Annotated in this window: 39 protein-coding genes and 2 tRNA genes (1 of these 41 running past the window's edge); 17 read left to right on the forward strand and 24 right to left on the reverse strand. The window is 67.0% G+C overall.

The annotated features are described in order from the left end of the window. Positions 1-277: 277 nt before the first annotated feature. From xylA to BSZ14_RS10245, 3 genes are read right to left on the reverse strand one after another with little or no spacing between them, the layout of a single operon-like run. Positions 278-1600 carry a xylose isomerase gene (gene xylA / locus BSZ14_RS10235; RefSeq protein WP_076710840.1) on the reverse strand — a complete coding sequence of 441 codons (1323 nt, stop codon included), beginning with the start codon at positions 1598-1600 and terminating at the stop codon, positions 278-280. Next, positions 1601-3049, reverse strand: coding sequence for a xylulokinase (gene xylB / locus BSZ14_RS10240; RefSeq protein ID WP_076710841.1), 1449 nt, complete (start codon positions 3047-3049; stop codon positions 1601-1603). It abuts the gene before it with no gap. A gap of 8 nt (positions 3050-3057) precedes the next feature. Then, positions 3058-4185, reverse strand: coding sequence for a glycoside hydrolase family 43 protein (locus BSZ14_RS10245; RefSeq protein WP_445190543.1), 1128 nt, complete (start codon positions 4183-4185; stop codon positions 3058-3060). A 358-nt stretch (positions 4186-4543) separates the two neighbouring features. Here BSZ14_RS10245 and BSZ14_RS10250 point away from each other — a divergent pair, with 358 nt between their 5' ends. Continuing rightward, complete coding sequence (locus tag BSZ14_RS10250; RefSeq protein WP_076710843.1) at positions 4544-5614, forward strand: alpha/beta hydrolase; 1071 nt, start codon at positions 4544-4546, stop codon at positions 5612-5614. A 132-nt stretch (positions 5615-5746) separates the two neighbouring features. Here BSZ14_RS10250 and BSZ14_RS10255 read toward each other — a convergent pair whose 3' ends face one another. Further along, a complete protein-coding gene (locus tag BSZ14_RS10255) occupies positions 5747-8407 on the reverse strand; it encodes a glycoside hydrolase family 3 C-terminal domain-containing protein (protein WP_076710844.1) in 2661 nt (886 codons plus the stop codon). 210 nt (positions 8408-8617) lie between these two features. On the opposite strand from BSZ14_RS10255, the gene BSZ14_RS10260 reads away from it, so the two are divergent. The 4 genes from BSZ14_RS10260 to BSZ14_RS10275 all read left to right on the forward strand — a co-directional run bounded on the left by BSZ14_RS10260 (position 8618) and on the right by BSZ14_RS10275 (position 14904). Next, positions 8618-10477 carry an NPCBM/NEW2 domain-containing protein gene (locus BSZ14_RS10260; protein ID WP_089413623.1) on the forward strand — a complete coding sequence of 620 codons (1860 nt, stop codon included), beginning with the start codon at positions 8618-8620 and terminating at the stop codon, positions 10475-10477. A gap of 82 nt (positions 10478-10559) precedes the next feature. Next, positions 10560-11693 carry an endo-1,4-beta-xylanase gene (locus BSZ14_RS10265; protein WP_076710846.1) on the forward strand — a complete coding sequence of 378 codons (1134 nt, stop codon included), beginning with the start codon at positions 10560-10562 and terminating at the stop codon, positions 11691-11693. After that, entirely contained in the window at positions 11690-13357 is a 1668-nt protein-coding gene (locus BSZ14_RS10270; RefSeq protein ID WP_076710847.1) for a glycoside hydrolase family 43 protein, read from the forward strand. Before BSZ14_RS10265 ends, BSZ14_RS10270 begins: the two co-directional genes overlap by 4 nt. Further along, positions 13354-14904 (forward strand): glycoside hydrolase family 43 protein, encoded by a 1551-nt coding sequence (locus BSZ14_RS10275; RefSeq protein ID WP_076710848.1) that lies wholly within the window; start codon positions 13354-13356, stop codon positions 14902-14904. The genes BSZ14_RS10270 and BSZ14_RS10275 overlap by 4 nt, the downstream gene beginning before the upstream one ends. Positions 14905-15166: 262 nt before the next feature. Here BSZ14_RS10275 and BSZ14_RS10280 read toward each other — a convergent pair whose 3' ends face one another. Next, on the reverse strand, positions 15167-16714 hold the full coding sequence (locus tag BSZ14_RS10280) for a tryptophan halogenase family protein (RefSeq protein ID WP_076710849.1): 1548 nt from the start codon (positions 16712-16714) through the stop codon (positions 15167-15169). Positions 16715-16782: 68 nt separating this feature from the next. Beyond that, positions 16783-19755, reverse strand: a complete 2973-nt coding sequence (locus BSZ14_RS10285; RefSeq protein WP_076710850.1) for a TonB-dependent receptor — start codon at positions 19753-19755, stop codon at positions 16783-16785. A gap of 221 nt (positions 19756-19976) precedes the next feature. On the opposite strand from BSZ14_RS10285, the gene BSZ14_RS10290 reads away from it, so the two are divergent. Together BSZ14_RS10290 and BSZ14_RS10295 are read left to right on the forward strand one after the other, a co-directional pair. Continuing rightward, positions 19977-20684, forward strand: coding sequence for a SapC family protein (locus BSZ14_RS10290; RefSeq protein WP_241823716.1), 708 nt, complete (start codon positions 19977-19979; stop codon positions 20682-20684). Next, positions 20681-21685 (forward strand): cupin-like domain-containing protein, encoded by a 1005-nt coding sequence (locus BSZ14_RS10295; RefSeq protein WP_076710851.1) that lies wholly within the window; start codon positions 20681-20683, stop codon positions 21683-21685. Before BSZ14_RS10290 ends, BSZ14_RS10295 begins: the two co-directional genes overlap by 4 nt. Here BSZ14_RS10295 and BSZ14_RS10300 read toward each other — a convergent pair. Further along, positions 21682-24141, reverse strand: a complete 2460-nt coding sequence (locus tag BSZ14_RS10300) for a glycosyl hydrolase 115 family protein (protein ID WP_241823717.1) — start codon at positions 24139-24141, stop codon at positions 21682-21684. The genes BSZ14_RS10295 and BSZ14_RS10300 overlap by 4 nt on opposite strands. Before the next feature lie 112 nt (positions 24142-24253). Here BSZ14_RS10300 and BSZ14_RS10305 point away from each other — a divergent pair, with 112 nt between their 5' ends. Beyond that, positions 24254-25498 (forward strand): SGNH/GDSL hydrolase family protein, encoded by a 1245-nt coding sequence (locus BSZ14_RS10305; RefSeq protein ID WP_076710853.1) that lies wholly within the window; start codon positions 24254-24256, stop codon positions 25496-25498. Here BSZ14_RS10305 and BSZ14_RS10310 read toward each other — a convergent pair whose 3' ends face one another. The 4 genes from BSZ14_RS10310 to BSZ14_RS10325 form a co-directional block, all read right to left on the reverse strand. Beyond that, positions 25499-27901: a TonB-dependent receptor gene (locus BSZ14_RS10310; protein WP_338012086.1), complete on the reverse strand. Its 2403-nt coding sequence runs from the start codon at positions 27899-27901 to the stop codon at positions 25499-25501. Next, positions 27898-28839, reverse strand: coding sequence for a FecR family protein (locus BSZ14_RS10315; protein ID WP_042482674.1), 942 nt, complete (start codon positions 28837-28839; stop codon positions 27898-27900). The genes BSZ14_RS10310 and BSZ14_RS10315 overlap by 4 nt, the downstream gene beginning before the upstream one ends. Further along, on the reverse strand, positions 28836-29330 hold the full coding sequence (locus BSZ14_RS10320; protein WP_042482677.1) for an RNA polymerase sigma factor: 495 nt from the start codon (positions 29328-29330) through the stop codon (positions 28836-28838). The genes BSZ14_RS10315 and BSZ14_RS10320 overlap by 4 nt, the downstream gene beginning before the upstream one ends. Before the next feature lie 140 nt (positions 29331-29470). Further along, the gene (locus tag BSZ14_RS10325) at positions 29471-32620 is read right to left on the reverse strand and encodes an autotransporter outer membrane beta-barrel domain-containing protein (RefSeq protein WP_076710855.1); all 3150 of its coding nucleotides are present in this window, start codon (positions 32618-32620) and stop codon (positions 29471-29473) included. Between the two features lie 277 nt (positions 32621-32897). Between BSZ14_RS10325 and mgtE the strand changes: the two genes are divergently transcribed. After that, positions 32898-34256, forward strand: coding sequence for a magnesium transporter (mgtE, locus tag BSZ14_RS10330; RefSeq protein WP_076710856.1), 1359 nt, complete (start codon positions 32898-32900; stop codon positions 34254-34256). A gap of 125 nt (positions 34257-34381) precedes the next feature. Here the strand turns inward: mgtE and BSZ14_RS10335 are convergent, their stop codons facing one another. Both BSZ14_RS10335 and BSZ14_RS10340 read right to left on the reverse strand, forming a co-directional pair. Next, positions 34382-35230: a glycoside hydrolase family 16 protein gene (locus BSZ14_RS10335; protein ID WP_241823722.1), complete on the reverse strand. Its 849-nt coding sequence runs from the start codon at positions 35228-35230 to the stop codon at positions 34382-34384. A 46-nt stretch (positions 35231-35276) separates the two neighbouring features. Beyond that, entirely contained in the window at positions 35277-36080 is an 804-nt protein-coding gene (locus BSZ14_RS10340; protein ID WP_076710873.1) for an SDR family NAD(P)-dependent oxidoreductase, read from the reverse strand. A gap of 204 nt (positions 36081-36284) precedes the next feature. Here BSZ14_RS10340 and BSZ14_RS10345 point away from each other — a divergent pair, with 204 nt between their 5' ends. The 3 genes from BSZ14_RS10345 (at position 36285) to BSZ14_RS10355 (ending at position 41841) form a co-directional block, all read left to right on the forward strand. Beyond that, a complete protein-coding gene (locus BSZ14_RS10345) occupies positions 36285-39464 on the forward strand; it encodes a helicase-related protein (RefSeq protein WP_241823718.1) in 3180 nt (1059 codons plus the stop codon). 65 nt (positions 39465-39529) lie between these two features. Then, positions 39530-40606, forward strand: coding sequence for an L-glyceraldehyde 3-phosphate reductase (gene mgrA, locus BSZ14_RS10350; protein ID WP_076710858.1), 1077 nt, complete (start codon positions 39530-39532; stop codon positions 40604-40606). A gap of 119 nt (positions 40607-40725) precedes the next feature. After that, on the forward strand, positions 40726-41841 hold the full coding sequence (locus BSZ14_RS10355) for a glycoside hydrolase family 43 protein (protein WP_241823719.1): 1116 nt from the start codon (positions 40726-40728) through the stop codon (positions 41839-41841). A gap of 51 nt (positions 41842-41892) precedes the next feature. Here the strand turns inward: BSZ14_RS10355 and BSZ14_RS10360 are convergent, their stop codons facing one another. Beyond that, positions 41893-42747 carry a hypothetical protein gene (locus BSZ14_RS10360; protein WP_139330409.1) on the reverse strand — a complete coding sequence of 285 codons (855 nt, stop codon included), beginning with the start codon at positions 42745-42747 and terminating at the stop codon, positions 41893-41895. Positions 42748-42816: 69 nt separating this feature from the next. Beyond that, complete coding sequence (locus BSZ14_RS10365) at positions 42817-44097, reverse strand: S8 family serine peptidase (protein ID WP_076710860.1); 1281 nt, start codon at positions 44095-44097, stop codon at positions 42817-42819. 45 nt (positions 44098-44142) lie between these two features. Between BSZ14_RS10365 and BSZ14_RS10370 the strand changes: the two genes are divergently transcribed. The 3 genes from BSZ14_RS10370 (at position 44143) to BSZ14_RS10380 (ending at position 46454) form a co-directional block, all read left to right on the forward strand. After that, positions 44143-44670, forward strand: coding sequence for an RNA polymerase sigma factor (locus BSZ14_RS10370; protein ID WP_042482741.1), 528 nt, complete (start codon positions 44143-44145; stop codon positions 44668-44670). Continuing rightward, positions 44667-45365, forward strand: a complete 699-nt coding sequence (locus BSZ14_RS10375; RefSeq protein ID WP_076710861.1) for an anti-sigma factor family protein — start codon at positions 44667-44669, stop codon at positions 45363-45365. Before BSZ14_RS10370 ends, BSZ14_RS10375 begins: the two co-directional genes overlap by 4 nt. Before the next feature lie 72 nt (positions 45366-45437). Then, positions 45438-46454 carry an LLM class flavin-dependent oxidoreductase gene (locus tag BSZ14_RS10380; protein ID WP_076710875.1) on the forward strand — a complete coding sequence of 339 codons (1017 nt, stop codon included), beginning with the start codon at positions 45438-45440 and terminating at the stop codon, positions 46452-46454. Between the two features lie 64 nt (positions 46455-46518). Here the strand turns inward: BSZ14_RS10380 and BSZ14_RS10385 are convergent. Further along, a tRNA-Arg gene (locus tag BSZ14_RS10385) sits at positions 46519-46595 on the reverse strand. A 36-nt stretch (positions 46596-46631) separates the two neighbouring features. Next, positions 46632-46708, reverse strand: a tRNA-Arg gene (locus tag BSZ14_RS10390). A gap of 141 nt (positions 46709-46849) precedes the next feature. Between BSZ14_RS10390 and BSZ14_RS10395 the strand changes: the two genes are divergently transcribed. After that, positions 46850-47392: a hypothetical protein gene (locus BSZ14_RS10395; RefSeq protein ID WP_076710862.1), complete on the forward strand. Its 543-nt coding sequence runs from the start codon at positions 46850-46852 to the stop codon at positions 47390-47392. A gap of 5 nt (positions 47393-47397) precedes the next feature. On the opposite strand, the gene BSZ14_RS10400 is transcribed toward BSZ14_RS10395, so the two are convergent. Together BSZ14_RS10400 and hemB are read right to left on the reverse strand one after the other, a co-directional pair. Further along, positions 47398-49602, reverse strand: coding sequence for a spermidine synthase (locus BSZ14_RS10400; protein WP_083748199.1), 2205 nt, complete (start codon positions 49600-49602; stop codon positions 47398-47400). Between the two features lie 11 nt (positions 49603-49613). Next, positions 49614-50606, reverse strand: coding sequence for a porphobilinogen synthase (gene hemB / locus BSZ14_RS10405; protein WP_042482707.1), 993 nt, complete (start codon positions 50604-50606; stop codon positions 49614-49616). 103 nt (positions 50607-50709) lie between these two features. Here hemB and BSZ14_RS10410 point away from each other — a divergent pair, with 103 nt between their 5' ends. Further along, positions 50710-51567: a diacylglycerol/lipid kinase family protein gene (locus tag BSZ14_RS10410; RefSeq protein WP_198930496.1), complete on the forward strand. Its 858-nt coding sequence runs from the start codon at positions 50710-50712 to the stop codon at positions 51565-51567. 129 nt (positions 51568-51696) lie between these two features. On the opposite strand, the gene BSZ14_RS10415 is transcribed toward BSZ14_RS10410, so the two are convergent. The 5 genes from BSZ14_RS10415 to BSZ14_RS10435 form a co-directional block, all read right to left on the reverse strand. Then, the gene (locus BSZ14_RS10415; RefSeq protein ID WP_076710865.1) at positions 51697-53169 is read right to left on the reverse strand and encodes an MATE family efflux transporter; all 1473 of its coding nucleotides are present in this window, start codon (positions 53167-53169) and stop codon (positions 51697-51699) included. Next, positions 53142-53405, reverse strand: a complete 264-nt coding sequence (locus BSZ14_RS10420; RefSeq protein WP_076710866.1) for a hypothetical protein — start codon at positions 53403-53405, stop codon at positions 53142-53144. Before BSZ14_RS10420 ends, BSZ14_RS10415 begins: the two co-directional genes overlap by 28 nt. Next, on the reverse strand, positions 53402-54235 hold the full coding sequence (locus BSZ14_RS10425; RefSeq protein ID WP_076710867.1) for a hypothetical protein: 834 nt from the start codon (positions 54233-54235) through the stop codon (positions 53402-53404). Before BSZ14_RS10425 ends, BSZ14_RS10420 begins: the two co-directional genes overlap by 4 nt. Before the next feature lie 89 nt (positions 54236-54324). Continuing rightward, positions 54325-56973 (reverse strand): alanine--tRNA ligase, encoded by a 2649-nt coding sequence (gene alaS / locus BSZ14_RS10430; protein WP_076710868.1) that lies wholly within the window; start codon positions 56971-56973, stop codon positions 54325-54327. A 462-nt stretch (positions 56974-57435) separates the two neighbouring features. Further along, positions 57436-57671: the end of a M24 family metallopeptidase gene (locus BSZ14_RS10435; protein ID WP_076710869.1), read on the reverse strand. The gene runs 1021 nt beyond the window's last position; only the last 236 of its 1257 coding nucleotides appear in the window; the start codon falls outside the window, past its right edge; the stop codon is at positions 57436-57438.

The following is a 57671-nucleotide window of genomic DNA, read 5'->3' on the forward strand; positions in this document are numbered from 1 at the left end:
AAAGCGATCAGCATTGCACGGTTTTAGCCCCTCCCCTTCAGGGGAGGGGTTGGGGTGGGGCATCGCCATGGGCGTTTCGCTTGCGGAAGCCCCCCACCCCCGGCCCCTCCCCTGAAGGGGAGGGGTGAGCAGAGTTGATCGTTTTCGACTCTAAACCTCCGTTCAGCCTGAGCGAAGTCGAAGGCCACGCCATCCGGCCAAACAAAAAGGGGCGTATCCGAACCGCCGGATGCGCCCCTTTTTCGCAGGTGAAGCGGGTCCGAATACCCGCCCCCTCTTACTTGCCCGAATGAACGATGCGGTTGACGAGGTTTTCGATCCGCTCCTGACGGCCCGAACGCGGCTTCGGATCGATCGCCTTCTGTTCTGCGAGGTCTGCGATCCCGGCGAGGTCGAGGCCGCCGATCTGCTGGCCGAACTCGGCGTCCCAACCGGCATAACGCTCGGACTTGATCGCATCCAGGCGACCGTCCTCGATCAGCGCAGCGGCGTTGAGCAGGCCCTTGGCGACGACGTCGATACCTCCGACATGGCCGTGGAACAGGTCGACCGCATCCATCGACTGGCGACGCACCTTGGCGTCGAAATTGAAGCCGCCGGTGGTGAAGCCACCCGCCCGGATAATCTCCAGCACGGCCAGCGTCAGTTCCTCGACCGAGTTGGGGAATTGATCGGTATCCCAGCCATTCTGGTGATCGCCGCGATTGGCGTCGATCGACCCGAAGATACCCAGCGCACCCGCCGTGGCGATCTCATGTTCGAAGGTGTGGCCCGCCAGCGTGGCGTGGTTCGCCTCGATATTGACCTTCACTTCATTCTCGAGGCCATAAGCCTTGAGGAAGCCGTACACGGTCGCCGTGTCAAAGTCATACTGGTGCTTGGTCGGCTCGTGCGGCTTCGGCTCGATCAGGATGGTGCCGGTGAAGCCGATCTTGTGCTTGTGCTCGACGACCAGCGACAGGAAGCGGCCCAGATTGTCCAGCTCGCGCTTCATATTGGTGTTGAGCAGCGTCTCGTAACCCTCGCGACCGCCCCACAGCACATAGTTCGCACCGCCCAGACGATGCGTCGCTTCGAGAGCATCGCGGACCTGCATCGCGCCGAAGGCATAGACTTCGGGGTCCGGGTTGGTTGCGCCACCGGCGGCGAAGCGCGGATGGCTGAACAGGTTGGCGGTGCCCCAGAGCAGCTTGCGGCCCGACGAGGCCTGCAGCTTTTCGAGGTGATCGACCGCTTCGGCGAAGTAACGGCGATGCTCGGCCACGCCCTGCGCATCGGCCATCACGTCGACGTCGTGGAAGCAATAATAGGGCACGTCGAGCTTGGAGAAGAAGTCGAACGCCACCTCACGCTTCTGCGCCGCGGCCGCGCTGTCGTTCGCGCCCGCATGCCACGGGCGGTTGAAGGTGCCGCCGCCGAACACGTCCGAACCCGGCCAGCAGAAGGTGTGCCAGAAGCACGCGGCGAAGCGGAGATGCTCCTCCATCGTCTTGCCCAGCACGACGCGGTTCTTGTTATAAAAGCGGTAGGCGAGTTCGTTGTCGCTGTCCGGACCCTCGTAACGGATCGTCGGGATGTCGGCGAAAAAGTCGGTAGCCATTTAACGGTTCCTCGGAGTGATACGGGAATAGCTGTCGCGGAAGCGCGCGATCTTCGGGGCGAAACGCTCGGCGAGCGCGGCGTCGGGGGCGATGCTGTGGCTGACGGGCGGCGGCGCGCAGACCTCTTCGGGCGAGCCGCCATCGACCGCCAGCTGGGCCAGACGCGCCGCCCCCAGCGCGGGACCGACCTCGCCGCCCTTCAGATAGACCAGTTCGACGTTCAGCGCGGCGGCCAGCGTCTGTCCCCAATAGGACGAACGCGCCCCGCCGCCGATGACCGACAGCCGCGACAGCTCGGTCCCGGCATCGCGCAGCACCGACAGGCCGTCGGCCAGCGCAAAGGCCACGCCTTCCAGCACCGCCTGCGCCAGCCGCTCCGGCGTGGTGTCGTGGTCGAGGCCCAGGAAGGCGCCGCGGACCTCGGCATCGTTATGCGGCGTCCGCTCGCCCGACAGATAGGGCAGGAAGATTTCGGGACCGCTCGCCGGACCGACGCTTTCGGCGCGCGCGAACAGCTCGGCGGCACCCGGCGTGCCGGTCAGCCGCGCGACCCAGTCGATGCAGGCCGCCGCCGACAGGTGTACCGACATCTGATGCCAGACGCCCGGCAGACAGTGGCAGAAGGCATGGACCGCGCCCGCCGGATTGGGGCGGAATTCCTTGGTCGCGGCGAAGATCACGCCCGAGGTGCCCAGCGACAGCAAGGCGTCGCCGTCCTTGACCACGCCCACGCCCGCAGCCCCGGCGGCATTGTCGCCACCGCCGCCCGCGACCGGCACTTGGTCGATGCCCCAGGCTTCCGCCACCTCGGCGCGCAGCTTGCCGGTCTGCGCCGTGCCTTCGACCGCCTGCGGCATCTGTTCGCGGGTCAGGCCGGCGGCGGCGAGGATGTCGTCGCTCCATTCGCGGCGTTCGACGTCCAGCCAGAGCGTGCCCGCCGCATCCGACACATCCGACGCCTTTTCACCCGTCATGCGCAGCCGAACATAATCCTTGGGCAGCAGCACGGTGCGGATCTTCGCGAAGATTTCCGGCTCGTGATGCGCGACCCAGAGCAGCTTGGGCGCGGTGAAGCCCGGCATCGCCAGATTGCCCGCGACGCGGTGCAGATCGGGGGCCTTGGCCTCCAATTCCGCGCATTCGGCCTCGCTGCGCCCGTCATTCCACAAGATGCCGGGCCGCAGCACCTGATCGTCCGCGCCCAGCAAGGTGGCGCCGTGCATCTGCCCGGCAAGCCCGATGCCGCGCACCGCCCGGCGCACCGCCGGGTCGATCGCGCGGACGGCGGCGGTCGTCGCCTGCCACCAGGCCTCCGGGTCCTGTTCGGACCAGAGCGGCTGGGGACGCTGCACGGTCAGCGCCGCCGTCCCCTGCCCTACCACCGCGCCATGTTCGTCCAGCACGACGGCTTTCACGCCCGACGTGCCGATATCGATCCCTAGGAACATCGTCGTCCTTACTTCACGAACGGGTCGATGGTCGGGATCGTCCCGTCCGGGTTGAACTTCAACTCGGTCATCTTGACGTTACGCAGGTGGTTCTTGTCCGACAACTGAGTATCGGCGTAGAAAAGCCACCACTTGCCCTTCCACTCCACGATCGAGTGATGGGTGGTCCAGCCCTGCACCGGCTTCAGGATATGCCCCTTATAGGTGAACGGGCCATAAGGGCTGGTGCCGATCGCATAGTTCAGGAAATGCGTGTCGCCGGTCGAATAGGTGTAATAATATTTGCCGTCGCGCTTGAAGACCCAGGACGCCTCGAAGAAGCGCTTGTCATGGTCGCCACCCAGCACCGGCTTGCCCTGTTCGTCGAGGATCACGACGTCGCGCGGGGTTTCGGCGAAGGTCTTCATGTCCGGGTTCATCTTGGCGATCTTGCCCGAGATGGCGGGCTGGTCGTCCTGCTTCAGGTCGGTATCGCTGCCGTTCGGATCATATTTGCCGTCCTTCCAGCGCTGAAGCTGGCCGCCCCAGATGCCGCCGAAATACATGTACGCGGTGCCGTCCGTGTCCTGATAGACGGCCGGGTCCATCGAGAAGCTGCCGGGGATGGCCTCCGGCTCGGCCTTGAACGGACCCATCGGGTTCTTCGAGGTGGCGACGCCGATGCGGAACGCGCCCAGGCCGTTCTTGTCCTTGGTCTTATCGCGCGCGGGGAAATAGAGATAATAGGTGCCGTCCTTATAGGCGGCATCGGGCGCCCACATCTGCTGCGAGGCCCAGGGCACGTCCTTCACATCGAGCGCGACGGGGCCGACCATGACCTTGCCGCCCGGCTCGTCCATGCGCAGCACACGATAGTCGCGCATCGCGTACTGATTGCCCAGATCGTCGTTCGGCGTGTCGGTCGGCACGTCATGGCTGGGGTAGATATAGAGCTTGCCGTCGCTCCAGACATGCGCGGACGGATCGGCGGTGAAGATCTCGCGCACCAGCGGCTGCGAGAGATAATGGCGACCATCGGGCGAGGTCGGGTTGGCATCGTTCGACGCCGTCGTCGTGTTTTCCGCCACGGTATTGTCGGCCGTATGCTGCGTCCCGCAGGCCGCGGTGCCGAGACCCAGCACAAGGCTGGCCATCATCAAGCGCTTCATCGCTTTTCCTCTCCAAGCGCCCCGTCTTCGGAGCTTTGCAGGCACGATAGCGCTATCAGGATGAGGGATGCAAGGCCGGTTGGGCGTTTTGCGATGGGACAGGTGGGAGCGTGGCCTTCGACTTCGCTCAGGCTGAACGGAGCGAAGGATTATGCCCAAGCCACCAAACCTCGTTCAGCCTGAGCGAAGTCGAAGGCCAAGGGAATCCAGCGCCGATACGGCCGCTTGACAATATAAACCCCGCATTGTTGGTAACGATATCCGACCCCGCCCCTTCCCTCGCGGGTCGCCCCCTACAAGACCGACACCCCATGTCGGCGCGTTTTCAGGACAGAGGATGACCCGCATGGCCCTTCGCTTTTCGCCTGCCAAATGGCTGCTCGCCGCCGGGGTCGCGCTGCTGCCCATTGCGGCCGCGCCTGCCCAGATGGCTACCCAGTCTCCGACCGTCGTGCCCGGCGCCAAGCCGGTCACGGTCGAACGGATCAAGGTCCATTCCGCCGCGATCGAGGGCAATCTGGAGGGCAACAGCGACGACCGCGACGTCATCGTCGTCCTGCCACCCGACTATGCCAGGAACCGCACGCGTCGCTATCCGGTCGTCTATGCGCTGCACGGCTATTCGATCGGCGCGGACCAGTGGACCAAGGAAATCCATGTCCCCGCCTCGGTCGAGGGGGCGTTCGCGCGCGGTGTTCCGCCGATGATCCTGGTCTTTCCCGACAGCAAGACGATGCACAACGGGTCGATGTATTCCTCCTCGCAGACGGTCGGTGATTTCGAGCGGTTCATCAGCCACGACCTGATCGCCGCGATCGATGCACGCTATCGCACCATTCCGCGCCGCGAAGCCCGCGGCCTCGCCGGTCATTCGATGGGCGGCTATGGCACCGCGCGCATCGGCATGAAGCATGCCGATATGTACGGGGCGATCTATATGATGAGCCCCTGCTGCCTGTCGCCGCGCGCGATGGCGCGGCCCGAGGGCACTGATGAAAAGCTGCTGACCAGCCTCGCCTCGCCCGCTGAGTCCGCCAAGCTGAACTGGGGTCAGCGCGCGATGCTCGCCGCGTCGGCCGCCTGGTCGCCCAATCCGAAGAACCCGCCGCTCTATCTCGACCTGCCGGTCAAGGACGGCAAGGTGCGAGACGATATCGTCGCCAAGTGGCTGGCCAACACCCCGCTGGCCTTCGTCGACCAATATGTCACGCCCCTGCGCAGCTATCGCGCGATCGGGCTGGATGTCGGATCGCAGGACGGGCTGAAGGCCGATGCGCAGAAGCTGCACGAGGCGCTCGACAGCTATGGCATCGCCCACAAGTTCGAGATTTACGAGGGCGACCATGTGAACCGGATCGGGGTGCGCTTTCAGGAGCAGGTCCTGCCTTTCTTCGGGCGGGCGCTGGCGACGAAGTGATTTGATTCCTCCCCTGCAAGGGGAGGTGGCAGGGCGAAGCCCTGACGGAGGGGGCGGGCCGCAGGATACGTCCTTTATGGCAAGCCCCCTCCACCATGCTACGCATGCTCCCCCTCCCCGTGCCGGGGAGGATCAATCCGCGATGGGGGTAGCCGTATCGATCCGAAACGGCGTGCTGCGCACCGGGACGCCCGTGTCCGGCTGGCCCGAGCCGACCGAAGCGTGATAGTCGCCCTTCATCACCAGCCGCTGGCCATCGGCGTCCACCGCGCTCAAGTCACGCGGGCTGAGCGTGAAGGTCAGGCTCCGGCGTTCGCCGGGGGCCAGATGCACCCGCTGAAACCCGCGCAGGGCGACACGCGGTGCGCCCTCGACCCTGGGGAAGTTGAGATAGAGCTGTGCCACCTCGTCCCCTTCGCGGCGGCCGGTGTTGCGCACCTCGGTCGTGACGGTCATGCTGCCGTCCGCACCGGGCTTCACCGACAGCGGCGCATAGGCGAAGCTGGTGTAGCTCAGGCCATAGCCGAACGGGTAAACCGGAGTGCCCGTGAAGTAGCGATAGGTCCTCCCCTTCATCGCATAGTCGCCGAACGGCGGCAGATCCTCGACCGAGCGGTAGAAGGTCAGCGGCAGGCGACCCGCCGGGTTGGTCTTGCCCGACAGGACATGGCCGACCGCCAGTCCGCCCGCTTGCCCCGGATACCAAGCCTCGACGATGGCGTCCGCATTCGCCTTGGCCCAGGCGAGGTTCACCGGGCTGCCGTTCATCAGCACGACGATCAGCGGGCGGCCGGTCGCTTTGGCCTGTTCGAGCAGCGCCTGCTGGTCGGCGGGCAGGTCGAGCGTCGTCTTGTCGCCGCCCTTGAAGCCGGGGACCGCGATTGGCGCTTCCTCTGCTTCCAGATCGGAGGTTAGGCCGACGACCGCAACCAGCGCGTCGCTCGCCTTGGCCGCCGCGCGCAGTTCGGCTACGGGATCGTCCGAAACCCGCTTCCACACCAGATTGATGCCTGTCAGGATGCGCGCCTCGGTCGTGACGGTGATCGGGTAGCGCCGCCCCTTTTCCAGCGTGACGGTCTTCATCGTCGGCAGGCTGTTCCACGATGCCTTGGTCAGATCGACAAAGGGCTGCCCGTCGAAACGCATCGCGCCGTTGAAGCCTGCGATGCCCAGCCGGTAGCGCCCCGTCTCCGGCGGGACGACGTAGCCCGTCCACACCGCGCGGTGCACGTCGCGGACCAAGGACAGGTCCAGGCTGCGCGAGGCGGCGTTGGCCTCGACGCGGGTGACGACGGGACGATCCTCGAATTTGGCGGTCTTCAGCCAGTCGTTCAGCGCGCCGGGGGCGAAGCGGTCGGGTATGCGACCGACGACGTTGTAATAGCGCGCCGTCAGGCCCGGCTCGCCGCTTTCGGTCTGGAGCGCGGTCGTCGGGATCGGATCGCCGTCCGTATAGGTTTCGCCAAAGGGCACATAGCGCACCTGCGCGCCCGGCATGGCCTGACGAAGCCCCTCGACCACCGAAATCCGCGGCCCCGACAGCGAGGACGAATAGTTTCCGCGCAACACCCGCGTCGCATCGCCCAGCGGGCCGATCACCGCGATCCTCGCATGGGCCTTGAGCGGCAGGATGCCCTTGTTCTTGAGGAGGACGAGGCTCTTCTCCGCTACCTCCAACGCCAGCGCGCGGTGGGCCGGCGTGTCGATGTCGCGGGGCGAACTGGTCTGGGTCGACAGCGGGCGCAGCCCCGGCAGGTCGCCAGTGCGATAGCGTGCGGCGAACAACCGGGTCAGCGAGCGGTCGATGTCGGCGACCGAGATCAGCCCGCGCGACAGCGCCTCGCGATACGGATTGGTCAGCCCGTCCGTGTCGGTCAGCGTCGCATTGTTGCACTCATTGTCGACGCCCGCCCGCATCGCCGCCGCCACCGCGCTCGCCGCATCGGGGGCATAGTGATGGTTGGCGGCGATGTCCTTCACCGCGTCGCAGTCGGACACGACATAGCCGCGAAAGCCCCAGCGTCCGCGCAGAGTATCCTTCAGCAACAGGTCGCTGGCGCAGGCGGGCTGGCCGTCGATCCGGTTATAGGCGCACATGATCGAACCCGCCCCGCCCTCGACGATCGCGGCACGAAAGGCAGGGAGATAGGTGTCGGCCAGATCATGCTGCGAAACATAGACATTGGCCTCATGCCGGGTCGATTCCGGGCCGCTATGCACCGCATAATGTTTGGGCGTGGCGACGACGTCGATCCGTGCCGGATCGTCGCCCTGCAGCCCGCGCACGAAGGCGACGCCCATCCTCGCGGTCAGATACGGGTCTTCGCCGTACGTCTCCTGCCCCCGCCCCCAGCGGGGATCACGAAAAATGTTGATGTTGGGCGACCAGGTGTCCAGTCCGGTGCCGATCCGCCCCATCCGCCCCGTCGTTCGTGCCAGCGCGTGAAGGCCGCGCACTTCCGCGCTGATCGCCTGCGCCGTGCGGCCGACCAGTGCATCGTCGAAGGTTGCCGCCAACCCGACCGGCTCGGGGAAATTGGTCGTCGGCACCGGACCTAGCGCACCGTGCAGCGACTCCGTCCACCAGTTATAGGCAGGCACCTCCAGCCGGGGAATGGCGGGTGCGGTGTTGAGCAACTGGCCGAGCTTTTCGTCGGTCGTCATCCGGCCGACCAGCCGCGCCGCCAGCGCCTCGGCCTGTTCGGGACCGGCCGCCGCCTGCTGCTGCGCCAGCACCATGTCGGAGGTCGATAGCGCCAGAGCCGACAGGATTGCCGCAGGCCATGCCTTCATGCCAAATCACTCCCCTGAAACCCGATTTTTGATAACGGTATCACGAAAGCCGTCATCGTCCAGCATTCGATTTTCATACGGCTTTTCCGTCGTCGGGCGGTGGACAGTCCCTTTTTAGTCCGACAAGATCACCCAAAGACCATTACGGGGAGGATCATTATGCGGCCCATCATCGCCAGGGCTTTCGCGAGCGCTATCACCATCGCCTGGATGACCTGCGGACCAGCCTTGGCGGCGGGCAAGACCGACCCGCTGGCCCCGACCGGCCGATGGAGCGCCAATCAGGGCGGACAGGCCGCGCTGCCGCCGATGGGCTGGAACAGCTGGAACGCGTTCAACAGCGACCTCGACGAGGAAAAGGTCATGGCCTCGGCCAGGCTGATCGTAGACAAGGGCCTTCGCGAGGCGGGCTATCGCTATATTAACATCGATGACGGCTGGTGGCTGCGCCGTCGCCAGCCGGATGGCCGCATGGTCATCCGCGCCGATAAATTTCCCTCGGCCGCTACTGGCCCGAACCAGCAGACCAGCTTTCGCCCGCTAACCGACCGGCTTCACGCAATGGGGTTCAAGGCGGGCATCTATTCCGATATCGGGCGTAACAGTTGCGGCCAGGTCTATACCCCGAACTTCGCCAACCAGCCCGAGGGCACCATCGCCGAGCGCGAGGTCGGGCTGTACGGCCATATCGACCAGGATATCGCGCTCTATTTCCGCGAATGGGGCTTCGACTATATCAAGGTCGACGGCTGCGGCATTCGCGGGCTGGGCAAGGATAGCGAGCATGTCCGCAAGGGCGATTATCGCGAGTTGACGCCGCTGATCGACATGAACTCCCTCGCGCGCACCAACATCCCCGCGGTGCGCGCGCTCTACGATCATGTCGCCAGCGCCTTGAAGCGGGAGAACCCGGACGGCGACTATCTCTTCTCGCTCTGCCTGTGGGGATCGGCGGACGTGCGCAGCTGGGGCAAGCAGATCGGCAACGTCTCACGGACCAGCGACGACATCACCGCGCACTGGTCGCGGATGCTGACCAACCTCGATACCAGTGCCAGCCGTGCGCTCTATGCCCATCCGCACACCTGGAACGACCCGGACATGCTGTTCATCGGCTCGGGCGAGTTCGACGCCAACCACATGACCGAGGCGCGGTCGCATTTCGCGATGTGGGCGATGATGAACGCGCCGCTGCTGATCGGCTTCGACCTGCGCAAGGCCAATGCCGAACAGATCGCGTTGCTTGGCAACCGGGCAATCATCGCGCTCAATCAGGATGCGGGCGCGAACCAGGCCGTGCCCGCCTATCTGTCCGACGACGTGCAGATCTTCGTGAAGAGCCTGGCCAATGGCGACAAGGCGGTGGCGATCCTCAACCGCACCGCCGCCCCGGTGCAGCCGGTCCTCACCGCCGATCACCTGAAGCTGCGCGGCGATGTCGCCATGACCGACCTGTGGACCGGCGCGAAGAGCCGGTTTTCGGGCGAAACCAAGCTGACCCTCGCCCCGCATCAGACCCTGATCTACCGTGTGACCGGCACGCACCGTCTGGCGGACGGCCATTATCTGTCGGAGGCGCCCAGCGACGTGAACCCCGCCGAGGACGGCATCGCCACGCCGGAGGGTGATCCGACCATTCATCACGAACTCAGCCCCTGGGGCGGCAGCAAGGGGCCGGGCGACTTCCCGCAATATGCCGGATGGGGTGGCGCGCAAGCCGATCGCACCCCGTTCGGGCGACCGTTGCGGCTGAGCGGAAAGGTCTATGACACCGGGATCGGCGTGCTCGCCAATTCGCGGCTGGAGGTGCGCAATCGCGGCCAGGCGCGCTTCGACGCCATGGTCGGCATCGACGACTCCGCCACCGCGCGCGGACGGCGGGTGGTGTTCGAGGTTTATGGCGACGGCAAACTCCTCACCCGCTCGCGCCCGGTCGCGCTCAACGAAGCGCCGGTGGCCGTCGAGGCGGACGTGCGCGGCCGCAAACTGATCGAGCTGGTCACGCGCGCCGATAGCGCTCCCGACGCAGCGCTGCCCGTCATATGGGCCGATGCGCGCCTGACCGGCTGACCAACATTCGCCCCGACTTACATGGCCTTGCCGTTTGACGCAGGCCATGCAAAAGTTCCGGCAAAGGATAAGGGAGAGGGTGATGAAACCCAATTGGCAGGGGCCATCGCTGACGCGTCGTCAGCAACTGGCCGGGATCGCAGGCGGCCTAGCGATGGGAGCGCTACCCATCTCGCTATGGGCGCAAGGTGCGCCGTCACTGCGCGATCTGGCGGCGCAGAAGGGCATCCTGTTCGGCACGGCGATCAATGCGGGCCGAGGGTCGCCGATCAACGATCCGGGCTACGGCGCGATCGTCGCGCGCGAATGCGGGGTGTTGGTCCCCGAAAACGAGATGAAGGTCTATGTGCTGGGCAATGACCCGGAACGGCTGAACTTCGGCCCCGCCGACCGCATCGCCGGGTTCGCCCGTGACAACCGCATGAAGCTGCGCGGTCACACGCTCCTCTGGAATTACGAGAAATATATCTCGCCCGCGCTGGCCGAGACGGTGACGAAGACCGGCGCGGAAAAATGGCTGCGCCGCTATATCGCCGCCGTCGCGGGGCATTTCGGCGACCAGATCTATAGCTGGGACGTGGTCAACGAGACGATCGATCCCAAGACGGGCGAGGTCCGGGGCACGGTGTTCGACAAGGCGCTGGGCTTCGACGTGTTCAAGATCGCCTATGAAGCCGCGCGCGAACATGCGCCTCATGCCCAGCGCGTCTATAATGATTATATGTCGTGGGAGGTCCGCAACGAGGCGCATCGCGCGGGCGTGCTCCGCCTGCTGGAGCGGTTCCGCAAGGAGAACGTCCCCGTCGACGCGCTCGGCATCCAGAGCCATCTGGGCAATGACGGCAGCCACTCGAAAGTCCAGCGTGCCGAGTGGAAGCGTTTCCTCGATAGCGTCACGGCGATGGGCTATCGCCTGCTCATCACCGAATTCGACATCAACGACCGTGAGATGCCGAAGGATATCGCGCAGCGCGACGCGCAGGTGGCGGCGGTCGCCAAGAGCTATCTCGACATGATGCTGTCCTATCCGCAGCTCGACCAGTTGCTGTGCTGGGGCCTATGGGACAAGCATAGCTGGCTGAACGGCTTCGCTCCGCGCGCCGACGGCCTGCCGCAGCGTCCCCTGCCCTATGACGATGCGCTGAAACCCAAGCCGCTTCGCGCCGCCATCGCCGCCGCGCTCAGCGCCGCCCCCGTCCGAAAGTCCATCGCATGATCCGCCTGCCCTTCGCCGCCCTGGCCCTGTCGCTGGCCATGACGGGCACGGCGTCCGCCCAGACCGCGACCTTCGACCGCTTCACCTATCAGGGCCGCTCGATCGAGCAGGCGAAGCCCCAGGCGGGCGAGTATATGAACCCGATCATAGCGGGCTATTACCCCGACCCGTCGGTGACGCGGGTCGGCAAGGACTATTATCTCGTCAACTCGTCCTTCGCGCATTTCCCCGGCCTGCCGATCTTCCACTCGACCGACCTCGTCCACTGGACCCAGATCGGCAATGCGATCGACCGGCCGGGGCAGCTGGATTTTGCCGGGCGGTCGGTATCGGAAGCGGTGTTCGCGCCCGACATCAGCTATCACGACGGCACCTTCTACATCGTCAACACCTGCGTCCAGTGCCGGGGCAATTTCGTCATCACCGCCAAGAACCCCGCCGGTCCCTGGTCCGACCCGATCTGGCTGCCGTTCGAGGGGATCGACCCTTCCATTTATTGGGAGGGCGACCGCGCCTATATCGTCAACAACCGCGCGCCCAATGAGACACCGCGCTATGATGGCCACCGCGCCATCTGGATCCAGGAATATGACTGGCGGGCGGGCAAGATGGTCGGCGAGAGCACGCAGCTGGTCAATGGCGGCGTCGACCTTTCCAAAAAGCCCGTCTGGATCGAGGGGCCGCATATCTTCAAAAAGGACGGCTGGTATTATCTTACCGCCGCCGAAGGGGGCACCAGCGTCAATCACTCGCAGGTCGTACTGCGCTCGAAAGCGCTTCGCGGCCCCTATGTGCCCTTTGCGAATAACCCGATCCTGACCCAGCGCGATCTCGATCCCAAGCGCCCGCATCCGATCAGCGCGGCGGGCCATGCCGAGCTGGTCCAGACGCAGAATGGCGACTGGTGGGCGACCTTCCTGGCGACGCGGCCCTATGCCGACGACTATTATAATATCGGGCGCGAGACCTTCCTGCTGCCGGTGACGTGGAAGGATGGCTGGCCGATCATTCTCGAACACGGCAAGACGGTGCCCTGGACCCACAAGGTCCCGAACCTGCCCTCATCGCCCGCGCCCAAGCTGCCGACCAGCGGCGATTTCGGCTACACCGATGAGTTCGACGGCAACCGGCTGGCGATGCAATGGATCGGTGTGCGGACGCCCAAGGCGCCCTTCTATTCGGTCGCGAACGGCGCGCTGACGATGAAGGGCGGCGATGCGCTGGGTGACCGGCAGGGCGTGCCGGGCTTTGTCGGGCGGCGACAGCAACATGCCATCGCCGATGTCTCGACCACGCTGCGCTTCATGCCCAGCAAGGACGGCGCGCGGGCCGGGCTGGTCGCGATGCAGAACGACTATGCCTATCTGTTCTTCGGCCTGACCCGCATCGACGGCCAGCCCCGCATCGCGCTCTACAAGCGGGAGGGGAAGAACACGCGCGACGAGACGGCGCCGGAGACGCTCATCGCCTCCGTGCCCTTCGCCCCCAAGGGGCCGGTGACGCTGACCCTCCATGCCAAGGGCGGGACGATGGCTTTCGACTATGAGAGCGGCGGCCAGCGCGCGACGCTGAAAAACGATCTCGACACCCGCTTCCTCAGCACCGCGCGCGCGGGCGGGTTCGTCGGCACGGTGGTCGGCCCTTATGTGTACAATCCGAAATGAGGTGGTTTCCTCTGGCGCTGCTCGCCACACTGCCCGCTCTAGCCGGAGCGCAGGTCTGGCAGTCGGATCGCGGCAACGGCACCTATGCCAATCCGCCGCTCTATGCCGATTATCCCGATCCCGACATAATCCGGGTCGGACAGGATTTCTACTTCATCACCACGACCTTCGCGAACGTGCCCGGCCTGACCATCATGACCTCACGCGATCTGGTGAACTGGCGCTTCGTCGGCCATGTCATCGACCGGCTGGAGGGGATGCCGCAATATGATCTGAAGGACGGCGGCGCATATCGGAAGGGTATTTTCGCGCCCAGTCTGCGCTACCGAAACGGCGTCTTCTACATCGCGGTGACGCCGGTGGGCGAGAAGACGCGTATCTATCGCTCGAAGGATATTCGCGGTCCCTGGGAAATGAACCGGATAGGCGAAGCCGCCTTCGATCCGGGCCTGTTCTTCGACACCGATGGCAGCGCCTATATCATGACTTCGGTCGGCTCGGACGGCACCAACACACTTCTTAGCCTGGACCATGACCTGCGCACCGTGACCGACAAGCGCGTCGTCTATTACAACAAGGGCGCGGAGGGTTCGAAGCTCGTCAAGCGCGGCGACTATTACTACATGTTCAACGCCATTCCCCGGCGGCTGGGCATGATCGTCTCACGCGCCAAAAGCCTGTTCGGGCCATGGGAGACGCGCGACCAGATCGACGACAAGACCGGCGGCCATCAGGGCGCGATCGTCGACCTGCCCGACGGCACCGATTATGGCTTCGTCATGGTCGATGCGGGCGCGGTCGGCCGGATGACCAATATCAGCCCCGTCTTCTGGAAGGACGGCTGGCCGGTCTGGGGCACGCCGGACGCGCCGGGCCGCGTCCCTGCCACCGCGACCAAGCCGATCCAGGGCCAGAAGGTCAGCACCCTGCCCGCCTCGGACGACTTCTCCGCGCGGACGCTGGGCCTGCAATGGCAGTGGAACCACAATCCCGTCGCCAGCGACTGGTCGCTGACCGAGCGGCCGGGCTGGATGCGGCTGCGTGCGGGGCAGGCCCCCGCCTTGTGGAGCGCGCACAACACCCTGCTGCAAAAGGGGCAAGGGCCGTTCAGCCGGGGGACGGTGGCGATCGACACGACGCATATCCGCAGCGGCGACCAGTGCGGCTTCGGCACCTTCGGCAAATATAGCGGCCATATCGCTATCGGCCGGGGTGGCGATGGGCGGCTGACCCTGACCATGCGGGTGATCGAGGATGTCGCGGCCGAAAAGGGCACGACGCAGAAGACCGATCTTCGCGTTGATGCCCGGCCCGTGACGGCAAGCCAGCTGTTCCTGCGCACGGACATGGACTTCAAGACCGACCGCGCGAGTGTCGCCTATAGCGTCAACGGGCGGGACTGGCAGGCTCTGGGCGCGGACTTCCCACTCGCGTTCGACTGGCGGACGGGGACGTTCCAGGGACAGCAATATGCGCTGTTCTGCTACAATCCAGGTCCGAAAGGCGGGTGGATGGACGTGGACAGCTTCACCCTGTCGGGGCGGTAATGCCTTGGCCTTCGACTTTGCTCAGGCTGAACGGAGCGAGGGGAAGGCCATACATCCCACCATCCGTTCAGCCTGAGCGAAGTCGAAGGCCACGCCTAGAGTCGAAAACGATCAACTCTGCTCACCTCTCCCCTTCAGGGGAGGGGCCGGGGGTGGGGCGCTTCCGCAAGCGAAACGCCCATGGCGAGGCCCCCCCCCAACCCCTCCCCTGAAGGGGAGGGGCTAAAACCGTGCAATGCTGATCGCTTTCAACTCTAACCTCTCAGATCGTCGGCAAGCCCCGCTCCACGATCTTGCGGATCAAGTCGCGGTGCTTCGGCAGGCCCGCCAGCAATCGCCCGGTCTGCACGTCATTCTCTCGCCGCGCCCGTTCGGCGGCGACCGACTCGGCGATCAGGCTGCCCGGTGCGATGTCGGTGCGCTGGCCCATGCCATACAGGACATATTGATAGCTGGCCGAGGGAAACACCTCTTCCACCCGGTCGAATTCGTCATGCATCCACGGCGCTTGATAGCGCCAGAGCTCCATCAATTCCTGCAACCGATCCGGCATCGTCTCGGGGCGGCAATTGTCCCGCCAGAAGTCGCTGTCGGTCCGCTTCGTCAGCGAATAATGCAGCTTGAGGAAATCGACGATCCGGCCCCAGCGGTACAAGGTCGTCTCGTTGAACCGTTTGGCGACGGTATCCATCACCTCGCGACAGGCGGGCATCTGCTCGGCGATCAGCTTGGCGGACAGCTCGATCAGCACGATGGCCGACGCCTCCAGCGGTTCCAGGAACCCTGCCGCCAGCCCGACGCCAACGCAATTGCGTTCCCAGAAACGGGTGCGATGCCCCGCCCGGATCTTCAACTCGCGCACGGGCAGGTCACGCCCCGCCTCGCCCAGATAGGCGCGCAACTCACGCTCGGCGTCGTCGCGGTCGATATGGCTGCTGGAAAAGACATGGCCCACGCCGCGCCGGGTCGGCAGGCCGATATCCCAGATCCAGCCCGAAGACTGCGCCGTCGAGATGGTGTGCGAGGCGATCGGTGCCTCGGGATCGTCACAGGGCACCTGTATGGCGAGCGCGGTGTCGCAGAACAGCACGTCGTTCAGCGGCTGGAACGGCACTTCCATCGCCTCGCCCAGCAACAGCGAGCGAAAGCCGGTGCAGTCCACGAACAGGTCGCCCGCCACCTCGCCCGCCTGGGCCGTCCGAACGCTGCGAATGTCGCCGTTTTCGGTCAGCAGCACCTCCTCGACATTGGCCAGCACATGCCGCACGCCCAGTTGCTCGCAGCAATGGCGGCGCAGGAAGTCGGCGAATTTGCCCGCATCGAGGTGATAGGCATAATTGGCGATCGCCTCATATTCCGGCGTCGCGATCGTCTTCGGGGCCAGCCCCGCGTCGCAGATCCGGCCCTGCGGCGTCACCGCGTCGCAGAAGCTGACCTCCTTATCCTCCGACGTCAGCCAGTGCGGCGCGAGGTTCACCTGCGCAAAGCTCTGCGGCAACATCAGGGGATGGTAATAGCCGTCATCCGCCGCGCCCGTGGTCCAGCGGTTGAACCGCGCGCCCTGCTTGAACGAGGCGTCGCATTCGCGGAAAAACGCCGTCTCCGACACGCCCATGCGCTTGAGGGTGGTGCGCAGCGTCGGCCACGTCCCCTCCCCCACGCCGATGATCGGCACGTTAGGGGACTCGACCAGCGTGACGGTAAAGCCGTGCGGCCGCCGCCCCTGGTGCCGCGCGGCAATGACGCCCGCGGTCAGCCAACCGGCCGTACCACCGCCGACGATCACGATGTTCTGAACGGGCTGAACCATGGATCAGTAGGTCCAAGAAGCGGCGGGGATGTCAAGCCGATGCCTGCCATCCCCGCCATCGGCCATCGTCAGAAACGATAGCGCGCGCCGAGCGTGAAGCGACGGCCATAGTCGAACACGTCGAGCAGCTGGTTCTTGAACCGGCCATGCGTGCTCTGCTTGTTCTTGTTGATATTGAGCGCTTCACCGAAGATCGAGAAGTTCTTCGTGACGTCGTAGCTGCTGGTCAGGTCGACCTGGAAGCTCTGGTTCACGAAGGTCGGCTCGGCGCCGTACGACCCGGTATTCTGGTTCTGACCGAAGCCCGACAGATATTCGTCACGCCAGTTCAGCGCGGTACGGAACTGGAAGCCGTTCTTGTCATAGAAGCCGACGAAATTCGCCGAATTCGCAAGGCCGGTCACCGCAAAACCGCTCTGCCCGACGATCTTCGGGTCATAGGGCTTGTTGGTGTTGACGAAGGTGCCGTTGGCTTGGAAGCCGAAGCCGCTGTCGCCGAACACCTGCTGCCACGCGATTTCGACACCACGGACCGTCGCATCGGGGCCGTTGACCTGCGCCGTAATGGCGAAGACCGCAGGGTTGCCCGTCGTCGGGTCGATCACGCCGCCCACCGTCTGGTTGGTTACGCCGCCAACGATGAAGTTGCTGACGTTCTTCAGGAACAGGTCGACCGCGATGTACGAGTTGCGCTGGTAATACCATTCCGCCGCCACGTCGAAATTGCTGGCGAGATAGGGCTTCAGGTTCGGATTGCCACCGCTGCCCGACAGGGCACCTACACGCTGGCCATTGCCGATGCCGACGACCGGGTTCAGCAGGTTGAGGGCCGGACGGGTCAGCGTGCGCGACGCATCGAAACGCAACTGAAGCTTATCGGTCACTTCCAGTCGCAGATCGACCGAAGGCAGCACATAGGTGTAGCTGCTGCGGTTCGAAATCGGCTGGACGTCGGTAAAGGCGATCGACAGCAGCGTCGGATCGGCGGCACTGCGCGTGATGGCCGTGGGCGCACGACCCTGGCCGATCGACCGGAGACGCGTGTTCTCGGTCCGCACGCCAAAGGCGGCGTGCAGCGGCATGCTGCCGATCTGACCTTCCATCTTGCCGCTGAAGAACAGCGACAGGGTCTTTTCGTTGACCGACAGGATGCTGCCCGGATCGACCGCTTCGGTGAACTGCCCGGTGAAGCCGTTCACGCCACCGTTATAGTTGAAGCCGGGGACGTTCTGCGCCTGCGGATTGCCCAGGCTGGTCAGATAGTTCTGATAGGCCTGCGGGCTGTAGATCAGGACCGAGGGCGGCAGCGTGCCGCCAAAGCCCGGAATGAAGTTGTTGAGGCTGATCGATCCCTGATACAGGCTCGAGGGCAGCGGCGATACGCCCGAGCCCTGGCCCGACGGTGCGCCATAACCGGCATAGGCCTGCCAGAAATTGTTGGTGAAGGTGCTGCGGTTCAGCAGGTTGAAGGTGTCGTCGGTATACTGACCACCCGCCTTGAGGGTGATATTGTCGTCTTTCCACGTCACGACGCCACGGAATTGCTTCAGCTCGTCGGTGTTCTTCTGGGTTTGCAGGACGGTGACGTGCGACCCGATCGCCGTCGGATCGGCCCAACGGCCACCGTTACCGGCGGGGCCGAAGTTGCTGATCGACGGGAACGCCTTGTTGCTGTCGGCGGTGATGTTGAAGCCCAGATTAGTGCCGAGCGCGCCGCCATAACCGATGTCGCCGTTGCTGCTGCCGATGGTGTTGCCGGGGTTCAGCCAGCTCTTGGCATAGGCCCCGTCCGCCTCGACGGTCAGCTTGTCGGTGACGTCCCACTTGACGTTCAGACCCGTCTGGTTGGTCTGAAGGATCTGCTTATTCATCGCCGCGGTGAAGTCGGTCGGCGAACCGGCCTGGGTAAAGCTGACCGCCGTGCCGTTGGCGTCCTGCTTGACGTTGCGCAGCGACTCCTGGCTGAACCACACGCCGAAGCCGTAAATGTCCGTCGAGATGGTCTGGCGCGAGAAGTTGTTGTCCAGCGTGACCATCAGGCCATCGGACGGATGCCATTGCAGCGCCACGCGGCCGTCGACGCGCTCGTCCTGGGTCCGCTGCTGTTCGGCGCCATATTGCTGCGGGAACCAGCCGGTCAGGGTGCGGCGGTCGCTGGCGGCGGCGGTGGCGCTGGTGGTCGGGTTGCAGGTCGCAGCCGTGCTGCCGGTCAGCTGGCAAGGCGCGAAGTTACCGCCCGGCCAACCCGACACATAGACGCGGTTGGTATCGGTATCACGCCGGGTATAGATAAAGCTCGACAGGATACCCAATGTATCATCGGCAAAGGTATCGCTGACCAGCGCGCCGAGCGTCGGCACGACATGGCCCGCCCGGTCCTGAAGCGAACCCGAGGCGCTGACCGCGGCGCGGAAGCCGGGATGATCGAACGGCTTGGGGAACTGGATGTCGACGGTCGCGCCGATCGAGCTGGACGCGAGCGTCACGTCGGGCGTCTTCAGGACGCTGATCCCGCCGATAAAGTCCGAGCCGACGGTGCTGAAGTCGATCTGGCGACCGCCGGTCGCGGTCGAGATGCGGCGGCCGTCATACAGCGTGGTGTTGAAGTCGCCGCCAAAGCCGCGAACGGTGATCCCGGTCGGCTCGCCACGCGCACCCGAACGCTGGATCGAGACGCCGGGCAGCCGCTGGAGCGAGGCCGCGACGTTCGAATCGGGAAATTTGCCAATATCTTCGGCCGAGATCGCATCGACGACACCGGTCGCGGTACGCTTGATGTCGAGGTTGCGCTGCAAGGAGCTGCGCAGTCCGGTGACGACGATGTCGGCGGTCGTCGCCTCGCCGGACGGAGACGGACTGTTATCCGCTTCGCTGGGGGCAGTGGCCTGGTCCTGCGGGGTTCCGGCCTGCTGGGCGGTGGTTGCGGTCTGGGCAAAGGCCGTTCCCGGCGACACCATGGCGAGGGCCATGAGTGGCGAGACGCCTGCCATCAAGGTCCGGCGCGAAACGAATGCGGCCACAAAAGCTGTGCGAGCCACCATCTTCCCCTCTCCTACGTTTATCATATTCATGCGCGATCGACGTTCTTGCGCCGTACCGCCCATTCGATGAATTGATGTTAGCGTTATAATAGATGCTCTACAAGCCATTTGTCAGAGCGGACGCGAACGGCTATCCCAAGGGTTGACGGCAGGCGCATGGGGCGGACACAGTCCCGGCCTGACCGCTCCGTTTCGCATCCGCCGCGATGGGGCCAGAGGGGATGAAGGGATCGACCGGCATGGCCGAAATGGAATTGCTCGACAGCGCGCGTCATGCGGCCCTGCGCGTCTCCGCCGCCCCCGATGCGGGGCGGCACTTCGTCCAGCTGGTCGCCGACGAATTTCTGCCCGCCGCGCTGCATTACCCGATCCTGATGGCTCGCCATCCCGAGACCGGCGATCTGTATCCCGGCGCATTGATGGGGCTGGTGCCGGATGAAAATCTCTGTCTCGCCCCGAACGGCACGCTGGCGGAGTATAGACCCGCCGATCTGGAACGGCAGGGCTTCTACGTCTCGGGCGAGAATATCGCGATCGACGTGCATCATCCTGCGCTGACCCAGCTGGGCGGCGCGGCCGTGTTCGACCAGGACGGCGGCCCGGCCCCTGCGCTTCGCCGGGTCCAGGCGGCGTTGCGGCGGCTGCATGTCGGCCTACCGGAGACCGAGCAGTTCCTGCGGCGGCTGGAGGAGAACAGGCTGGTCGAGCCGATCGACCTGAACTTCCAGTTCGACAATGGCGAAAGCCTACGGCTCGACTCGCTCTACACGATCAGCCTGGATGCGGTTCACGCGCTTCCCGACGAGGTCGCGCTGACGTTGTTCCGGTCGGGCGACCTCCAGCTCATCTATGCGATCACCGGATCGGTCCGGCATATCCCGACGCTGGCCCGGCGGCGCAACGAGCGGCTGAGCGGCCTCACCCGATGACCCAGGCGGCGGCCGAGATCGACCGTGCGGCACTGGACGGGCATGACGCCTTTCGGCGGCTGGTCGTCGAGCCGTGCCGCCCGGTCGTCATTCACGGCGCGGCGTCGGACTGGCCGCTGGCCAAAGTCGCAAAGGCAGGCGGTGACGCCCTGACCTCCTATCTCGCGCGCTTCGATGCGGGTCGGCAGGTCGAGGCGTTAGTCGGCGATGCGGCGATCAGCGGCCGCTACGATTATAATGACGACCTGTCGGGCTTCAATTTCCGGCGACAGGCGATGCCGCTGGGCCAGGCGGTGGGGCGCATCGCGGCGGGAAGCGACAGCGAGACGCTTTATGTCGGCTCCCTGCCGATCACCAACACCCTGCCCGGTCTGGCCGAGGACAACCGCCTGCCCTTCGCGCCGCCGGGTGTGTCGCCGCTGATCTGGATCGGCCACGCGTCGACCGTCGCCTGCCATTACGACATGATGGACAATATCGCCTGCGTGGTGGCCGGGCGGCGGACCTTCACCTTGTACCCCCCCGACGCGATCGGCGACCTCTATGTCGGCCCCATCGACCATACGATGGCGGGTCAGCCCGTCGCCCTCGCCGCCGGCGCCGAACCCGGCGATCCGCGCTATCCCCGGTTCGAGCAGGCGCGCGACCGGGCGATCACCATCGAGCTGGGGCCAGGCGATGCGCTCTACATGCCCAAGCTCTGGTGGCACCGCGTCGAGGCGACGGGCACGCTCAACATCCTGGTCAATTACTGGTGGGACGCCTTCCCGGTCGCGCCGGACCAGCCCTTCCCGACCATGCTCCTCGCGATGAGCGCGATCGCGGGCCGACCGCCCGCCGAGCGAGCCGCCTGGCGGGCCTGGTTCGACCATTATGTCTTCCGCCCCGACGGCCACCCGCTCGCCCATCTGCCCAAGGATCGCCACGGAATTCTAAGTGACGGTCCGGACCATGCCAAGATGGTCCGGGCGCACGCGATGCGGATGCTCCGAGCAGGTTAGCGCGGGCTGAGCGTCACTCCCTCGACCACCACTTCGGGATCGACCAGCCATAGGGTGACGCGGTGCTTGCCCGCAGACAAAGCGGCCAGCACGGTCGAGGCGACGCGCCGATTCTCGATCACCGACCGGCCCCAGCTCTCTTCGGTCTCGGCCGCCATCAGGTTCAGGACGACCGGCGCGCCGTCATCGACGGAAACCGCTACCCGGTGCTTGCCGCCGCCGCGCACGTCCAGGCCGGGCGCCGCGATCACGCCCAGCGTCACCGGCCCGCCCTTCGTCCAGTTCACGTTATAGACGATATGCGGGCTGTCGCCGCCGGGCCGCTCGATAATGGGTGCGGTGGTCGGCGTCGCGACCATCGCCGCGCCTTCCGCAGTGAAGCCCGCCACACGCTGCCACTTGATGCCACGGCCGTCGACCGGCCGACCGGCATCGGCCGCTATCCTGACCAGAGGCTCCGGCGCGACCGGCGGCAGCGGCAACGGCTTTTCGAGCGTCGCCAGCGCAGGCATCACATCGCGGTCGGGCTGCTGCCATCCGGTATAGCCGATATGGGTCTGGGCCATCATGCTGGTCCATTTGCCGTCCGCGGTATCGACCTCGTAGCGGCGACGGATCGCGGCATCCTGCGCGAAATAGCCGCGCGCCGCGTCCGCGAAGCGCTTCGCCTTGGCGGCATCCCCTATCTGCGCCGCCGCGCGATTGGCGGCGACCGCTTCGTACAGCCGGTGGAGATTGGTCATCGCCTCGATCCGGTGGAGCACCAGCTCGTAATAGGCATCACGCAAAGGGGCGCGCAGCGTCGCCTCGACCCGGCGGGCCTGCGCATCCAGCGCGTTCCATTCGCCCAGCACCCGCGCCCATTCGCCATCGGCATAGCCATAAGTCGTCGCATCGATCAGTTCGGGCTTACGGCGACTGGCCAGCTGGCCATAGCGGGTCAGGAGCGCACCGATCTCGGCCCCGTGCGCCGCGCCGAACTGCTCGCTGGCCCAGCGCACCGGATAGGCCTGCATCGTGGCCAGATCCATGCGCTTCGGGTTCCAGGCCATGTCGAGGAAGAAGCTGATCGGATATTCCATCGGCTTCAGGTCGCCGACATTCACGATCCACAGACGATCCGCGCCATAATCGTCGGCCATCCGCATCTGCTGCCAGACGCGCGGGATGGCGTTGGTGTCGAGCCACTTGTAGTTGCGTGGCCCGCCGACATAATCGAAGTGGTAATAGACACCCGCACCGCCCGCCCGGCGCTCCCCGATCGGCGGCAGGCGGCGGATATTGCCCCAATTGTCATCGGCGAACAGCAGGGTCACGTCGTCGGGGACGCGCATCCCCTTGTCGTAATAGTCCTGCACCTCCTTGTAGAGCGCCCAGACCTGTGGCGTCTCGGCTGCCGGGCGCCCGGTCACGTCGGTGATGATCTGGCGCTGGTCGCGAACGATCCGCTCCAGCAGGTCGGTCGCGGTACCCTCGGTCATCGGCTCGTCGCCGTCACCACGCATGCCGATGGTCACGGGGTCCTCGGCCTTGCCGCGCCGCTCGATTCCCTTGCGCCAGAAGGCCCGGAGGGTGGCGGCGTTCTTGGTATAGTCCCACGGCCCGCTGCCCTCGCGCTTCCAGTCGGCCTGGGCGCGCTGCATCGGTTCATGGTGCGAGGTGCCGAGCAGCACCCCCATTTCCTGCGCCAGCGGGGCGGAGGCGGGGTCGTCCTCCCATAGCGACTTGCCCCACATGGCGGGCCAGATGAAATTGGCCTTGGAACGGAGCAGCAGGTTGAACACCTTCTCATAGGCCAGGTGGTTGACCCCGCCGAACCTGGTGCGTGCCCAGTTGCCGAAGCCCGGTTCTTCATCGTTGATGAAGATGCCACGATATTTGACGACCGGATGATCCGCGACGCGCCCTGCCGTCAGATAGAGGGTCGGGTGACGTTGCGCGGGTACATCGGCCCACCAGGTCCAGGGGCTGACGCCCGCCTTCGCACTGATGTCGTACAGGCCGAAGATCGTGCCGCGCCGATCCGATCCGGCGATGACCAGCGCGCGCGCCACGCCGGGCGCGGGGTTGTCGACCACCTGCTCGACATAGCCCTCCCACTGGCCGCCAAGGCCCGTGACGTCCAGCTTGCCCGCCTTTACCAGCGCATCGATCAGCGCGCTGTGGCCCAGCGTCCCGGCGATCACCGTCGCGCCGCCCGAAACCTCGCGGGCGAGCCGGACATCGCCGCCGCCGACCGCTTTCAGGTCGGCGACCAGATCCCTCGCGGCCCGCGCGACGCCGGGCTCGTCACCCGGATCGATAACGACCGTCGCGACGCGCCCCGGCATCAGCAGCGACAGCGCACCCGCCGTTGCCCGCCCGCATGCCGCGACCGGCCCACGACAATCGGGCGCGGCCCAGGCGGCACCGGGGACCAACGCCAGCAGCGCGGCCGACAAAAACAGGTGGCGCATCATATCTCTCCCGGCCCCGTCGTTCGACCGCGAGGCGTTCTTCGTTGGATTTCCCATCCGTTATCGCTACCATCCGGGCAAGCCGCAAGCGCGGATCGACGAATGAGAGAGGATGCGGATGACGCCGTTCAGCCATTTCTACCGGGCCACAGGGCTGATCGCGGTCGCCATGGCGATGACGGCCGCCGCGCCGATGCAAAGCGCACGCTGGACCCCCGCCTGGGGTTCGTCGCAGATGCGGATCGACGGCGCGAATGCCGAAAAGCTTGCCAAGGCCGGTCCCGCCACCATCCGCCAGATCATGCACCTGACTGCCAGCGGAAAGACGCTGCGGCTGCGGCTGTCCAACGTCGCGGGGACCACCCCACTGAAGATCGGCGCGGCGAGCATCGGGTTGGCGACGCCGGGCCGTTCGGACGTGCCCGCGATCCTGCCGGTGCGCTTCGACGGCGCGGCGGCCGTGATCGTGCCGCCGGGAGCCGAGCTCTATTCCGATCCCGTCACGCTGCCGGTCGAGGCGGGGCGCGACGTGGCGGTCAGCCTGTTCTTCTCCGAGGCCGTCACCACCCCGACCGGCCATTCGGGCGCGCGCTCGAAGACCTTTCTGATCGCGGGCGATGCCACCGCGCGGACCGCCCTGCCCGACGCGCAGGTGATCGGGGGCTGGTGGGGCCTGTCGGATATCGAGATACGCGACGCCGTTCAGAAACAGACGGTCGTGACGATCGGCGACTCGATCACTGATGGCTATGGCATCACCGACGACAGCAACACCCGCTGGCCCGACGATCTGGCACGGCGGCTGGCGGCCTCGCCCGCGACGCGGCATTTCTCGGTCGTCAATGCCGGGATCGGCGGCAACCGCGTGCTGCTCGACGGGCTCGGCCCCAATCTGATGGCCCGCTTCGACCGCGACGTGATCGCCCGACCGGGCGTCACCCATGTGGTCCTGCTGGAGGGCGTCAACGATCTGGGCGTCATGACCCGCGAACAGCCGGTCGATGCCGCCACGCATCAGGCGATGGTGCGCCGGATCACCCAGGCCTATCGCCAGCTGGCCGAGCGCGCGCACGCCCATGGCATCAAGCTGATCGTCGGGACGATCACGCCGTTCCAGGGCAATGACTATTATCACCCCGGCCCGGAAACCGAGGCCGACCGGCAGGCGATCAACCGCTTCATCCGCACGGCGGGCATTTTCGATGGCGTGGTCGATTTCGACCGGGTGGTACGCGATCCGGCCAAGCCCGACCGGCTGCTCCCCGCTTATGATACGGGCGATCACCTGCACCCCAGCATGACCGGCTATCGCGCCATGGCCGATGCCATCCCCCTGTCGCTGTTCACGCGCCGTTGATCAGAAGGCGGCGTCCAGCCCGATCCGAAGCGTGCGCGGCCGCAGCGGCGTCACCTGATCGCGTCCCGTCGTAAAGGGTGTGCCCAGCGCGAAGCGGTTGCCGCGCACATCGGCCAGGTTGGTGATCCCCGCCGTCACGCCGTAGCGGCCCAGCCCCAGCCGCGCGGTGACGCCGCTGTCGAGATAGCTGCCCTGCTGCTCGCCCAGGATCGGCCCGACGCCCAGCCGCGACGATCCGACATAGCGTAGCCAGCCGTCGACGCGCAGGTCATGGCCGCTCGCCAGCGTCCGGCGATAGACCGCCCCCGCCCGCCCGGTGAAGCGCGCGATATTGGGGATCTGACTCAACCGCGCGAGGATCGTCGCCCGGTCGGCGGCCATTCCGTCCATCAGCGCAAAGGCCTGCGCGCTCGACGGCTCGTCGATGTGGCTGTCATTGTAGGAGACCGCGCCCTCCACCCGCAGCCCCGGGGCGATACGGAAGCCCGCCAGCGCCTCGATCGTCCACAGCTGGCCGTCGCCGATATTTGCGGTGCTGGGCAGGCCGGCGGCGTCGATGAAGTCGGCCTGGATGTCGCGCCATGCCGTGTGCGCCAGCGTCAGCGATCCGTCGAAGCGGTCCCGCCCCGGCTGTCCGCTGCGCAGGCCCGCCTCGATGGTCGCGACCCGGTCGTTGCGGAAACGGCGGACCAGCGGCCCCTCGATCGTCAATCCGCCCGGCCGAAAACCCTGCTGATAGCGCAGGAACAGCTGCGCCCCCGGCGTCAGGTCGATCAGCGCCGAGGCGGAGGGCAGCAGGATCGTCTGCGCCCGCCGCGCCGTCACTTCGCGCAGCCGCGCCAGCGCCTGAAGCGATAGAGCGAGCGGCAGATCCTCTCCCTCCCCGTCAAGCACCGACCGGGTGACACGCAGGCCGCCGGTGGTCAGGAGGCCGGGCAGCAACCGCAGGCTCGCCTCGCCATAGAGTGTCGCCTCCTCCACCGTGTTGACGACGCCGGTGCGCGGCAGCAACTCACCCAGCTCGCCGAACAAGCGGGTCAGGCGGGTGCGGTTGTGGACATAGCTGAACCCCGCCAACCAGCCCGATCCATCCGGCGCGGAGTACCAGGCACGGGTTTCATTGGCCTGCATCCGGGTCGCATTGGCCTGGGCGAACAGCTGGACGGGGCCACCCGGCGGCGTCGCGTCATAGCGCTCCATCAGGTCATGGGCGGTGATGCCGCTGCTGGAGCGGAAGCGCACCTGCCCCATCCGGCCGGACAGGATCAGCTGCGCTTGCCCGAAATCGGCGGAAAATCCTTCGGTGACGGGGGCGGAGCGGGTCAGCGGCGGACCGTCGCGATCGGCATATTGGCTGTCGGCGCCGCGGATATGCTGGCCGATCCCGACCGCCTCGATGCTCCAGCCGCCGCCCAGATCGGCCTTCACCGCCGCGCGACCGCCCGCAATCCGGGTGCGGTTGACGTCGGTGCAACCGAGCAGCGGCTTGTCGATATAGCCGCCCTCGCTCGCGCTGTCGGCGACCAGGCGAATCGCCAGCCGGTCGGCGATGACGGGCAGGTTCAGCACCGCCTGCGCATCCGCCCCCGGCGCACCGTTGGTGGTGGCCGAGCCACCGAGCATTGCCGAACCCCCGAACCGCGTCGGATCGGGCGCATTGGGCACCAGGCGGATCAAGCCGCCCAGCGATCCCGCACCGTAAAGCGTGCCCTGCGGCCCTTCCAGCACCTCGACCGCCGCCAGATCGGCCAGCCGCAGGTCGGGATCGGGGGCATTGTAGCTGAGGCGCAGGTCGCCGAAATATTGCCCCACCGTCGCCTGGGTCGGGCCGGTGAAGCTGGAATCGGCAATGCCCCGAATGAACAGCTTGTTGCGCCCCGCGCCCAGATAGGTGGAGGCGATGGCGGTCATCCGGTCGGCCAGCTTCGATGTGCCGCCCGCCCCGCCCAATTCCAGATCGGCCCCGGCCACCTGCACCACCTGCCCCGCAAAGTGATCGCGGGTCGTGTCGCGCTTGCTGGCGGTGACGACGACATCCTCGCCCTGTACATCCGCTGGCGGCCGGGGCCGGGGACGCGGCCCTGGCTTGGGTGCGGGCGAATGAAGGCGGGGCCTCAGTCGCCAGCTACCCGGCCCCAGCGCCTCGACCCGTGCGCCGCTGCCCCGTGCGATGACGGCGAGCGCCTGCTCGACCGAAAAGGCCCCGCGCAGGGAAGGCACCGGGCGACGCCACAACCCGGCATCGGGGACCACGATATTGGCACGCGCCGCGCGGCCGAGCGCCATCACCTGCGCCCCCACGGTTCCGGCAGGCAGGTCGAGCGAAACGCGATCGGCGGCGATCGCGGGCATCGCCGCCGCCATCGCCACCAGACCGCCGATCCCGCCCCCGATGGATCTCACTCGCGCGGTTCCAGCGTCCAGCCGGTCGCCGCCCGCCGCACCCTCACATCCATCAGCGGCCCCAGCACCGCCGGATCGCGCCGGACCGCTTCCAGGTCGATCGTCCCCCGGAAAGGCCGCGCGGCGATGGCGGGCGCGACCGTCACCGGCTGGGCCAGGAAGCGCGACACATCCTCCGCCACCATGCCCAGCGGCGCGCCGTCAAAGGCCAGCCTGCCCTCGCGCCAGCCGCCGACTTCATCGGGCGGCACGCTCGAGCGGACCAGATGGTCGCCGTCGACCGTCACCGCCTGCCCGGCGTCGAGGCGGAGCGCCGCTCCCTTGGGGTCGACCATCACCGCCCCCTGGGCCACAGCGACACGGGTCTGCCGACCCATGCGAACATCGAAGACCGTGCCCAGATCGACCAGGGCCAGCGTCCCGGCCTGGACCGCGAAGGGGTGCTGCGCATCGTGCCGCACCTGGAACAGCGCCTGCCCATGCGCCAGCACCGCCCGGCGTGGTTCGGCACGGTCCAGCTCGACCCGGCTCAGCCCCGCCAGGGTGACGCTGCTGCCGTCGGACAGTGGGACGCGGCGGGTTTCCCCGGCGGCCGTCTCGACCGCATAGGGCTGGGACCGATCCTGCCAGGCGGTCACGCCGATCGCACCGACCAGGGCCGCCGCCATGGCCCCGCCGACCCAGCGCCGTGGATGCCGCCGCACAGGCTCCCGCTCGACGACGACAGGCGCCGCGACATCGGGTTGCGCCGCCAGCGCTTCCGCGGCGTCCAACAGGGTCGCGGCCGCGCGGTCGTAGCGCTCGGCATGACCGGGATCGGCCTCCAGCCAGTCGGTAAAGGCGTCCCAGTCGGCGCGGGCCGGATCGGCCATGCGCAGCGCCCAGTCGAGCGCGACCGTATCGACGCTATTCGTGGGCAAAGTGCGGTCCTGGCTCATCCGATCCGTTCCTTCAGTGCGGCCAGCGCATGGGCCGCCATACGGAGATCGCTTTCGATAGTGCTGATGCTGACACCCAGCTCGGCCGCCACCTGACGCTGGGGGATACCGTCGACCCGGACGCGGCGAAAGACGGTGGCCGGTCGATCACCCAAAGCCGCCAGCGTGGCAGCGACCTGTTCGGCGGTCTGCCGCGCCGCCACTGCGCGTTCGGCACCGGGGGGCGGCTCGGCACCCTCCCCTTCCGCCCAATCCCGCTCGCGCAGCTCGGCCTGTCGCCGCGACCGATAGCGGTCGATCATCAACATGTCGGCCGCACGGTAGAGATAGGCCAGCGGATTGCCGATCGGCCCGTCCATCCGGCCCGCCACCTTCAGCCACAGGTCCTGCACCAGATCCTCCGCCACATCGCCCGCCCCGCGCGCCGTCAGGAAACGGACGAGCTTGTCGCGATTGGCAAGGAAAACGGCCTCAAGCCCGGTGGGCGGCATGGTGGAAACCGGCAAAATCAAATGGGAGTGCCGCCGTGTAGACGAAGCAGGCTCCCGTGAAAAGGAGCCCCACCGGGACGCATGGTGGGGCTCCTGCCGTCCGCGCGCGCTACAGGGGGGATGCACGCGGACGAACCCTGTCAGAAGGCGAATTGCAGGGCGGCGCGCGCCGACAGCGCGACATTGCCCAGCCGCTGTTCGGCGTTCACCTCGCCGCTCAGGCGGATCTCGCTGGTGCCGGTGATCGCACGCACCCGCCCGACCCAGCCGCCGTCGCGGGCTTCGGGATCGAGGATGAAGGGCGTGCCGTCGCCGAAGCTGGCGACCGTCCGGCCGAGCGTGCCCGCGATCCGCTCGCGCCGACCGCCCTCGACCTCCAACCGGCTCCACTGCGAATAGCGGTCATTGCCCCCGAAGTTGATGCCCGCCGCGACGCTGGCGGTCAGCGCGAGTTCGTCGCTGGTCCGCTTGCGCACCGTCAGGTCATAGCCGGTGCCGCCGCCCGTCTCGCGGTAAGCATCCTCGTTCAGCCGGTAATAGTCGACCGCCAGGATGGGCCGCACGTTGAACTGGCCGACCCAATGCTCCCACGACACCGAGCCGGAACCGGAATAGAGCATACCCTTCCAATCGGCGGTGGCGCGGCGCTGCACCGCCTCGGTCCCGATCACTCCGTCGAACTGGCGCTGCGAGTCGAAGGACAGGAACGCCGCCGAGCCGCGCGCCTGCGCCGCCAGCGCACCCCAGCGGGCGCGCCAGAAACCGGCCAGCTCATATTGGCTGTGGTTGACGCGGTTGACCGCGGTCCCCTCATTGTCGCGGCCATTCATATACGAGAGCGAGGCACCGAAATTGCCCGCATCGGTCTTGCGCTCGATCCCGCCGCTGATGCCCCAGCCGCGCACGTCATAGCTGCGGGTCGAGCGTGTGCGCTTGGATGCGTCCCAGCCGAGCGGGGTCAGCCAATATCCCCATTTGCCTTCCTCGCTGAACTCGCCCGCCGGTTCGCGAAGCTGCGCCGCCGCCGCGCGCGAGGCCAGCGTCACGCCCTCGAACACGCTGCCGGTATAGTTGGGCAGCATCTGTTCGACGGCGCCCCGGAAGGCCGCGCCGTCATAGATGCCCCGAATCGCGTCGGACAGCTTGGCGTCGCGGCCGATCGCGGCGTCGATCGAGTCGAAGGCGCTGACGCCCGCGTTGTTGAGGCCGAGTTCGGTCTTGGCCTTGCGGCTGACCTCGACCGCGATCTCGTTGGGCTGTGCCGCGACGATCGCGCCCTTGTAGAGGAAGGGCATGGCCGAGGGGGCGAGCGTCAGGTTGTTCGCGCCGGTCAGCGTGCCGGACCGCAGCACGACATAGCGGCCGGTCACGTCGGTCCCGCCCGACACGCGCAGCGCCAGCTGGCTGTTCGCGCCGATCGTCGTCGCCCCGCCGACCTGGATCAGGTTGGCGGTCGGGTTCGCCTTGTCGAGCGCGACGCTGAGGATCGACTGATTCCCCAGGCTGAGCGAGGCGATATTGGTCACGCCATTCGCCGCGAAGGTGCCGCCGCCATTCGCGACCGTCACCGCGACATGCGACGCGTTGGCAAGACGCCCGGCAAAGACGCCCTTGCCGGTGATCGCCAGCAGGTCCTGCCCCTGCCCTGCGAAATCCGCCACACCGTTGAAGCGCGCGGTATCGCCGATGGTCAGCGTGTCTGCCCCGGCGCCGAAAGTCGCGGTGCCCGCATAGGTGCCGGTGCCGCTCATCTCCAGCCGGTTGGTGCCGGTGCCGAAGCTGACATCGCCGCTGACCGAGCCCGCGCCGATCTGAAGCCGGTCGTCACCGCTGCCGAAGCGGATCGCGCCGGTGATGCTGGGTGCGGCGGCTCCAGTGGCGGGAGCGATCTGGCGCACGACCGCGCCGCTGGTGTTCGCCGACAGGTCGATGGCGACACTGCGCGAACTGTCGGCGCCCGCGCCTGCGATGGTGCCTGCATTCTCGACCAGCGTCAGGCCGCCCGTGCGGTCGAGGATCGCGGTGGCGTTGGCCGAGGCGGACGCCGCCCGGATCGATCCGGTGTTGCGGATGGTCGGAACCGATGCCCCCGCCTCGATCAGGACGGCGGTGGTCAGCACGCCCGGCGTGCCGCCGCCGGTCGCCGAGATGGTACCGCCGTTGCGCAGCTCGGGCGTCGAGGCCCCCGCGGCAAAGCGGATCGCGGTCGCCTCCGCGCCATTGGCGGTCGCCTGCACCGTGCCGCCGATCGCGACGCCCTGCGCGATCTGGACATTGCCGCCCAGCCCGCCGATCGCCAGCGCGGTCGATCGCACCCCGCTATAGACCCCGGCCGAGGTGATGCGGCCATTGACGACCAGCCCGGGTGCGGGCGTCGTGCCACCGGTCGCGCCGATCACGACCGCGCGGGTCGCCGATCCGATCTGCATCGTCGGCGCCGCACCGTTGGTGACGAGGTCCGCCGCCTTGCCGGTCGCATTGCCCAGCGTGATGCCGCCCGCGACATTGCCGCCCACGACCAGCGCCGACCCGCCCTGGAGCAGATCGTCGGGGTCGAGCTTCGATACATCGGCCGGAGGCGTCGTATAGCGGTAGCCGGTCGAACCGATCCCGCCCTCGATATTCAGCGCGCCGCCGATATCGCCATCGATCCGCGCACCGACCGCGCCTTCACCGATCGCCACGATCGAGCCGCCGATGGTGACATTGCCCGACACCGCGCCCGTGCGCATGCCGACCGAGCGATCGCCCAGTATGTTGATCTTGCCCGACTGGAGCAGATTGCCGGTCAGCGGCCCGTTCAGATAGATCGCGGCCGAGTCGTTACCCTTGATGGTGATCTCACCGCCATTGGTGATATTCCCGACAAAGGCCCCCGCCGTACGGATGCCCGTCCGCCGCGCCCCTTGCGCAAAGGGACCATCCAGATCGCCATCCTTGTCGATGTCGACCGGGACGTAGTTCTCATCGATGATGATCTTGCCGGTGTTCGTGATCTCGCCCTTCACGCCCGCCGCCGCACCGATACCGACCGCATCATTGGCGCCGGTCGTCTGGATCGTCCCGGCGTTGCTCAGCTTGTTGTTGCTGTCGAGCGTGACGGCGGTGCCGCTGCCGGTCGTCACCACGCTGCCCGCGGCAACGATGCTGACGTCGGCGGCGGCACCGTTGTTGACGGTGGCGCTACGAACCGGCGTGGTCCGCTTGGAGTCGATCACGGTCTGGGCCGAGGCGGCCGTCCCCGCCGCCAGTGCGAGGGTGGCGGTCGAGGCGAAGAGCAGGCGATGCACGGATAAGGTCCCCTTTATGTGCCTTTGCCCTTCCAGACGGAGCCGCGCGGCCGAAACCTTGGTGCCCGGATTAAAATTTCGTCACGTCGTGCGCGGGTGTTGACGATTGCAGCCTTGAGGATCAGAGGGCGGCTCAGGCGTGGGAGCCCCCACGCCGTTCCAGAAAGCGAGAACATGTCCAGCGACAGTTCCAGTAGCGCCGCACGCCTCGGGGTCGTCCGCTAGTTTTCGTAACTGGCTTTCGTCCGCCCCGGGTCGTGCGGACGAAAGGTTTGAAATGGTCAACGATCTGATTGCCGGTGTCGCCGCCGGTTTCCGTTCCTCCCGGCGCGGCCTGTCCATCGCCGATCTCGTCGATACGCTGCAGTCGCTTTCCGTCGAGGAAGCGGCCGATGCGCTGACGCAAATGCCCGACGCGCGTGCCGTCGCGGTGCTCGACAGCCCGGAACTGCGCTCGGCCGCCGATATCCTGGCGCATCTGACCCCGGCGCGCGCCGCCGCCCTGCTGTCGCAAATGGCCGAGGATCGCGCCGCCGACGTGCTGACCGACATGGACGAGGATGACGCCCTCGCGATCCGTGCCGAGTTGCCCGCACCCGTCCTCGCCTCGATCGACACGCTGCTGCGCTGGCCACCCGACAGCGCGGGCGGCATGATGACGACCGAATATGTCGCCTCTTCCGCCGACGCGACCGTCGCCGACGTGCTGGCGCATATCCGCACGGTCGAGCGCAGCCGCGAGACCGTCTATTCGGTTTTCCTGCTGGAGCCGCAGGGACGGCTGGTCGCCACCGTCTCGCTGCGCCAGTTGATCGCCGCCGAGCCGACGTCGCGCGCGATCGACCTGGCGCGCGGGCACGATCCGATCACCGTCGCCCCGACCACCGACCGGGAGGAGGTCGCGCATCTGATCCGCCGCCACGACCTGCTGGCGCTGCCCGTGGTCGACGAACAGGGCCGCCCGATGGGGATCGTCACTGTCGACGACGTGCTGGACGCGCTGGTCGCCGCGCATACCGAGGACACGCAGAAGTTCGGCGGCGTCGAGGCGCTGGACGGCCCCTATCTGGAAACCGGCTTCCTCGCGATGATCCGCAAGCGCGCCGGGTGGCTGAGCATCCTGTTCTTCTCGGAAATGCTCACCGCCAGCGCGATGCAGCATTTCGAGAGCGAGCTGGAGCGCGCGGTCGTGCTGACCCTGTTCATCCCGCTCATCATGAGTTCGGGCGGCAATAGCGGCAGCCAGGCGACCTCGCTGATCATCCGGGCGCTGGCGCTGGGGCAGGTCCGCCTGCGCGACTGGTGGAGGGTGGCGCTGCGTGAGCTTCCGGCGGGCATGACTCTGGGGGCAATCCTGGGGCTGCTGGGCATGGCGCGGATCGCGCTGTGGCAAACCCTGGGTTTCTACGACTATGGGCCGCATTGGGTGCTGGTGGCGACCACGGTCGGCACCGGGCTGGTCGGCATCGTGACCTTCGGCTCGCTGGCCGGATCGATGCTGCCCTTCCTGCTGCAACGCCTGGGCTTCGATCCCGCCAGCGCCTCGGCGCCGTTCGTGGCGACGCTGGTCGATGTGACCGGGCTGGTGATCTATTTCAGCATCGCGCTCGCCATCCTGTCGGGTACGCTCCTGTAATTCCTCCCCGTTACGGGGAGGTGGCAGCGCACAGCGCTGACGGAGGGGGGCTTCCTCATTAGACAGTCCTCGCGGCGATCCCCCTCCACCAGCTTCGCTGGTCCCCCTCCCCGTGCCGGGGAGGATTATTTTGCCTGCCAATACCGCACATAATCCACCTTCATCGCCTGGGGCAGCGCGGCATCGTCCACGCCCCTCTGCCCGCCCCAGTCGCCCCCGACCGCCAGGTTGAGGATCAGCGAATAGGGGCGCGTGAACGGCCAGGCCGCCGCGCCGCCCGGCTGGTCGTTCTTCACGCGCATAAAGGCGCGCCCGTCGACACCGATGGTGATCGTCCCGGGCGTCCATTCCAGCTGATAGCGGTGATAGCCCGTACACGCCCCCGCCACGCGCACCTCGGCGCCGCGCTGTGTCTTCAGCCGGTGGTTGAAGGCGGCGGAATGCACCGTGGCGTGGATCACCTCGGGGTCGAAGCCGACCATATCCATGATGTCGATCTCCCCGCCATCGGGCCAGCGCGATCCATCCATCGGCAGCAGCCAGATGGCGGGCCACATGCCGCGCCCGCAGGGCAGCTGCGCGCGTACCTCGTAAAAGCCGTATCCCAGCGTCTGCTTCGTCACGAGCTTGGCGGAGCTATAGCGCTGGCCGCCCCAATCGGCTTCCTTACGCAGCGCCTCGGCCCGCGCTTCGATGACCAGCGCGCCCTTTTCGATCCGGGCATTGGTCCCGTCGGGACCGGCATAATATTGCAGCTCGTGATTGGGCCAGCCCGTCCTGTTCTGGCCCGTGTCCCAGCGCCAGCGGCGCGTGTCGATCGACCCGTTGAACTCGTCTCCGAAGCTGGGCCGCGTGGCCGGGGCCACCATAGCCCCGTCATAGGCATAGTTGGTCGCACCAAGCGACGGTGTATCCATCTGTTGCGCGGACGCCCCGGTGGCCAGCAGCGTCACGCCCGCCAGCCACCACGTCATTTTCTTCACGGTCATCCCTCCCGGCTTTTGGGGAGGGTATGGCGGATCAACCCGCGATGGTGAAGACCGAACCGGAGTCGACGCGGATGCCCGCCCCGTTGATGAAGCTCGCCCGTTCCGACACCAGGAAGGCGACGGCGGCGGCGACCTCCTCGGGACGGCCACGTCGCTTGAGCGCCATGCCGGGACGTTCCTCATCCAGGAACGTCTCGATCGCCTCGTCGAAGCTAACGCCCTTCTCCTCGGCGCGCTTCTTCATCATCTTGTCGGTCATCGGCGTCGCGATGAAGGCGGGCGAGACGGTGTTCACCAGCACATTGTCGGGGCCATAGGCCTTGGACAGTCCCTTGGCGAGGCTGAGGATACCGGCCTTCGCCGCGCAATAGGGCAGTTCGTCGACATAGGGCTGCACCGCATCCTCGGAGGCGAACAGCACGATCCGGCCCCAGCCTTTGCTTCGCATCGCCGGGATCGCCTCACGACACATGCGCACCGCGCCCATCAGGTCGATATCGATCGTCTCCTGCCAGCCCTTGTCGTCGATCTCCAGGAAGTCGCCGGTCGCGCCGGTGACGCCCGCTGCGTTCACATAGATGTCGGGATCGCCCAGCCGCTCGCGCACCTCGGCCCAGATCGCGCGGACCTGATCGGCCTGGGTCACGTCGCCCGTGACCGCGATCACCTCACCCAGAGGGGACAGCTCCTCGACCGCCTCGTCCAGCGTCCCGTCCGGCTTGTCGGTCAGCGCGACACGCACACCCGCTTCCAGCAACAGGCGCGCGGTTTCCTTGCCCATACCGGAGTCCGCGCCGCTGATGAGCGCGATGCGCCCCTTGATACCCAGATCCATCGTCATTCTCCTTGGACATTGCGGCCGGCGGCGCGTGCTGATGTCGATCATCGATACGGATCAACCGTCCCGGCCTTGAAGTGCCGAGGTCCGATAGGGTTCCGTCATTTAGCGGCGATAAGTCTTTGATCTCCGGCGGAACGGCCGACCGCCCCACCCGTTCGAAAAGCCCTGCCATATTTGCTGGAGTGCCGGTCGTTGCGCATGTTGTCCGAAGCCGAGATCGCCACCATGCCGCCCGCCGGAGACGGCCCCGTACCGCTGCCGGGCATCGCCGAACTCGCGGCGGGTGCGGCGGAACTCCTCGACCGGTCGGACATCATCCTCGCCGTCACCGACGAGACCCGCGCGCTGGGCGTGACGCGGGTGTTGGAGGCGATGGCACCCGACGCGACCCTGTTGTTCTGCCCCGGTTCCGACGCCCTGCCGGGCGACGACGCCCCCGCCTCGCCCGCCAATGTCGGGCAGCGCGTGTCGGCGCTGCATCGTGCGCAGGCGGCGTTGGCCGCAAAGGACCGCGGCCGTATCGCGCTGGTCACCTCGGGCGAAGCACTGGCCCGCGCGCTGCCGCCGCCCGAGACCTTCGCCGCCGAGCCGCCCTGTGTCGCGATCGACGACCCGTGCGATCTGGCGCAGCTCCACGCGACGCTGCTCGACCTGGGCTATATCGCCGACGAACGGGCCGACGAGCCCGGCGAAGTCGCATTGCGCGGCCATGTGCTGGACGTGTTTCCCGCCGACTCCGAACAGCCTTTGCGCATCGAGGTCGCGGAAGGCCGGATCATCGCGATCCGGTCCTACGACCCCGCCGACCAGCGCAGCACGGGCGAGATCGACCGCCGCGAACTGGGCCGGGTGGCCGAACCGCCGCTTGGCCAGACGCACACCAGCCTGCTCGACCACCTGCCGCAAGCCCGCGTCATCATCGAGCCCGCCGCCGATGAGCGTCGCCGTCGCCTGTTGCTGCTGAGCGCCGATGTCGCCAAGCGCGGATCGAAGCGCGCCGCGCGCGACATGGTCGACGAGCGTCACTGGAAGAAGGCGCTCGACCAGCGTCAAACCGCTCGCATCGCCCGCATCGCCGAACCACCGCCGCGCTTCGTCGAAAGCCGCTCGCCCCTGCGTGACTTCGCCGCCGCCGCCCGCACGGCGAAGAAGGAGGGCACACGCATCGTCCTGATCGGCAGCGAACGCGACCTGCGCTTCCTGGGCAAGCGGGTCGACAATGTCCTGCGCCAGACGGCCAGGCGTGCGGAAAACTGGCGTGACGTGGTCAAGGCCGAGGCCGGATCCCTCCTGACGCTCGTTGCGCCTGCCCAACGCGGCTTCGTGCGTGACGGCATCCTCGCGGTCAGCGCCGCCGACCTGCTCGGCAGCCGGGCCGAACGGGAGGACGGGGTCGCCCCGCATGTCGACCTGTCGCTGATGCAGACCGCCGAAATCCGCGTCGGCGACACCGTCATTCACGAAGATCACGGCATCGCCACCGTCGTCGGACTGGAGGCGATCGACGGGCAGGACGGCGTATCGGGTGACGCGATCAAGCTGGAATATGCACGCGGCACGACCCGGCTGGTCCCCGTGGTGGAGGCCGATCGGTTGTGGCGCTATGGCGGCGAGGATGACGCGGTCCGCCTCGATACGCTCGACGGCAAGAGCTGGCACGAACGGCGGCGTGGCATCGACGAAGCGATCGCGACGACCGCCCGCCAGCTGACCGATATGGCCGCCGAGCGCGCCGAACGCCATGCGCCCGTGCTCGATCCCCCCGTCGCCGATTATGAGCGGTTCGCGGCAGGCTTTCCCTATAGCGAGACGCCGGACCAGTTGGCCGCCATCGAGGCGGTCCGCGCCGATCTCGCTTCAGGCCGCCCGATGGACCGGCTGGTCGCCGGCGATGTCGGCTTCGGCAAGACCGAGGTCGCCCTGCGCGCTGCCGCCATCGCCGCACTCGCAGGACGACAGGTGGTGGTCGCCGCGCCGACCACCGTGCTGGCCCGCCAGCATCTCGACAGCTTCGCCGCGCGCTTCGAGGAGGCGGGCATCGCGGTGGCCGGCCTCTCGCGCCTGTCCACCGCCGCCGAGAAACGGAAGGTCAAGGCCGGGCTGGCCGATGGCAGTGTCCGCATCGTCATCGGCACCGGCGCGGTGGCGGCCAAGGGGGTGACCTATAAGGACTTGGCGCTGGTCATCGTTGATGAGGAACAGCGTTTCGGCGCCGCCGACAAGGCCCGGCTTCAGGCGCTGTCCTCGGGCCATGTCCTGACCCTGTCCGCCACGCCGATCCCGCGTACGCTCCAGGCCGCGCTGGTCGGCCTGCGCCAGCTGTCGATGATCGCCACCCCGCCCGCACGACGCCAGCCGATCCGTACCGCCGTCTCCACCTTCTCGCCCGAGACGTTGCGTGCCGCCCTGTTGCGGGAGCGGTCGCGTGGAGGGCAGAGCTTCGTCGTGGTGCCGCGCATCGCCGACATGGCCCCGCTTGCCGAGAAGCTCGCCCGCATCGTGCCCGAACTGGAGGTGATGCAGGCGCACGGCAAGCTGCCCGCCGCCGAGATCGACGACGTCATGGTGCGCTTCGGCCGGGGGGAAGGCGATGTGCTGCTGGCGACCAACATCATCGAGGCGGGGCTGGACGTGCCACGCGCCAACACCATGGCGATCGTCCATGCCGATCGTTTCGGCCTGGCCCAGCTCCACCAGTTGCGCGGACGCGTGGGGCGTGGGCACCGGCGGGGGCAGGTCCTGCTGTTCGCCAAGGGTGAGGACGCCATCGCGCCGCGTACCCTGAAACGGCTGCGCACGCTGGAGGCGTTCGACCGGCTGGGCGCAGGTTTCGCGATCAGCGCCCGCGACCTCGATATGCGCGGCGCGGGCGATCTGCTGGGCGATACGCAAGCCGGTCACATGCGGCTGATCGGGGTCGAGCTGTACCAGCAATTGCTGGAGGATGCGCTGCGCACCGCACGCGGCGAGACGGTCGAGCGCTGGACGCCCGAATTGCGCATCGGTGTCGAGGGTCGCCTGCCCGAGGCCTGGATCCCCGATGAGGATTTGCGCATTTCGCTCTATGCCCGGCTTGGGCGCTTACGCGACGATGCCGCGCTGGATGCGTTCGAGGCGGAACTGGAGGATCGGTTCGGCGAATTGCCGGAGGATGCCGCCACGTTGTTGGCGCTGGCCCGGTTGCGCGAGCGGATGCGGATGCGGTCGATCGCGCGGATCGATGCTGGCCCCGCCGCCATCGCGCTGACCCCGCATGGCCAGGAACCCGACCTGGGCGGTATCGAGGGGCTGGAGGAAAAGGACGGTCGTCATCTCCTGAAGGAGCGGCACGACAGTCCCGCCGATCGGCTTTCGCGGCTGGGCGCGTTGCTCGCGTGAGCCATGCCATTGGCGACGACGCCCGCGCAGCGTAGGGCCGCCCCCGAACAGAGAGGATTTTCGCCATGGCTTTTCCCGAACCCTACACCGCCGACCCCGCGCGTTACGACGGCCGGATGCCCTATCGCCGGACCGGGCGCAGCGGCCTGAAGCTGCCCGCGATCAGCCTGGGGCTGTGGCAGAATTTCGGCGGGACGGATGTCTTCGAGACGGGCCGCGCGATCCTGCGCCGGGCCTTCGACCGGGGCGTCACCCATTTCGACCTCGCGAACAATTACGGGCCGCCCTATGGCTCGGCGGAGGAGAATTTCGGGCGGGTGATGGCGAGCGATTTCGCCCGTCATCGCGACGAACTGATCCTGTCGACCAAGGCGGGCTGGGACATGTGGCCGGGTCCCTATGGCGATGTCGGTTCGTCGAAGAAGTATCTGATCGCCAGTTGCGACCAGAGCCTGAAGCGGATGGGCGTCGATTATGTCGACATCTTCTATTCGCACCGCGTCGACCCCACGACGCCGCTGGAAGAGACGATGGGTGCGCTGGTCCAGCTGCACCGGCAAGGCAAGGCGCTCTATGTCGGCATTTCCTCCTACGATGCGGGGCTGACCCGGCACGCGGCGGCGATCCTGGCGGAGGAGAAGGTGCCGCTCTTCATCCACCAGCCCAGCTATTCGATCCTGAACCGCTGGGTCGAGCCCGAGCTGTTGGCCACGCTGGAGGAGCTGGGCACGGGCTGCATCGCCTTTTCCCCGCTGGCGCAGGGCATGTTGACGGGCAAGTATCTGGACGGTGTGCCGAAGGATGCCCGCGCCAGCCGGGGTGGTTCGCTGTCGCAGTCGCTGCTGACCGAGCAAAATCTGGCCGTGATCCGGCGGCTGAACGACATCGCCCAGGCGCGCGGGCAGACACTGGCGCAGATGGCGATCGCCTGGGTTCTGCGCGATCCGCGTGTCACCTCCGCGCTGATCGGCGCACGGACGGTCGAGCAACTCGACGACTCGCTCGATGCGGTGGCGCGGCTTGATTTCACTCCCGACGAACTGGCGGCGATCAACCGGGCGGCGCAGGACGGCGGCATCAACCTCTGGGCCGAATCCTCCGACATTGCCGAGCTGCCTGCGGCGCAGGGCGTCCCGGCCTGACATTGTCGTGAGAACGGGCGGTCGCGGCCGAACCGCCCGTTCCGACATATTTTGTCACGGGCGAATGCTGGTATTTGTCGGACAGTTGAATTAGCCTCCTTTAAAAAGGGGAGAGCCTCGTGAAGACATTGTTCCGCAGTTGCGCCGTCATCGGCGCCCTTTTCGCGACCACGGCGATCCATGCCGGTGGACAGGTGCCCGCCACGGCCCCTCGCCGCCTGGAGATCGTGGCGAAGGACAGCCTGCCCAGGCCGCCCGCCCCGCGCGATGCGCGGACCGCCTATCTGATGACCTTCTTCACCGACGAGGATCATTCGCTTCACTTCGCGACATCGCGCGACGGATACAGCTTCACCGACGTCAACGGCGGCAAGCCGGTCATGGACGGGCGGGAAGCGGCCGAGCAGAAGGGCATTCGCGATCCGCACATCATGCGCGGTCCCGATGGCGGTTTCTATATGTCGATGACCGACCTCCACATCTTCGCCAAGCGCGAAGGGTTGCGCGACACCGAATGGGAACGCCCCGAGGCGCAATATAGCTGGGGCAACAACCGCAACATGATCTTCATGAAGTCCTATGACCTCATCCACTGGTCCCGGTCCCGGGTCACGCCATCGGCGCTGTTCCCGCGCTACCGCGACGCGGGCAATATGTGGGCGCCCGAAACGATCTACGATCCGCAGCGCAAACGCCTGATGGTCTATTTCACCACCCGCGACGGCAACGGGCCGAACTATCTGGTCTATTCCTATGCCGACCAGGACTTCAGCACCCTGACCGAAGAGCCGAAGAAGCTGTTCGACTATCCCGATCCCAAGGTGAACGTGATCGACGCCGACATCACCAGGGTCGGCGACAAATATCACATGTTCTATGTCGCACATCAGGCGCCCGGCAATATCCGCCATTCGGAGTCGTCGCAGATCAATAGCGGCTGGACGAAGGACCTGCGCAAGGTCGATCCCGAAACCGTTGGGACGGAAGCGCCGACATTGTGGCGGCGAAACGGCACGAACACCTATGTCCTGATGTACGATGTGTTCGGCATCAACCCGAACAATATGGGCTTTTCCGAAACCACCGACTTTGTGACCTATCGGAATATCGGTCGCTTCAACGAACCCGGATCGCCGATGAAGGCCACGAACTTCACCCGGCCCAAACATGGCGCGGTGGTCGCGATCAGCCCGGCCGAGGCCACGCGACTGGAACGATATTTCGCCGCACGTTGAACGTGAAGTTGCGCCCGACCCTGGCAGGTCGGGCGCAACGGTCGGTCTGGGTTACTTCGCGGCGCTGCTCACATCACCCTGGCCCATGGCCGATACCTGGACATTGCCCGAGCCGGAGAAGTTGGCGGCGGGCAGGTTGGCGACCTTGTCACCCACCTTCACCAGCACCCGCTCGACGGCGCCCCGGGCGTTGGTGCGGACCGACTGAACAGCACCGATTGCCCGGCCCTGCGCATCGTTGACGACCATGCCGGTATCGACCGGAAAGGCCCCGCCCTGCGCCGCGCCGCTACCGGCCAGCGCCAGATTGCCCGCCAGCGAACCGTTGCCGCCCGTCGCCGATGCGTTGCCCGAACCCGAGCCTGCCACGCTGCCACCCGCATTGGCGGCACGATTGGTCAGGTTGGAGACGGTGCCCCGCGCCCGATTGCCGACCGCCCCGGCGGTGTCGCGCACCCGTCCGGCGACGTTACCGACCGTGTTCACGCCGCGCCCCGCGGCATCGCGCACCGCATCGGTGCCAACCAGCCGGGCATCCACGCCGCCGCCGACCGCACCCGAGGCCGAACCGTTTGCGCCGCCCGACTGGCTGCCGACCCGCGTCGCACTGTCTAGCGTCGAGCCGCCAACGGCTTCACCCGAAGCCGCCACCCGGCCACGGCGCAGATCAACATTGCGATCGCCGCGCACCGATCCACGCGTCCGGGTCGCCGTGTCGGTCGCGGCGCGACCGGTCTGGCCAGCTGCGCTCAGCGTGCCGTTCGCCCCGCCGGTCAGGCCGCTCGTGACACCGCCCAGGGCGCCACCACCAACCAGGCCACCGCCGCCACCCAGCAGCTGCGCCGAAGCGGGCATTGCGACAAGCGCCGCAGCGAGGATCGCGGTGCCGGAAAAAAGGGTCTTCATCATCATTCTCCTGACTTCTGGAGAGACAACGGAAGGCCCTTCCCGTTTCATCCCTAAAAAATGCGCCCCTCACGGCGCGGGCGTTCGGCAATCCGTGCAAACCACTCCACGGCCGAGGAATTTCTCCTCGCCTCTGCGGCCATTCTTTTGGGCTTGGGCATCGATATCGCCCAGCGCGGTGCGAATTTGAGCAGGGTCGAGCGACGGATAGGCGGCGGCCACGCGGCCCGCGACCAGCGGCGCGGCAAAGGACGTGCCGCGTACCCTGAAACGACGTCCGCCCACCCCGGCGGCCAGCATGTCCGCCCCCGGTGCGGCATAATCGACATGGCTCGCCCGCCCCGCCTCGATCAGCGGACGTCCCCGCCCGTCGACACCGGTCACGGCAATGACGCCGGGATAGGAGGCGGGATAGGCGGGCGGCGCGGCCGGGCCGTTATTGCCGACCGCCGCCACGATGATCAGGCCCCGCTTCTGCGCCGCCGCGACGACGCGCGCAAGCAGCGGGTTGGGGGGACCGACCAGGCTGATCGTCGCCACCGACACGCGCTGTTCGACCAGCCAGCCCAGCGCCTTGGCGATGGCGGTCGCATTGCCGCCCGCCGGATCGCTGCCATAGACATCGGCCGAGGCGATCCGCGCGCCGGGCAGCGATCCCCGGATACCGTTGCCCCCCGCGATCAGCGAGGCGACCGCCGTGCCATGGTCATTGGCGCGCGGCGCGCCGGTCGCGAACCCCTTGCTCCGTTCCGCGCCTTCTGCACCACCGTCGATCACGCCAACCATCGTACCGCGCCCTGCGACGGTTTCGGCAGTGGACAAGGCGGCACGTGCCCCTCCCCCGCTCGGCAGATGGAGCTGATCGGCGCTCACCTCCCCGCCCAGCTTTTCGAGGACACGCAAGGCGGCCTTCAACGACTGGCCCGGCGGCACCCGCAACCGGACGAAGCCGACGCCCAGCACATCGTCGCGCTCGATCACCGTGAAGCCCAGCGGCCCGACCGCCGCCAGCAGCGAGTCGCTCGGGCCGTCCACCACCACCTCACCCGCCCGTGCCGGAAAGCCCGACGGGTCCAGCGCGATCGCGTTGGGATGATCGCGGACCAGTTGGGCGAAGGTGGCGCGGCGGACCTGCTCCAGCTGTCGCACGGTCGCGCGCGAAGCGGCATCCACCCGGTCGATCACCGGGTCGGCCAGCGATGCAATCCCCCGTCCGACCGGGGGCAGGCCACCCGGCAGCGACGGCATTCCCGGCAGCGAGGGGAGCAGTTGCGCCCGCCCCGCCGTCACACCCAGCACAAGCCCCGCCGCCGCCATCGATAATGCCAGATAGCGCGTCGTCCGCTTCATCGCCGTTCACCCATTGTCAAAATACACGCTGACATGGATGAAACGATGAACCTCATCCGTTTCATCCCGGCAACAAGGAAAACAGGTTTGGCCGCTTTCGAGACCGAGTTGCTGGCGCTGCTCCCGCGACTGCGGCGGTTCGCGCGATCGCTCACCCATGACGGGGCGGATGCGGACGATCTGTGCCAGGTCACGATCGAAAAGGCGCTGATCGCGCGCGGTTCGTGGCAGGCGGGGACACGATTGGACAGCTGGATGTACCGGATCATGCGCAATGCCTGGATCGACACCGCCCGCGCCCGGTCGCGCGCGGCGGAAACCTTCGTCGCCGAAGAGGCGGGGCTGGGTGTCGGACGTGCCGGCCATGCCGAGGCGCGGGTCGCGCTGAACGAGGTGGACGCCGCGATGCGCACCCTGCCCGACGAACAGCGCGAGGCGGTGGCGCTCGTCCTGGTCGAGGGGTTCGCCTATAAGGAAGCCGCCGAGATATTGGACATTCCGATGGGCACCCTGACCTCGCGACTGGTTCGGGGCAGGCAGGCGCTGATGGCACGGCTGGGAGAAGCGGCATGACGATCGAACCCGAATTGCTGATGGCCTATGCCGACGACGCGCTCGACCCGCTGACGACCAAGCGCGTGGAGCGTGCCATCGCCGCCGATCCCACGCTGGCCGAGGAGGTCGCGCGCCACCGCCGCCTGAAGGCGAAACTGGGTGCGGCCTATGCCCCGATTGCGGACGATCCCGTGCCCGACCGACTGGCGGCGATGCTGACCGGCAATGTGGTACAGATGCCGAAGCGCCAACCGCGTCCCCCACGCATCTCGGCCGCCTGGCGATCGGCGGCGGCGATGGCAGCGTGCCTCGTCGTCGGGGTGCTGGTCGGGCGCGGCGTACAACGGGAAGGACCTGTCGTCGCGACCGACCATGGCCTCTACGCCGCCGGTTCGCTCGCCAGGGCGCTGGACGATCAGGCCAGCGGTGCGAAGGGGCCGGTGCGCATCGCGGTCAGCTTCCGTGCGCAGGACAATGGCTTTTGCCGCGTATTCCAGTCGGCCGAGGCGGACGGCATCGCCTGTCGCGACCCGAAGGGCTGGGCCTTGCGCCGGACCATGCCGGGCAGCACGCCCGGCGCAGGAAGCGGCTATGTCCAGGCGGGATCGTCGGACGCCGAACTGATGGCGGCGGCGCAGGACATGATGGCCGACATGCCGCTGGACGCGGCGGGCGAAAAGAAGGCGATGGCGGGCCACTGGCGCGCGCGCTGACCGATGATTTCGGAAAGCGATCGTTTCCACCACGTCAGTGGACCGACCGCACATTCGCCCTATCTTGAGCGCATGAAAAAGATCGGTTTCCTCTCGTTCGGCCATTGGTCGCCCTCGCCCCAGTCCGCCACGCGCTCGGCGCAGGACGTGCTGCTCCAGTCGATCGACCTTGCCGTCGCCGCCGAGGAGCTGGGCGCGGACGGGGCCTATTACCGGGTCCATCACTTCGCGCAGCAGCTCGCCTCCCCCTTTCCGCTGCTCGCCGCCGTGGGCGCGCGGACCAGCCGGATCGAAATCGGGACCGGCGTGATCGACATGCGCTACGAAAACCCGTTCTACATGGTCGAGGATGCTGGCTCGGCCGACCTGATCAGCGGCGGGCGCCTGCAACTCGGCATCAGCCGCGGGTCGCCCGAACAGGTGATCGATGGCTGGCGGCATTTCGGCTATGGCCCCGCGCAGGGCGAGACGGACGCCGATATGGGCCGCCGCCATGCCGAGGTGTTCCTGCACCTGCTCAAGGGCCAGGGTTTCGCCAAGCCCAATCCCCGCCCGATGTTCCCCAACCCGCCGGGCCTGCTGCGGCTGGAGCCGCATTCGGCCGGGCTGCGCGACCGCATTTGGTGGGGTTCCGCCTCCAACGCCACGGCGATCTGGGCCGCCCAACAGGGCATGAACCTGCAAAGCTCAACGCTGAAGGCCGATGAGAGCGGCGAACCCTTCCATGTCCAGCAGGCCAGACAGATCCGCGCCTATCGCGAAGCCTGGGCGACGGCGGGGCATGGCCATAGCCCACGCGTCTCCGTCTCCCGCTCGATCTTTGCGCTGACCACCGATCAGGACCGCGCCTATTTCGGCCGCGACGACAGTCAGGATCAGGTCGGCATCATCGACAATATGCGCGCGGTCTTCGGCAGGTCCTATGCGGCCGAACCGGAAAAGCTGATCGAACAGCTGCGCGCCGACGAAGCGATCGCGGAAGCCGACACGCTGCTGCTGACCGTGCCCAACCAACTGGGCGTCGATTACAACGCGCATGTGATTGAGAACATCCTGCGCCACATTGCGCCTGCGCTGGGCTGGCGCTGAAGACGGGAAAGGCCCCGGCTGCGGTCGGGGCCGAAGCCCATGGTGCAGATGATGGTGGAAAAAATGGCGCGCCCGGAACGATTCGAACGTCCGACCCTCAGATTCGTAGTCTGATGCTCTATCCAGCTGAGCTACGGGCGCGCATGGGGTCCCTGTCGAGACCTGATTTTGATCCACTGGCGCGCCCGGAACGATTCGAACGTCCGACCCTCAGATTCGTAGTCTGATGCTCTATCCAGCTGAGCTACGGGCGCGCTGTGGAGGTGGGCTGATAGAAGCGCTTCGGAATCTTGGCAACCCCTTTGCGAAGGTTATCCACATTTTTTGTGGAACCGGACCCGGACGGGCTTTCCGGCATTTGGTCCGGCACCCCTGTTGCGGTTAGGAAGATCGCGATGACCCCCTATCGCCCTGCCCCATTCGCCCTGCGCGCCTCTCACCTGCGCGCTTGTGTCCTTCTTGTTGGCCTGATCCTGGCCGGATGTGCACGGGATCGCGACACGACGCCCTATCCTTCGCTGGCGGTTCGGCCGGTTGAGAAACAGGGTTTCGCCGAACCCGCCGTAAAGCCGGTCGTGCTTCGCCCCGATCCGGCGCTGGATACGCAGATCGCGGAGATGACCCGCCGCCTGACCGCCGTCGAAGAGGAGTTCACCAAGGCGCACGACCAGGCACGCACCGACGCCGCCAGGGCGCGGGGCGCGGCGGTGGGCAGCGAGGCATGGCTGACGGCCCAGACCGAACTGGCGACGCTGGACGAAATCCGCGCGCGGGCCTCATCGCTGCTGACCGAGATCGACGATCGCGCCATCCAGCGGGCCGCCGCGCTGGAGCCGGATTATCCCACGCTGACCGCGCTGCGGGAGCGGGCATCGGCGGCGGTCACGCGGCAGGCGGCGCAGATCAAGGCGATCAGCGACAGCCTGCCCGCCGCCTGACCCCGTCAGAACTGGCGGATAAAGGGCAGGATGCTGGAATAATCGTCGGTCCAGGCCGCAAGACCCGCTGGCGCCACCGCCGGGGTCCAGTCGCCGCCCTGCGCCTCCAGCGTCTTCAGCACGCACGCATCCCGCGACAGCGCCAGCCAGACCGAGGCGGTCGCCTGCGCCTCGCGATCCAGATCGGTCGGCACATAACTCATCCGCGCAATCGCCCAGCCCCCCTCGCGCGCGGCGGCGGCGACCAGCGGCTCCAGATCGACGAAGCGGTTGGAGATATGGACGAGCAGCAGCCCACGAGGTGACAGGACCCGCGCATAGGTGGCGAACGCCTCGCGGGTCAGCAGATGCGCCGGAACCGCGTCGGAGGAAAAGGCATCGAGCGCCAGCAGGTCCAGGCTAGCGGGGGCTTCGGCGGCGAGGCGGATGCGGGCGTCGCCGATGCGGATGACGGGATCGGGCTGGCAGCGACGAAGATAGCTGAACTGGCCGGTATCGCGCGCGATGCGGACGATGACCGGATCGATCTCGTAGAAGCGCCAGCTCTGCCCCGGCCGGGCATAGCAGGCGAGCGTTCCCGTCCCCAAACCGACCACACCGATTCGCGCCGCCGAGCCATAGAGCATCGGCGCGGCGCGCATGGCGCGCCCGACCCCCGAATAGGGCGCATAATAGGTGGTCGGCGTCCGCTCCCGCGCCTCCGAGCCGCGAAGCTGGATGCCGTGGACGGTCGAGCCATGGTCCAGTTCGCGATAACCCGCTCCGTCGCGGACGGTATAGACGCCGAAATAGCTGCGCATCCGCGCATCGCGCTCCATCGACAGCGATAGCGCGCGATAACCGCCGAACAGCACCAGCGCCCCGCCGAGCAGCAATACGAAACCGGTGCGCGCGCCGATGGTCAGGAACCCCAGCGCGGCGATCGCCAGGAACACCGTCCCCTGCCGCTCCTCGCCGAACCATGCCGCAGGACCGACCAGCCGCAACGCAAGAACCAGGCCGATCATCCCCGCCAGCGCAGCCAGCATCGCGCGCGGATGCCGCCACCAAAGGTCGCGGATCGCCGGCAGGATGAATTGCTGAGGGATCAGCATCCCCGCCGCCAGGATCAGCAGCGGATATTCGTACGTCCAGTCGAACAGCACCGGCGCCAGAATGCCCGCGAACACGCCGCCCAGCGCACCACCGACCGCCATCCACAGGTAAAAGCCGGTGAGCCGATCGACCGCAGGCCGCGCGCGGTACAGGGCGGTGTGCAGCGCCACCGACACCATGAACAGCAGCAGCAACGCGACGACGACATTGGAATAGGGCCGCTCGGGATAACCGCCCATGATGACTCCGCCGAACAGCAGGAGCGTCACCGGCGCGATTCGGGTCAGCGTATCCGCCGCACTCCTCCGGGTGGCGAAGGCGATGATGAAGCTCGCCAGATACAGCCCCAGCGGCAACACCCACAGCAGCGGCATCGCGACGATATCGGTCGTGATATAGGTCGAGGTCGCCAGCACCAGTCCCGAGGGCACCGCCGCCAGCGCGACCCAATAACCGATGCGCCGCCATCCCGGCGCGGTCGAACCTGGTGCAGGGTCTGCCGCCGGGTCGTGCGACGCCGGGAGTCGCATCGCACACGCCACGACCAGCAGCGCGAGCAGGCCATAGCCCAGGCTCCACAACCGGCTCTGACCATGAAGCGTCATCGCCGGTTCGACCAGCAGCGGATAGGCGATCAGCCCGGCAAAGCTTCCCAGATTGGAGGCCGCATAAAGCGCGTACGGATTACGCCCCGGCTGGGCCAGCGCGAACCAGCGTTGGATCAGCGGGGCCTGCGCCGACACGGCAAGGAACAGTGGCCCGATCGACAGGCCGAGCAGCCATGGCACCCACAGCGCGGGTTCGGCATCGGGCGGCAGGTCCACCGCCATCAACCCGATCGGCAACCACAAGGCCGCCGCCGCCAGCACCAGGATATGCACCCCCGCCTGCACCTTGGGCCGCCACCGTCCCAGCGCATGGGCATAGGCATAGCCGCCCAGCAACAGCGCCTGATAGACGAACATCGCCGAGTTCCAGACGGCGGGCGCCCCGCCCAGCCGGGGTAGCGCCATACGCGCAACCAGCGGCTGGACCAGAAACAGCAGGAACGATCCGGTCAGGATCGTCACCACGAACAGCGCACGCACCGCCAAATCCGGGATACGGCGTGCCACCGGGAACAGGGTCAGGCGTTCAGCAATCGTGCGGCATGGGCGGCGTGATAGGTCAGCACCCCCGAGCATCCGGCGCGCTTGAACGCCATCAGCGTCTCCAGCACCATCGCGTCACGGTCGGCCGCACCCGCCGCCACCGCCGTCTCGATCATCGCGTACTCACCCGAGACCTGATAGGCGAAGGTCGGCACGCGGAACTCGTCCTTCACCCGGCGGATGATGTCGAGATAGGGCAGGCCCGGCTTCACCATGACGCTGTCAGCACCCTCGGCCAGGTCGAGCGCGACCTCGCGCAGCGCTTCCTCGGCATTGGCATGGTCCATCTGATAGGTGCGCTTGTCGCCCTTCAGCAGACCGCGCGTGTTCACCGCGTCGCGGAACGGCCCGTAAAAGGCGCTGGCGTATTTGGCGGCATAGGCCATGATCTGGACGTTGACGAAGCCCTCGGCCTCCAGCGCGGCGCGGATCATGCCGATCCGCCCGTCCATCATGTCCGATGGCGCGATGACGTCCGAACCGGCCCTCGCCTGGGTCAGCGCCTGCTCGACCAGCGCATTGGCGGTGTCGTCGTTCACGACATAACCCGCCGCATCGACCAGCCCGTCATGGCCGTGCGTGGTATAGGGATCGAGCGCGACATCGGTCAGCACGCCGATATCGGGCACCGCGTCCTTGATCGCGCGAATCGCCCGACACATCAGATTGTCGGGGTTCATCGCCTCGCGGCCGTCATCGGTGCGCAGGTGCGAGGGCGTGTTGGGGAACAGCGCCAGACAGGGAATGCCGAGCGCCGCAGCTTCCCTGGCCCGCGCGACGATCCCGTCCAGCGACCAGCGCGATACGCCGGGCAGGCTGGCGATCGGTTCCTCCACGCCCTGCCCCTCAGTCACGAACAGCGGCCAGATCAGATCGGCCGGGGTCAGCACCGTTTCCGCATGAAGCCGACGGCTCCACTGCGAAGCGCGGGTACGACGGAGGCGAAGCGCGGGATAAGATGCAGTCATCAAATGGGCTTTTGCGGGATCGGACCGCGCTTGCCAAGCGTTGCGTGCAAAGCGTTCCGGGGGCGAAAGGAATTGACGGTTGCGAGAAATTCGATCGGCAGCGATGGTGGTGAACGCCAAGTCGCGGCGCGGACAAGCCCTGTTTCAGCAGGCCTGTGCGGCGATGTCCGACCTCCCCTTTCCGGTCGACGCCCGCGCGGTGGAGGACCCGAAGGATCTGGAACCGACCGTCCGCGAGTTGCTGGCGGACAAGCCCGACCTGTTGATCCTGGGCGGCGGTGACGGCACGATCAGCGGGCTGGTCGACCTGATGGTCGGACATGACGTGATGCTGGGGGTCCTGCCGCTCGGCACCGCGAACAGCTTCGCCCGCTCGCTCGGCATTCCGCTGACGATCGAGGGCGCGGTCGAGGTGATCCGCAACGGTCGCCCGCGCCGCATCGATCTGGGCATGATCGACAATGACTATTACGCCAATTGCGCCGCGATGGGGATCAGTCCCAAGATCGCCGAGACGGTCCCCCACGGCCTGAAGCGCGTGGGTGGTCGGCTGGGCTATCTGGCTTGGGCCGCCTATCAGTTCCTGCGCTTCCGCCCCTTCACCCTGATCGTCGAGCAGAATGGGACGCGCGAGCGACTGCGCGTCGTCGAGGTGCGCATCTCCAACGGCCCCTATCATGGCGGCACCGAACTGGTGGACGCCGCCGCCGTCGACTCGGGCGAGATCGTCGTCCAGGCGGTGTGCGGCCACGTGAAACGCCGCCTGATCGTCAACTGGGCCGCGAGCATCCTGCGCAGCGACTATCGCAAGGAAAAGGTCCGCGACTTCCGGGGGCGCGAGATCAAGCTCACCACCATCCCGCCGCTGCCCATTTCGATCGACGGCGAGGTGCTGGCGCGTACGCCGGTGACGGCAAAGATCGCCGCGGGCATTATCGAAGTGATTGCGCCCGCCGAGTGACTATTCCTCCCCTGTAAGGGGAGGTGGCAAGGCGAAGCCCTGACGGAGGGGCGTCACCGCCAGCGGGGATACCCCTCCACCAGCCTGGGGATGGTCCCCCTCCCCTTGCAGGGAAGGAGTTTTTCTGTCTTACCCGACCGGCATCGCCTTGTTGGTCGGCTGTCCCTCGGCCAGCGCCTGTTCCTCACATTCTTCCTTGCCCGCGGTCGGCGCCATCCGCCCCTTCCGCCAACCGCCATGCCGGTAATAACCGATGGTCATCAGCATCGAGGCGAGCGATCCGGCCGGAAAGCTCCACCAGATCGCATCCGCGCCCAGGCTTGGCTCCAGCAGGTTGGCGAGACCAAAGCGCACCGGGAACATCGCAATCGCCAGGATGACGAGCGGCCCGACCACCGCGCCATTGGCGCGCACCGTCGCGGCCAGCACCATCGACACACCGAACAGCATGAAGCTCCAGCCGCCGATCAGGTTGATCTTGGCCGCGATGCCGATCGCGTTCTGCTCGTTGCCCAGGAACAGCCACAGGACATGCCGGTCGAGCAAAGTCACCGCGAGCACCAGCACGCCGGTCAGCAACAGGTTCATGCGAAGCCCGGCACGGGTGATCCGGTCGACCCGGTCCCACTCCCCTGCACCGATATTCTGCGCCGCCATGGCACTGACCGCCGCGCCCACCGCCATGGCGGGCATCTGGATATAGGTCCATAGCTGGTTCGCCGCGCCGTAAGCCGCGGTCGTCGAGGTGCCGTGCCGGTTGACCAGCCCCATCATCGCCAGCGCCGAGGTGGAGACGACCAGCATCTGGAGCCCCATCGGAAACCCCTTGACCACGATGGTCTTGAGCAGCTCGACGGTGGGCAGCAGATAGCGCCACTCCACACCGCGCAGCCGGATGACCAGATCCTTGGCATAGAGATAGGTGACGAGCGCCAGCAGTGATCCGGTATTGGCGATCAATGTCGCGATCGCCGATCCCTCGATCCCCAGCGCCGGGATCGGCCCCAGCCCCAGGATGAAGACCGGGTTGAGCGCAACGTCGAGGACCGACCCCAGCGCCATGAATTTCAGCGGCGTGATCGAATCGCCCACGCCGCGCAGCGCCATGGTCAGCAACACAGAGATGAAGCCCGGCGGCATCGCGACGAAGATCACCCGCAGATAGGCAAGCGCCAGTGGAAACACCTCCGCCGGGGTCGCCAGCGCGCGCAGGATGGCGGGTGCGGCCAGCCAGCCGATCCCGACGGTAGCGGTCGAGATCACCGCGAACAATCCCAGTGCCGACCCCAGCACCCGCCGCACCGCCTCCACATCGCGCCGCCCCATCGCCTGACCGATCAGGATGGTGGCCGCCATGCCGAAGCCGAAGGTCGCGGCAACCAGCAGGAACATGATGATATTGGCATTGGTCGTCGCCGCCAGCGCCCGCTCGCCCAGAAACTGGCCGATCCAGATCGCGTTGATCGATCCGTTCAGCGATTGCAGCACGCTCGACCCCAGGGTCGGCAGCGCGAACAGCAACAGGGTCTTGCCGATCGGCCCGGCGGTCAGGTCGCGGCGTCCGCTTGGGGGTTTCACGGTGTCTTGTCTCCGGCGATCCATTCGTCTTCGATGAAACGCGCCATCGCGGCATGTTGAAACATCGGCGATCGATTTCCGTGCCCCGTGCAATGGCCGCCCGGATAGCCCCAGTCGAACGCCCGCGGCTCTTCGGGCGGGGCGCTATCGTCGAACAGCGACTGGACGGCCGAAATCCCATCGCCGCGGGGCGTGACGGCCGGCACGATGCCTTGCGCCTTGCCGACACAGGACGACATGGCCCGGCTCTGCCGGATCATCTGCCTGCGCTTTCCTCGCGGATGGCGCGCGTCATCTCCGATACCTGCTGCACCCCTCGGGCATGGGGGCGGCTGTCATAGAGTCCGTTCAGCAATCCCCGGTCGAACGCCGTCAGTTCCGCAGGAGCGACCGCGTCGGTGTCGAACAGGGTCAGGATCGTCGCAGACGTCATCCCCTCCACGGGCTTGGTGGCGGCCATGGTCCGCATCACGGCGTAATCGGCAATCTGACCCAGTGTCTTGTTCAGCAGGGCCTGACGCTTGATGACCACCACCGAGGCGGCAATGTCCTGGCGGATCGGGCTCAAAAGCCGTGACGCCGCGCCGACCTTCATCTCGGGCCAGTTCGCGGTGGGGTTGTCCTGTTGCAGCACCAGATCGCCGTCGCGCGACACGCGCATGGCGGCGTTCCAGGCATAGACGGGTCCCGCCCCCTTCACGATGCGGCTGACGGCCGGGCGGGACAGGTCCCCGAATATCTGGGGAGAACGCTCGCGCAACGCCAAGAGCTGTTGCTGCGGATCGTCGGCGAACAGGACCAGGATATTGGGTGTGCAGCCATCGGGGGCCATTTTCATGCCCAACGACTCGACCGTCACCATCATGCGGCGAAGGATTTCCTCGCTGGCCGCGACCGGCAGCCCGGCGGTGCCGATGCAGACCGGCGCGCGAAACCGCATGAGCGGCATGTCCGACTTCGGCCGCCCGGTGACACCGATGACCTGATCGCGCACCTCCCGCTCGGTAGCCTGGGGTCGGGCCGTCACGACGACCGTCTCGCCGGTCGTGCCGGGCGGAGTGGGGGTCTGCGGCGCTGCCGATTGCGCCATGAGCGGCGACGGCAAGAGAAGCATGGCCCCCATCAAGAAGGCCGTAGTCCATCCACTGCGCATCGCCACTCTCCCCCTGGCTGGTGAAATTACCCCGCGATCGCGTCCCGTACCGCCTGAAGCGCCTCTGCACCCTTGGTGCCGTCGGGGCCGCCGCCCTGCGCCATGTCGGGACGGCCGCCGCCGCCCTGCCCGCCCAGCGCCGCCACCGCCTTGCGCAACAGTTCGACGGCATTGTGCCTGGCGGTCAGGTCGTCGGTGACGCCGACCGCGACCGAGGCGCGGCCGTCGTTCACCGCGACCATCACCGCGACGCCCGATCCGCCCAGGCGCTGCTTGGCATCGTCCACCGCGCCGCGCAGCCCCTTGGCCTCGAAGCCGTCGAGCACCTGGCCGATAAAGGCCACATCGCCGATCTGCTCCGGCCCGGCGGCCGCGCCACCGGCTCCGCCGCCCATGGCCAGCGCCTTCTTGGCCTGGGCCAGTTCACGCTCCAGGCGGCGGCGATCCTCGACCAGCGCGGCGATGCGCGCGGGCACCTCGTCCGGCGTGGTCTTGAGGGTCGCCGCAGCGGCCTTCAGCATGTCATCCCGGTGCGACAGATAGGCCCGTGCGCCTTCGCCGGTCAGCGCCTCGACACGGCGCACGCCGCTCGACACCGCGCCTTCCGACACGATCTTGAAGACGCCGATCTCGCCCAGCGCATTCACATGCGTGCCGCCGCAGAGTTCGAGCGAGTAGGTGCCGTCGGCATCCTCGCCCATCGACACGACGCGGACCTCGTCGCCGTACTTCTCACCGAACAGCGCCATCGCGCCCATTTCGATCGCTTCGTCTGGCGTCATCAACCGGGTGACGACCGGGCCGTTGCCGCGCACCTGCTCGTTCACGCGCGTCTCGACCTCGGCAATGTCGTCGGCGGTCATGCCGACCGGCTGCGAGAAGTCGAAGCGCAGGCGCTCCGGCGCGACCAGCGAGCCCTTCTGCGCGACATGGGTGCCCAGCCGCTGGCGCAGCGCCTCGTGCAGCAGGTGCGTCGCGGAGTGGTTTGCGCGGATCGCGGCGCGGCGGGTGGTGTCGATCGCCAGCTTCACGCTGTCGCCGACCTTGATGCCGCCCTCCCGGATCTCGGCATTGTGGACGAACACGCGACCGAGCTGCTTGGAGGTGTCGGTGACGACCGCCGTCAGCCCGGTATCGCTGGAGATGGTGCCGCTGTCGCCGACCTGGCCGCCGCTCTCGCCATAGAAGGGAGTCTGGTTGACGATGATCGATACCGTGTCGCCAGCGGCGGCGCTGTCGACCCGCGCCCCGTCCTTGACCAGTGCCAGCACTTCACCTTCGCCCGTATCGGACGCATAGCCCAGAAATTCGGTCGAGCCGGTTTCCTCGGCAATGTCGAACCAGACATCGTCCGATGCCTTCGCGCCCGAGCCCTTCCAGGCGGCCCGCGCGGCGCGCTTCTGCTCGGCCATGGCGGCGTCGAAGCCCGCGCGGTCGACCGACAGGTTCTGCGCGCGCAATGCGTCCTCGGTCAGGTCGTACGGAAAACCGAACGTGTCATAGAGCTTGAACGCCGTCTCACCCGCCAGCGTCGCGCCGGGCGCCATGCCCGCCGTCGCTTCGTCGAGCAGCTTCAGCCCCTTGTCGAGCGTCTGGCGGAAGCGGGTTTCCTCCTGCTTCAACGTCGCTTCGATCAGCGGCTGCGCGCGGACCAGCTCGGGATAGGCCGCGCCCATCTCGGCGACCAGCGCCGGGACCAGCCGGTGCATCAACGGCTCCTTGGCGCCCAGCAGATGCGCGTGACGCATGGCGCGGCGCATGATGCGACGAAGCACATAACCGCGCCCTTCATTAGCGGGCAGCACCCCGTCCGCCACCAGGAACCCGGCCGAGCGAAGGTGATCGGCGATCACGCGGTGCGATGCCTTCTGGCCGTCCTCGGCCTTTGTGTGTGTCAGTTCACACGAAGCCGAGATAAGCGCCTTGAACGTGTCGGTGTCATAATTGTCGTGAACGCCTTGGAGCACGGCCGCGATGCGCTCCAACCCCATGCCGGTGTCGATCGACTTCTTGGGCAGCTCGCCGACGATCTCATTGGCTTCCTGCTCGAACTGCATGAAGACCAGGTTCCAGATCTCGACGAATCGGTCGCCGTCCTCCTCCGGGCTGCCGGGAGGACCGCCATAGATATGGTCGCCGTGATCGTAGAAGATTTCGGAGCACGGACCGCATGGCCCATTCTCGCCCATCGCCCAGAAATTGTCCTTGGTCGGGATGCGGATGATCCTGTGCTCGGGCAGGCCCGCAATCTTCTTCCACAGGTCGAACGCCTCGTCATCGGTGTGATAGACGGTGGCGGTCAGCTTGTCGGGATTGATGCCCCAGACCTTGGTCAGCAGGGTCCAGGCATGAGTGATCGCCTGTTCCTTGAAATAGTCGCCGAACGAGAAATTGCCCAGCATTTCAAAGAAGGTATGGTGCCGCGCGGTATAGCCGACATTGTCGAGATCGTTATGCTTGCCGCCGGCGCGCACGCATTTCTGCGAGCTGGTGGCGGTGGAATAGGGCCGCGATTCCAGGCCGGTGAACACGTTCTTGAACGGCACCATGCCCGCATTCACGAACATCAGCGTCGGGTCGTTCTGCGGCACGAGCGGCGCGGACGGCACGATCTGGTGCCCTTCGCTTCCGAAATAGTCGAGAAAGCCGCGGCGGATGTCGTTGGTCGAGGTCATGGACGCGGGCTTAGGCGAGGTTTCGCGCGCGCTCAAGCGCCCGCGCGTTCGGGGCGGTCCATCGCATCGGTCGGCGGTGCCGATTTACGCCACCAGAGATGGCAGACCGCCGCCACGCCCAGCCCGACGCCCAGCATCAGGCCGCCCATGCCACCGCTGCGACCTTTCGCAACCCGCCCGGCAAGTCGTCGATCGAGAGGTTGAGGGTCATCTCGCCTCTTCCCTCTCCCCTGGATAGGGAGAGGGTTAGCGGAGCTTGCCAGCCTTGCTGGCTAGCGCAGCTTGGGTGAGGGGTTGAGCGAGCCCAAGGCTCGCACGCGCCTTGCGCGCCCACCCCTCACCCAGCTCCGACTAAGTCTTTGCTGCGCAAAAACTAAGTTTGCGCAACCCTCTCCCCTCTGCGAGGGGCGAGGGAGGAAGAAACCGAAGCCGACATAGATCCGTCCCGGGCCGGTCCGAACCTCATCCGATCGGAGCCTCGATGCGGCGCGGCGGCGTCGAGAACCAAACCGGCCCCGCCTCCGTCATATGGAAGCAGTCCTCGATCCGAATGCCGAACTTGCCCGGCAGATAGAGCCCCGGCTCGTCGGAAAAGCACATGCCCGTTGCCAACGGCGTCGCCTCGCCGCGGACAAGGTTGACCGGCTCATGCCCGTCCATGCCGATGCCGTGCCCGGTCCGGTGCGACAGGCCCGGCA

The sequence above is a fragment of the Sphingomonas sp. Sph1(2015) genome, from assembly GCF_001970915.1.
GTDB lineage: Bacteria > Pseudomonadota > Alphaproteobacteria > Sphingomonadales > Sphingomonadaceae > Sphingomonas > Sphingomonas parapaucimobilis.

Coding starts and splice junctions, on each gene's coding strand:
- BSZ14_RS10250 (WP_076710843.1), top strand. CDS start 4,544: ATGGCCCTTCGCTTTTCGCCTGCCAAATGGCTGCTCGCCGCCGGGGTC.
- BSZ14_RS10365 (WP_076710860.1), bottom strand. CDS start 44,097: ATGAAGCGGACGACGCGCTATCTGGCATTATCGATGGCGGCGGCGGGG.
- BSZ14_RS10285 (WP_076710850.1), bottom strand. CDS start 19,755: ATGGTGGCTCGCACAGCTTTTGTGGCCGCATTCGTTTCGCGCCGGACC.
- BSZ14_RS10290 (WP_241823716.1), top strand. CDS start 19,977: ATGAAGGGATCGACCGGCATGGCCGAAATGGAATTGCTCGACAGCGCG.
- BSZ14_RS10410 (WP_198930496.1), top strand. CDS start 50,710: ATGGTGGTGAACGCCAAGTCGCGGCGCGGACAAGCCCTGTTTCAGCAG.
- BSZ14_RS10265 (WP_076710846.1), top strand. CDS start 10,560: ATGAAACCCAATTGGCAGGGGCCATCGCTGACGCGTCGTCAGCAACTG.
- BSZ14_RS10380 (WP_076710875.1), top strand. CDS start 45,438: ATGAAAAAGATCGGTTTCCTCTCGTTCGGCCATTGGTCGCCCTCGCCC.
- BSZ14_RS10370 (WP_042482741.1), top strand. CDS start 44,143: ATGAACCTCATCCGTTTCATCCCGGCAACAAGGAAAACAGGTTTGGCC.
- BSZ14_RS10375 (WP_076710861.1), top strand. CDS start 44,667: ATGACGATCGAACCCGAATTGCTGATGGCCTATGCCGACGACGCGCTC.
- BSZ14_RS10360 (WP_139330409.1), bottom strand. CDS start 42,747: ATGAAGACCCTTTTTTCCGGCACCGCGATCCTCGCTGCGGCGCTTGTC.
- BSZ14_RS10255 (WP_076710844.1), bottom strand. CDS start 8,407: ATGAAGGCATGGCCTGCGGCAATCCTGTCGGCTCTGGCGCTATCGACC.
- alaS (WP_076710868.1), bottom strand. CDS start 56,973: ATGACCTCGACCAACGACATCCGCCGCGGCTTTCTCGACTATTTCGGA.
- BSZ14_RS10425 (WP_076710867.1), bottom strand. CDS start 54,235: ATGGCGCAATCGGCAGCGCCGCAGACCCCCACTCCGCCCGGCACGACC.
- BSZ14_RS10280 (WP_076710849.1), bottom strand. CDS start 16,714: ATGGTTCAGCCCGTTCAGAACATCGTGATCGTCGGCGGTGGTACGGCC.
- BSZ14_RS10305 (WP_076710853.1), top strand. CDS start 24,254: ATGCGGATGACGCCGTTCAGCCATTTCTACCGGGCCACAGGGCTGATC.
- mgtE (WP_076710856.1), top strand. CDS start 32,898: ATGGTCAACGATCTGATTGCCGGTGTCGCCGCCGGTTTCCGTTCCTCC.
- BSZ14_RS10295 (WP_076710851.1), top strand. CDS start 20,681: ATGACCCAGGCGGCGGCCGAGATCGACCGTGCGGCACTGGACGGGCAT.
- BSZ14_RS10420 (WP_076710866.1), bottom strand. CDS start 53,405: ATGATCCGGCAGAGCCGGGCCATGTCGTCCTGTGTCGGCAAGGCGCAA.
- xylB (WP_076710841.1), bottom strand. CDS start 3,049: ATGTTCCTAGGGATCGATATCGGCACGTCGGGCGTGAAAGCCGTCGTG.
- BSZ14_RS10245 (WP_445190543.1), bottom strand. CDS start 4,185: ATGATGGCCAGCCTTGTGCTGGGTCTCGGCACCGCGGCCTGCGGGACG.
- BSZ14_RS10335 (WP_241823722.1), bottom strand. CDS start 35,230: ATGACGTGGTGGCTGGCGGGCGTGACGCTGCTGGCCACCGGGGCGTCC.
- BSZ14_RS10320 (WP_042482677.1), bottom strand. CDS start 29,330: ATGCCGCCCACCGGGCTTGAGGCCGTTTTCCTTGCCAATCGCGACAAG.
- BSZ14_RS10270 (WP_076710847.1), top strand. CDS start 11,690: ATGATCCGCCTGCCCTTCGCCGCCCTGGCCCTGTCGCTGGCCATGACG.
- BSZ14_RS10415 (WP_076710865.1), bottom strand. CDS start 53,169: ATGGATCGCCGGAGACAAGACACCGTGAAACCCCCAAGCGGACGCCGC.
- BSZ14_RS10260 (WP_089413623.1), top strand. CDS start 8,618: ATGACCTGCGGACCAGCCTTGGCGGCGGGCAAGACCGACCCGCTGGCC.
- BSZ14_RS10300 (WP_241823717.1), bottom strand. CDS start 24,141: ATGCGCCACCTGTTTTTGTCGGCCGCGCTGCTGGCGTTGGTCCCCGGT.
- BSZ14_RS10315 (WP_042482674.1), bottom strand. CDS start 28,839: ATGAGCCAGGACCGCACTTTGCCCACGAATAGCGTCGATACGGTCGCG.
- xylA (WP_076710840.1), bottom strand. CDS start 1,600: ATGGCTACCGACTTTTTCGCCGACATCCCGACGATCCGTTACGAGGGT.
- hemB (WP_042482707.1), bottom strand. CDS start 50,606: ATGACTGCATCTTATCCCGCGCTTCGCCTCCGTCGTACCCGCGCTTCG.
- BSZ14_RS10340 (WP_076710873.1), bottom strand. CDS start 36,080: ATGGATCTGGGTATCAAGGGGCGCATCGCGCTCATCAGCGGCGCGGAC.
- BSZ14_RS10395 (WP_076710862.1), top strand. CDS start 46,850: ATGACCCCCTATCGCCCTGCCCCATTCGCCCTGCGCGCCTCTCACCTG.
- BSZ14_RS10345 (WP_241823718.1), top strand. CDS start 36,285: ATGTTGTCCGAAGCCGAGATCGCCACCATGCCGCCCGCCGGAGACGGC.
- BSZ14_RS10275 (WP_076710848.1), top strand. CDS start 13,354: ATGAGGTGGTTTCCTCTGGCGCTGCTCGCCACACTGCCCGCTCTAGCC.
- mgrA (WP_076710858.1), top strand. CDS start 39,530: ATGGCTTTTCCCGAACCCTACACCGCCGACCCCGCGCGTTACGACGGC.